Consider the following 56,581-nt stretch of genomic DNA (forward strand, 5'->3'; position numbering starts at 1 on the left):
ACAACTACCATCGGCCTCATACCTCCTGCGGAGACGCTCCTCCGGCCTCGTTGGCACCGGCCCGAGTCAACAACGTCATGCCCTCCTACAGCTAGTTGGCGAAGACGGGGCGAATCTGCTCAACCGGTCAACACCTCTCGCCTTTGTTGCGTATGGGCAGTACTGGGTCAACAACCATGCCCACGTCTTACGTCCGAAGTTCGGCCCAGTGGAGTTCTGGGCGGCCAGAATTGAAGCCCTTGATGTGAGTCCTGTCGTGTCTGGTTCGGCACAGCCGAAGCTCACGGCAGATGCGCTCATGGCGTTACGTATCTCATGGCCTGAGAACCCAGATGACATGGCTCGAATCGTCGAGGTAATGACCCGCGAAACCGCCAAGATCGATGCCCTCATCTCCAAAGCGGAGCGGTTCATCGAGCTCGCCCAGGAGCGCCGCGCGGCGCTGATCACTGCCGCCGTCACCGGCCAGATCGAGATCCCCACGAAGGACTGACCGCACATGGCCATCCACAACGAGAGCGAGCTCGAGACCTACATCTGCGAGTACCTGGAGCAGCACGACTGGCTCTACTCGCCCAACGATGCCGGCTACGACCGCAAGAACGCGATCTTCCCCGAGGACGTCCACGCCTGGCTGGCCGAGAATCAGCCGGAGGACTACGGGCGCATCGTGAAGGCCGATGCCCCGGCCTCTGCGCAGCAGGCACAGCGGGACCAGATCACCACCCGCCTGATCGACGTGCTGAACAAGCCGCAGGACACCGGCGTCGGCGGCACCCTCAACGTGCTCCGCAAGGGCTTCAAGGTCGGCACCTCCGCCACCCTGCGCATGGCCGAGCCGCGGCCGGCCACGAACCTGAACCCGGCCGCTGTCGCCTCCTACGAGCGCATGCGGCTGCGCGTGATGCGTCAGGTGCACTTCAACCCGGCCACCAACCAGTCCGTAGACCTGGTGCTGTTCGTCAACGGCCTGCCCGTGGCCACGATCGAGCTGAAGACCGACTCCACCCAGTCCATCGGCCACGCGAAGAAGCAATACCGCGAGCGCAACCCCAAGGCCACGCCGCTGTTCGGGTTCGGCACCCGCGCCGTGGTCCACTTCGCCGTCTCCAACCGCGAGGTCTGGATGACCACCAAGCTGGCTGGGAAGGGAACTTTCTTCCTGCCGTTCAACCAAGGCGACGACGGCCACGCCGGCAACCCGCTCAATCCGGACGGCGGTTCCTCGACCGCCTATCTGTGGGAACGGATCCTCCAGCGGGACACCTGGCTCGAGATCCTCCAGAAGTTCGTCTTCCTCAAGAAGGAGACCGTGGAGGACGAGCACGGCCGCTCGCGCCGGAAGTCCACGCTGATCTTCCCGCGCTTCCACCAGTGGGAGGCCGTCACCACGATGCTCGCCGCCGTCCGTGAGGAGGGCGCCGGCAAGTCCTACCTGATCGAGCACTCCGCGGGCTCCGGCAAGACCAACACCATCGCCTGGACCGCCCACCGCCTGCTCTCCACCTACGGGGCGGACGAGCAGCGGGTGTTCGACTCGGTCATCGTGGTCACCGACCGCACCGTGCTGGACGACCAGCTGCAGGAGGCCGTCCGGCAGATCGAGCGGACCTCCGGCACCGTGGTGGCCGTGGACCGCAAGAACCTCGGGGGAGAGGCCACCAGCAAGTCCGCCCTGGTGAAGCAGACCCTGCTGCAGGGCAATCGGATCATCGTGGTGACGCTGCAGACCTTCCCCGCCGTGCTCGAGCTCCTCAAAGGTGACTCGACGCTCGCCGGCCGCACCTACGCGGTGATCGCGGACGAGGCGCACTCCTCCCAGACCGGCTCCGCCGCAGCCAAACTCAAGCGTGTGCTCACCCCGGAAGAGCAGGCCGACCTCGAAGACGGCGGAGAGGCGGACACCGAGTCCATCCTCGCCGCCGAGGTCGCCGCCACCGGACGCCCGGAGAACATCAGCTTCTTCGCCTTCACCGCCACCCCGAAGGACAAGACCCTGCAGATGTTCGGCCGGCCCTCCGGCGAGTACGACGAGAAGGGCCAGGAGATCCCGGCCTCCTTCCACCGGTACACCATGCAGCAGGCCATCGAGGAGGAGTTCATCCTCGACGTGCTGAAGAACTTCACCAACTACGACACCGCCTTCAAGCTGGCCCTGGCCGGACAGCAGGGTGAGTTCCGTCCCGAAGGCGACCGGGCCGCCGTCGGGAAGCCGACCACCGAAGTGGACCAGACCGAGGCGAGCAAGAAGCTCATGCGGTGGGTCAAGCTGCACCCGACGAACATCGCGCAGAAGGTCAAGATCATCGTGGAGCACTTCCGCGCCAACGTGGCCGGACTGCTCGATGGGCAGGCCAAGGCCATGGTGGTCACCGACTCCCGCGCCGCCGCCGTCCGGTACAAGCGCCAGATGGACCAGTACATCCAGGACATGGGGTACACGGACGTGGACACGTTGGTGGCCTTCTCCGGCGAGATCACCGACGACGACTTCGGGCTCGAGAAGGTCACCGAGCGGTCCATGAACCCGTCCGTGACCGGCGACCTGGCGAAGGCGTTCGACGGGGACGGCTACCAGGTGATGATCGTGGCCAACAAGTACCAGACCGGCTTCGACCAGCCGAAGCTCTGTGCCCTGTACGTGGACAAGAAGCTCTCCGGCGTGCTGGCCGTGCAGACGCTGTCGCGGCTGAACCGCGCGGCGCCGGGCAAGGACACCACCTACGTGCTGGACTTCGTGAACTCCGAAGACGACATCCAGGCCGCCTTCGAGCCGTACTACGCGGGCGCGAAGCTGGAGACGGTGACGGACCCGAACCTGATCCATGACCTGGGGACGAAGCTCGACGCCGCGGGCGTGTACGACTGGGACGAGGTCGACGCGTTCGCCGACGTGTGGGTGGCGTGGAAGCCGGGGAGCGGGCAGGAGGGCCTGCAGGCCGCGCTGGAGCCCGTGGCATACCGGTTCCGCAAGGAGCTGGCGCATGCGCGGATGAACCAGGACGAGACGCGCGTGAACGAGCTCGTGCTGGTGCGCAAGGACATGCGGTCCTTCGTCAGCCTCTACGACTTCCTCTCCCAGATGTACGAGTTCGGGGACACCGAGCACTACAAGCGGGCGCTGTTCCTGCGGCACCTGGTGCAGCTCGTGGGCGATCAGCCCGGCGGTGAGGAGCTGATTGACCTGAGCGATGTGCAGCTGGTGAGCATCCGGCAGAAGAAGACGTCCTCGGGGGACATCGGGCTGACCGGTGGGGCCGCGCTGAAGGGGACCACCGCTGTGGGAGGCGGGCAGGTGCGTGAGAAGCAGCGCGGGCCGTTGGAGGAAGTGATCGAGAAGATCAACGAGATCTTCGCCGGCGAAGGCGTGGATGCCTCCCCGTCCCAGCAGGAGGCGTGGGTCAGTGCCCTCGTGGCGCCGCTCATGGAGGACGAGAAGCTGCTGGGGCAGGCCGGAGCGAACTCGCTGGAACAGTTCCTGGCGAGCCCGAACCTGGAACGGTCGGCGATGGGCGCCGTGTACGCGAACGAGGACGCCTTCGCGAAGATGACGGACATCGTGGGCAGGGGCGGGGACCCGTCCAAGATGATCGTCGCGGCCATCGGGGAGTACCTGTACTGGAAGGTGCGGAGCGAGGGGGCCGGGCCGGTGGACGTTGCTCATGGACGGTCCGCCGTTTTCGCTGATGAAACGGCCCCTTCGCAGGGCACTTCCGTCGATGAGAGGGCGAGCGCGACGCCGTCGCGCGTCCGGAAGGGGAACTGAGATGGCGCATCCCAAGACACTGCAGGTCTTCCTGATGGACGGTGCACCCACCGGTCGGCTGAAGTGCACCCTCGACAACTGGACGGGCCTCGTCTACGTGGTGCCACGCACCAGTCTCAACGCGGACGGGCACCCCGAGGCGTTCGAAGGCACCGGTGTGTACCTGCTGCTGGGGCAGGACGCCGATTCCGGCGACGACGTCGTCTACGTCGGACAGGCTGTCGGGCGGGCCAACGGCAACGGCATGGTAGGCAGGATTCGGGAGCACGTCCGGAAAGAGGCGCACGACTTCTGGAACCGAGCCATTCTCCTCTCCACCCTCGGGGACACCTTCGGTCCCACGGAAGTGACCTACCTGGAGCACTACTTCCACCAGGCTGCATCCACGGCCGGTCGCTTCACCGTGGACAACGCGGTAGCGCCCTCCCAGGGCAACGTCACTGAGGAGAAGAAGGCGGAGCTGGAGGAGTACGCCGACAAGGCCAAGATCCTGATCAGCGCCCTGGGGCATCGCGTCTTCGAGAGCGCTGACGGCTCACATGCCGCGGCCGCGGCTGGCCGGGCCACCCAGGCGCCCGAAGCGGAGCCGAAGCGCACCCTGTTCACCATGACGGTCAACGGCGTCAGAGCCCAGGGGCACCCGACGCCGGACGGGTTCGTCGTCCTGCGGGGCAGTGGTCTCATGGAGGGGCTGCGGCCCAGCGCGCCCGCGGGTGTCCGGGCGAGCCGCGAGCGCTTTGCCGGCCACATCGGCGCTGATGGGGTGCTGATCGAGGACGTCTCCTTCACCAGCTCCTCGGCCGCGGCCGGATTCGTGGCCGGCGGGAGTATGAGCGGACCGTCCTCATGGCGGGCGCCGGACGGGCGCACCCTCGGCGAGGTCGAGGCCGCCTCGGCCAAGACGGGACCCATCGAGGACGACGCCTGATGGAGATGCACTCGACCGCCGCGGATGTCGCCGTCGACCATCCGTGGGGTGCCCAGAACGACGCCCAAGGGCCGGGGACGGGGCGCTCCGGGTCGTTGACCGCGAACGTCATGACCGTCGCGGACGCACTGCGTGACCCGCGTCTCCGTATCCCCGAATATCAGCGTCCCTACACCTGGTCCACGAAGAACGCTGTACAGCTCGTCGAGGACATCCGTCGCTTCCGTGCGGCCGCGTCCTACCGGATCGGCACCATGATCGTGCACGTCGAGGACGGCTGGCTGGACATCGTCGACGGCCAGCAGCGGTACATGACCTTCGCCCTGATCGCGCTCGCACTGCAGGAGGTCCTGGGCGACACCGCCGAGCGCGCCGAGCACCAGCGTGCGGCCCTGGACCGCGCGGCGGCCATCGAGCTGCCGCCGGGCCGCCGGGACGTGTCGGAGCGCCACATCGTCGAGAACCACCGCCTCATCCTGCAGACATTCCGGTCCTGGGACAGCACCGAGGTCGAGGACTTCGCGGACTACTTCCTGGATCGTTGCACGCTGGTGCGCCTGATCGTCAGCGACCTCGACGCGGCCTTCCAGATGTTCGACTCGCAGAACACCCGCGGCCGGGCGCTCCTGCCCACCGACCTGCTGAAGGCATACCACCTCCGCGCCTATGGTGAGGCCACATCGGACCGGGCGGCGATCCTCGCGGCCGTGCGGGAGTGGGAAGCTACCCCGCCGTTCGAGATCCACCATCTGTTCTCGCGTCTGCTCTATCCGATCCTCCGCTGGAGCGCCGGTGAGTCCCTGCCGCGCGACGGCTTCACCGCGTCCCGGATCGGAGCGTTCAAGGGGATCTCCGCGGGGCCGACGGGCCTCGGCCGACTGCCCTGGGCGCACGGGCTTCTCATGGCCAAGGCCCACGTGGACGACTACAACGGGCGAAACGCCGCGCTGATCGCGCACGGTGCCCTTCCTCCGCTGGAATTCCCGTTCCAGCTGACCCAGCCCGTCATCGACGGCGAGATGTTCTTCCGCCTGGTGCGCCACTACACCCGGCTCGCGAGGGCCCTCGGCGTCTCCGCGACGGACGCGGAGCAGACCGCCGGGGACGACGCCCGTCGTGGGAGGGAGAACAGGCGATTCCAGACGATCACCCGGCTCGTCCGGGCCACCGGTACCGGCGCTGGCTACCGCTACACACAGGAGCTCTACGGAGCGCTGCTGCTGGCCTACGCGGACCGGTTCGGCGACCACGACATCGAGCGCGCCGCTCTCGTGCTCGCACGGCATGCCTTCGCATTGAGAACGCGGTTGACGCGGGTCTACCCGCGTTCCGTGGAACTTCACGCGCTGGGCCAGCACGGGGCGCCGGACCTGGAGGACCGGGTGAACCTGTTCCGTCTGATGAGGAGCAGCCTGGACCCCGCCGCCGTCACCGGGCGCGTGGCGGCCCTCCCCGGGCCGTACGTGGACGAGGCCTCCCCGGTGGAGCGTCTCTACTCGGACACGCCCTGGGACACGGAGGAAGCCCACGATGCAGACTGAGAAGCACGCGCCTGAGGCGCTGACGATCGAGGAGGTCTTCACCGCCGCCCGGCACTACCGGGTGCCGGTCTACCAACGGGCCTACGCCTGGACGCAGGTCGAGATCGCGACACTCCTCGAGGACGTGCGCCGCGCTCGCCTCCGCTCGGAAAAGCCGGATACGCAGGGAGCCTTGTCCGACTACTACCTCGGCTCGCTGGTGGTGAACCGAGCCACGACTCCCGAGGGCGTGCCGATCGACGAGGTGGTCGACGGGCAGCAGCGCCTGACCACGCTGACGGTGCTGGCGGCCGTCGCGGAGCGTGTCATCCGTGCCGGTGTCCTCGACCCCCGGGCGTTGGCCGTCCTGGATTACGAAGGGCGCCCCGAGGCCGGGGAGGACCTCGCGACCCTCCGCCGTCGGGGCGCCCCCGCCGGGACGTCGTTCCAGGTGGACGCCATCGGGGTGGCCGTCGAGACGATCGCTGCGGCCTGCCGGCGGGCCATGGACCGGCAAACCCCGGCAGACGATCAGGAGGTGATGTTCGACGGCGACGACCTCGCGTACCTCTGGAAGCATGTCCGGTTGCTGCGCACCGAACTTCCGAAGGGCACGGACCTCAACCACTATTTCGAGGTGATGAACACCCGCGGTGAGCAGCTCGCCAAGCACGAGATCCTCAAGGCCACATTGATGCGGCCTCTCCAGGACCCCACGGACCGGAAGGTGTTCGCACACGTCTGGGACGCCTGCGCCGTTCTGGACCGCCACGTCCAGCTCCAGTTCTCGACGGAACGGCCGAAGGATGGCGGTGAGGCGGCAAGAGACGCAGTCTTTGGAGCGTCCTGGTCGGCCCTCCTCACACGGGATTTCGCGTCGCTGCGGGCAGCTCTCGCGCCGAGCCTGACCGCGACGGTGTCGGGCGCCCGCACCATCATTGGGGCTCTGCGGGCCGCCGGGCAGACCACCGTGGAGTCCGGGCCCTCGTCCGACCAGCGTCAGGACGACGCCGATACCGGCGCCTACGGGACTATCGTCGACTTCCCGAACTTGCTGCTGCATGTGCTGCGCGTGATGCAGGAGAAGGGTGAGGGGGCCGAGCCCGGCCTGCCGCGATGGGGCCAGGACTCAACGGGGGCCGTGCGGCTCGAGGACGGCTCCCTGCTGGAGCAGTTCGCCCAGCACGGCCATGTCGACGCGGCCTGGTCTCAGCGCTTCCTCGTGACGCTGCTCCGTATGCGCCTTCTGCTGGACACCTATGTGATCAGGACTCTGGCGACGACGGGAACACAGGCGGACGAGGAGAACTGGGTGCTCAGCCGAGCTCAGAAGCTCGAGACGGAGGCCGGCGAGCGCTCGCCGCGCCGACGGCTGGGTGTGAAGAACACCTTCCAGGATCCGCAGGTCCAGGACGCCGTCCGGAACCTTCAGGCCATGTTTCAGGTCACCGACACGCGCCGCACGTCCAAGTACTTCCTGTACCGCATCCTGCGATGGCTGGATGCGCAGCCGGTGGACTGCGTGGACGGCGAGGCCTTCCAGCGCATGCTGGAGGACCTGGCCCGCGAGCGGCTTCGCGCCTACGACGCGGACGAGGGATTGGACCTTGGGGTCAAGGTCCCGAATTTCGTGTTCAACGTCCTGGATTACATCCTCTGGGATCTCGGACGTAATCCGTCCGCCGAAGCGGGGCCGCTCTGGGCTGCACTCGGCGACGTTGAACGGAGTGTCCTGTCCCAACGTGCAGGCTCATTCCGCTTCCGGTACCGGACCTCGGTGGAGCACTTCTATCCCGTGATTCCTGGCGAAGGACAGAAGGTCCTGACATCAACGGAGGTGAACCGTTTCGGGAACCTGTGCATCATGGGCCGACGCGAGAACTCCCAGCGGAACAACCTGATGCCCGTCTCGAAGGTGGAGCAGTACTCTTCGGACGAGCAGAGCCTCAAGTTCCAACTCATGGCAGGCATCCTTCACGCCGAGGGCGACTGGGACGTCCCCCAGATCAAGGAGCACGGGAACAGCATGCGGCGGGTGATCCAAGAATGGCAGGGCAGGCGGCCCTGACATCGCGGGACGATCTGGCCCCAGAGGCCCCCCGTTAAGCTCGTCACATGGTCGCCGCGCGTGAAGTCACCCTTCAGGAACTCCTTGGGGGCTCCTACCAGTACACGGTCCCGCTCTATCAGCGGACGTACTCCTGGGGACGCCCGCAGTGGCAGCGACTGTGGGAGGACGTCGTGGACGTCGCCGACCACCGGCGGGACAACCCTTCGGCGACTCACTTCATCGGCTCCCTCGTTCTCGCCGGCTTCCGGGACAACGGGCCCGGTGGTGTCCAGCGGTGGCTTGTGGTGGATGGGCAGCAGCGGCTGACGACGCTGACGCTCCTCCTCGCCGCTGTCCGCGACCACCGGGCTGAGCACGAAGGCCCCATGCACGCCGATCGGGTCAACGAGAAGTACTTGGTCAACAAGTGGGAGGACGGCGATCTCCGCTACAAGGTCCTGCCCACCCAGGCCGACCGTGGCGCCTACCGCGGACGGATCGAGCACGCCCCGGACGCTGCCGAAGGCTCCAGGATCAGCGAAGCCCACCAGTTCTTCCTGACGAAGCTGCTCGGGTTGAGTCAACCGTCTGCCGACGGTGAAGAGGAGCCGCTGACCTTGGCGGAGGTCGAGTCCGCCGTCGTCGCCGGCCTGTCGATCGTGTCCGTGACCACCGGGGAGAACGACAACGCCCACCGCATCTTCGAGTCGCTGAACAACACCGGCCTCAAGCTCACCCAGGGCGACCTGCTCAGGAACTACCTGTTCATGCAGCTGCCCACACGGGCGGATGAGGTCTACACCACCCTGTGGCTCCCGTTGCAGAACCTGCTCTCCAATGAGGAACTGGAGACCCTGTTCTGGCTCGACCTGGTGCAACAGGATCCCAAGATCCGCCAGACGGAGATCTACGCGGGGCAGCAGCGGCGCATGCGTGGCCTGCAGGACGAGTCGCAGGTCAGGGCGGAAGTCGAGCGGTTCCTGGCGTTGGGGCGTCTCTACGACGTGATGCTCCGCCCGGAGAAGGAGAAGGACGCCGCAGTGCGGTTCCGCTTGGCGCGCCTGCGCGCCTGGCGCACGACGACGACGTTCCCGATCACACTGCACCTGATGGAGCGCCGGTCGTTGGGGGACATCGACTCGGACGAACTGGCCCGTGCGCTCCTCTACCTCGAGTCGTACTTGGTCCGTCGTCTCGTCTTCGGTCGCTATTCCGACGGTCTCAACACCACCTTGCTCGCGGCCACGGCCGACATCCAGGGTCAGGACGACCCGGCGGATGCCCTGCAGCGCTTCCTCTCCAGCGGACGGAAGCACTTCGCCTCCGACGATCAGATCCGCCAGGCCGTGATGACGGCACCCTTCTACACGACGGGCCGGGCGGCCCACCGGAAGCTGATCCTCCGGTGGATCGAGGAGTCCTACGGCAGCAAGGAACCGGTGGACCTCGACAGCGCGACCATCGAGCACGTCTTGCCGCAGACCCTCACGGAGGAGTGGGAGCGCGCTCTGGCCGGCCAGCTCGAGGCGCACCAGGACCTTCGAGAGGTGCACACCGAGCTCCTCCACACCTTGGGCAACCTCACCCTCACCGGGTACAACAGCGAGCTGAGCAATGGGCCCTTCGCGGTCAAGCGTGCGGAGCTGGCCAAGAGCGGCATCCGCATGAACCAGGAGATCTCCGCTGAGCCGGTATGGGGTCCCGCGCAGATCCGTGCTCGCGCCGAGCGGCTGGCGGACCGGATCGTCGGTATCTGGCCGGGACCCTCAGCAGAGGCCGCCTCGGGAGTCGCCCACACGGCCTGGCAGACGCTGACGGACGCCGTCGAGGCCATTCCCGACGGGTCCTGGACCTCCTACGGCGAACTGGCACGGCTGATCGGAAGCCATCCGGTCCCCGTGGGGACCTACCTCGCACGGACGGCGCTGCCGCACGCTCATCGTGTGCTCCAGGCGGGTGGCACCGTCTCTCCGTCCTTCCGGTGGTCCGACGTCCACCGCACGGACGATCCGCATGACGTCCTCGCAGCCGAAGGCGTGCGCTTCTCCGAGGACGGACGGGCCGACGGCGGCCAGCGGCTGCTGGCGGAGCAGCTCGCCGAGCTCATCGACGTTGACGTCGACCTGACCGATCCCCGGTCACTCGCCGCCCCGGGCAACGACCCTGCGCTGCGGGACCGCTGGGTCGACCGACTTCACGACCACAACGATCCCGAAACGGCCCGCGCACTGATCGAGGTCCAACGAGGATGGGTCGAGCGCGGTGGCCGGGCGGAATTCGCGGACAATGCCGCCGGCGGTTGTTTCTTGGTCGTCCCGCGCACGTCAGCACGCGCCATCTGGCCGGTGATCCTGTACCCGACGTACGGCGTCGAGGTCGTCTTCTATCATCTGGCGAAGTGGGCTCCCTTCACGGACGAGACGCTTCTCGACGAGTTCCGGGGACGTCTGAATCTCATCCCCGAGGTGGAATTCGGCCCTGAGTCTCTCCGCCGGCGCCCGAGCATCAAGCCGCAGACCCTTCAGCCGGCCGCGGCGCAGGAGGCGTTCCTCGACGCGCTGGAATGGTTCCTGCGCACCGTCCAGGAGGACGACAGGACTTCCTGACAGCCCGGCCAGGGGCAGGTCCTGACGAGGCGCTGACCCCCTCACCCCGTCCACCTCACCCAGTACGCTCGCCCCATGAAGATCGGTCTCCGCAAGCCCAGCCTGAAGAAGTCCATCAAGGCCCGCACCACGGGCCGCGCCAAGCGCGCGATCAAGCGCAAGGTCATCCCCGGCTACGGCCGCAAGGGGATGGGCTGGCTGCGCGATCCGAAGCGCGCCGCCCGCAACGCGGTCTACAAGCGCACCACGTTCGGTCTCGGCGATGTCCTGCGGATGTTCCGATGAGCGCGCCCGGCAGCATCACCGCCGACGGCGCTCGCGGTCTCGCCACACACCGCGCCCCCGGCGCCGTCGAGCTCGTCGAGCCGCCCCGCGAAGCTGTGGAGTGGATGGCCTCATCCGCCCCCGCGACCGACCTCTGGTGGACCGCCACCGTCTGTGGCGAGGAGGACCCGGGCTGGCACCGGCTGGAGAGCGCCGCCCAGATCGCGGACCTGGTGCACGCCCTCACCGACCCGCGGGACAAGCTGATCCTCGAGGACGAGCCGCCCACCCGGTACGCGCAGATCATGCTGCTGGGCGACGGGCTCTTCATGGTGGAGATCGCCAAGCGGTTCGAGGGGCTCGGGGCCTACAACTGGCGGATCGGCCGGGGCCGGGCTGCGGACGAGGCCGCCAACGACCCCCAGGACCTCGTCCAGCCCCTGCAGGAGCTCACCGCCGCCGAGACCGTCGAGGTCCTCGTCAGCTGGGCACAGGGCCACGGCCTCCCGCTGCCCTACGGGGCGGCCCTGCGAACCTACGGCACCCCGCCGGACCCGGGGCTCGGGTTCGACTCGTGACGCTCTAGGGGCGCGAATGTTCCCGGGCGCGGTGCAGTGCCGACCGTATGGTGTGATAAGCGTCATGCAATTCCGATGATGAAGGAGCACAGTGGAGTTCGAGGTCCCTTCCGTGTCACCCGGCTCGGAGTCTCTTAACGCCCCGTTCACCTCGAAGCGACGCCGTGAGCTCGCTGCGCTGGCCAGCATGACCATCCTGCCGTCGACCCCGCGCGCTGTGAGGATGGCCCGGGAGTACTTCGAGGGCAGCACACTGGCCGAGATCGGGGAGCGGTTCGGCCGCACCCGGGAACGGGTCCGGCAGCTCATCCGTGATGAAGCGGGGTACTCGACCAAGGAATTGAAGGCGTACCGCGAACTCCTCGCTGACGAGGAGTTCCGCATGAAGCGGGCGGCCGCCGTGTCCTGGTCGGAGCGACACGTGGGCGTGCCGCTCTCTGTGGCATCGCAGGATCTGAGTCTGTCCCAGCAGGAGCTGCGGCGGTTGCTGGGCAAGCGCGTCAAGTTCCATCTGGGAGACGCCAAGCCGCGCAAGACGTCCTCGGCTACCCCGGACGAGGTTCTGCTCTCTGCTCTCCGCGAGTTCTACGAGGAGACGGGAGAGACGGCGGCGCAGTCGTTCACCCAGTGGTCCCGGAGCCACGGAGTGCCCACTCACCAGACAGTGGCCAACCGGTTTGGTGGATGGAACGCCGCTCTCGAACGCGCGGGCATCGCGGTCACGGACCGGCGTCGGAGTCGATCCAAGTACTCCGACGCAGAGTTGGTCGAAGCACTGGTGGACGCGTGGTCCTCAGCGACGCCGCCCCGCACCTACCTCGAACTCTCGGACTGGCTCTCCGCGCGCCCGGGCATGCCGTCGGCGGCCCTGATCCGCAATCGTCTCGGCGTGGGGTTCGAAGAGATGCGAGCGCGCGCCCTGCGCGTCGTGGCCGGTCAGTCGATGGGCTTCCCGGGGCGGAAGCGGACCCGGGTCGACTGGAAGGGCAAGCTCGATCCGGGGGACGACCCGCTGACCCTGGTGCGCCGGGCGATCGAGGACCGAGGGCCGCGCCTGACCGTCGCCGCCTACAACAGCTGGGCGGCGGAACACGGAGTCCCCGCCACGCCGACGGTCCTGCGCCGCGCTGGCACCAATTGGGTCCAGCTCGTGGAGGCGGCCGGCGGTACCCCCAACCCGCCGAAGCCCGCCAACCCCTTCACTACCGAGGAACTCCGGGTGTGGATGGAGCGGTTCATGACAGAGTCGGCCACCCACAGCCAGTCCGCTCACGAGGAGTGGCGCCAGGCCCACGGTGGCCCTTCGGCTCAGACGATCACCACCCGTCTTGGCCCGTGGCGAGAGGTCCTCGAAAATCTCGGCGGGGGCCAACGAGAGGGCTGAACCGGCGGTGAGCGCCCCGTGAAGTTTGTCCCCCGGGCATCATGGCCCCATGACGTCCGCTCTCAACCGCCTCGAGCATCTCGCCGCCCTCCCACCTCACACCGCGATCGACCCAGCCGAGCTTGCTGTGGCCCTCACGGGGGTGCCAGAGCTCGGGGGTTGGCGCGTCACGCCGTCGCCCACACCCGCCGGCACCACCCCACCCGAGCTCACCATCACCTACGCCACCGACGACTTCGCCACGGCCCTGGCCCTGGCGAACCGGATCGGGGAGGCAGCCGAGGCCGCCGACCACCACCCGGACCTGACCGTCTCCTACGGCCGGCTCACCGTGGGCATGCACAGCCACGACGTCCGCGCCCTCACCTCCCGCGACGTCCGCCTGGCCCGCACCGTCGCCCGCCTCGCCAGCGAGGTCCTCGCCCCCCACGCCCTCGCCGCGTACGGCACCCTGGCGCCCGGCCGCTCGAACGCGCACGTCATGGACGGTGTGCGCGGCACCTGGATCCCCGGCACCCTCCGCGGCACGCTCCACGCCAGCGGCATCGGTGCGGCCACCGGCTACCCAGGCGTCGTCCTCGCGGGCACCGCGCCCGCGCACGCGACCACCGACGTCCCCGCCCAGGTGCTCGTCTCCGCCGACCTCCCGGACCACTGGGACCGCCTCGACGCCTTCGAGGGCGCCGGCTACCGGCGGGTGCCCGGCGTCGTCGCCCTGGAGGACGACGACGCCGTCCGCCCCGCCTTCGTCTATGAGCTGGTGCCCGATGCCGTCCCGCCGTCCGCCTGAGCCCCCCGCCATGACACCGCACCTCGACACCCACCCCGACGCCCGCCCCGACCCCGGCTCCCGCCAGCGGGCCCTCGTCCGGCGCTCGCCCCTGATCCTCGCGGCCGTCGTCCTCCTGGCTGGAGCCGCCGTCCTCGCCGCCCAGGGACACCGCGAGGCGGCCGGCCTCAGCCTGCAGATCGTCACGGTGGTCCCCGTGCCGATCGCCCTCGAACGCGCCCACCGGGTCCGCCTGCCCACCGCGCTGCATGCGATGTACGCGGCCCTGCTGCTCGTCGCACCGTGGGTGGGTGCCGCGCTCGGCGGCTACGACGCCTGGCCGTGGTGGGATGCCCTCGTGCACTTCTACTCCGGCGTGCCGATCGCGCTCGGGTGCGTCTTCCTGCTGGGCGTCGCGGCCGCGCGCCGTGGGCTGGTCCTGCCGCCCGGGCTCGAGGCGCTCCTCGTGATGGCGCTGCACTCGCTCGTGGCCCTGGCGTGGGAGATCGCCGAGTTCACCGCCGACCAGGCGCTCGGCGCGCAGACGCAGAAGGGCAACACGGACACCATGACGGACATGATCGTCGGCACGCTCGGGGCCCTGATCGTGGCGTTCGCCCTGTACGCGCACCGCACCCGCGGCCGCTTCGCCTGGCTCTCGCGCTTCACCGGGGCTCGGACGGACCTCGCCGGGGGGCCGGCGCAGCCGCCGCCGGCCTGAGCCCGCGGCGGCGTCGCCTCAGTGGGCGACGCCGCCGGCCCGCGCCGCCGCCCACCTCTCACCGGCCCGCGAACGCCTCCACCCGCCGCACGGCCTCCGGGTGCTCGGACGCCGCCGCGATCGACGCCGCCTCCTGCCGCACATGCGCGCGCAGCGCCTCGACGTCGGCCCCGCGCGCCAGCGCCTTCGTCGGCCCATAGGTGTGCGCCGGACCGGCCACCAGCTCGTCCTCGAGCTCCGCCAGACGCGCCGCGAACGCGCCGCCGGCCACCGCCTCGGTCGCCAGGCCCCATGCGACGGCCTCGGTCCCGTTCAGGCGCCGCCCGCCGAGGAGCAGCTGCGTCGCGCGCACCGGCCCGAGCACCCGCGGCAGCCAGTAGGACACGCCCGTGTCCGGTGTCATCCCGAGCGCGGAGAACGCCGTCACCAGCTGCGCGTCCTCGCGCACCAGCACGACGTCGCCGCCCAGCAGGAGCCCGAGCCCCGCCCCGGCGGCCGTCCCATTGACGCCGGCCAGCACCAGCAGGCGAGAGCCTGTGAGCGCCACCGCGACTTCGCCCGCCGCCTCGCCGAGCTCCTGGATCATCGCGCGCCGCTCCGGCCCGGCAGGCGCGGCGGCCATGGCCTGGACGTCCCCGCCGCCGCAGAAGATCCGCCCGGCGCCGGTCAGCGTGAGCACGTGCACGGACTCGTCCGCCTCGGCCGCGGCGATCGCCGCGAGCACCTCGCGCGCCATCGTCAGTCCGAGCGCGTTGCCCTTCGCGGGCCGGTTCAGCGTCAGCCGCACGACGCCGGGCCGCGTCTCGACGAGGACGGCGGGGGCGTCGTCGGAGGAAGAAGGGGTGGGTGCGGTGCTCATGTCAGCTCCTGGGGTTGGCGGGTGCGGTGCGCGGGTGCCGGCCGCGAGGACGGCCGGCCGGGCATGGGGTGGGTGCGCGATCCGAAGCGCGCCGCCTACAACGCGGTCTACAAGCGCACCACGTTCAGCGTCTGGGACCTGTTCCGCTGAGTCTGTTCCTCACGCGGGCTGGTCCGCCTCGTCCTCGTCATGCTCCTCCACGCTGCGGATCAGGGCCCGCAGGAACGCGGCCGCGCCGGCGAGCTCGACCGGGGTGAGGCCCTCCACCGCGGCGAGCATACTGCGGTGCATGGCGCCCAGGGTGGCGCGGACCTCGTGGTCCGTCTTGGCCGTCGGCTCCACCACCACGGATCGGCGGTCCTGTGGGTGGGGCGCCCGTCGGGCGTAGCCGTCTCGGACCAGTCGGTCCACCAGGGCGCTGGCGGAGGCCGGGGTGATCTCCAGGGCGCTGGCCAGATCCCGCTGACGGACCTTGTGGCCGCGTCGGTCGGCCCGCAGCAGGTAACGCAGGGCTGACAGGTGGGTCTCTCCCATCCCCATGCTGTCCCGGGTGCGGGCGCGCATGCGCCGTTCGGCCTCCCGGTAGCGTCGCAGCAGGTTGAGCACGTCCACAGGTTCGATCTCGCGGGCGCCGCGGGTGTACCAGTAGCCCGACGTCGGTTCGCCATCCGTGCTGGTCAGCGTGGTGTGCTCCTCACCCATGCGCTCTTGAACCTCCCTGTTCACGTCACCCCGAAAATTTGGTTAGTCTTCCTAACGCATAGTTAGACTAACATTTTCCAGGTCACGGCGATCTCTGTGAGGGGGCGCCCGGGCCGCGGCGAGAGGAATGTCATGACAGCAACGCTGGAGGCCCCCCAGGCCATGGGGCGGACCCTGTCCGCCGTCCCGCCCATACTCGAGTCCCCGGCGCCGCAGCCCGCCGCCTTCCGTGAGCGCTGCGCCCGCCTGGCCATGAGTGCCGCGCGGGCCGTCACCGTGTTCCCCGAGGTCGCTGAGGCCAGGTTCGCCATCACCGGCACCCCCTCCGCCCCCGCGCTGGAGGTGGACTGCATCCTGCGGGACGGAGAGGACACCGCGGCGGTCATCGAGACCATCGCGGTGCACCTCGTCGAGGACCTCGAGGAGCTGCTCGGCGCACGGTTCCACGAACGTCGGCTGGAGCTGGTCGTGGACCGCAGCCTGCCCCGGGTGGGCGTGGGGGTCGTCTCCGCGCCCTGAGGGAGGCGCTCACGCGAACGCGCTCATCCCGGTCAGGTCCCGGCCGAGGATCAACGCCTGCACGGACTCGGTGCCCTCGTAGGTGTGCAGCGCCTCGACGTCGGCGAAGTGCCGCATCACCCGGTGCTCGAGGAGGATGCCGTTGCCGCCGAGCATGTCGCGGGCGATCTGCGCCACCCGCCGCGCGCCCCGCGTGCAGGCGTACTTCAGCAGGGACGCCTGCTCGTCGCGCAGCCGCCCCGCCGCCTGCAGGCGGGCCACGGCCACGCAGCGGGTCTGCATCGCGGTCACCTCGTCCAGCATCTGCGCGAGCCGTTCCTGCACCATCTGGTGCGCCCCCAGCGGCTTGCCGAACTGCTCGCGCTGCCGGGCGTACGCGAGTGCGGCCTCGAACATGGCGGTCGCGTGGCCCAGCGCGGACCAGCCCACGTTCACGCGGGTGGCCACCAGCACGCGCGCGGCGTCCTTGAACGTCGCCACGCCCGGCAGCCGCGCGTCGTCGCCGACCCGCACGTCGGTCAGCGTGATCTCCGCCTGGTGGATGGCCCGCAGCGCGCCCTTGCCCGTGATCACCTCGGCCTCGTAGCCGGGCGTGGACTGCTCCACCACGAACCCCTTGACCTGGCCGTCCTCGGTGTCGCGCGCCCACACGATCGTGATGCCCCCGGCGGCCCCGTTGCCGATCCACTTCTTGGCGCCGTTCAGCACCCAGCCGCCGGCGCCGTCGGGCCGCGCGGACGTCTCGAGGGACACCGAGTCCGAACCGTGCAGCGGCTCCGTGAGCGCGAACCCGCCCGGCAGCGTGCCGCGCGCCACCGGCTCGAGGTACCGCTCCTTCTGCTCCGGGCTCGCGCAGTGCACCAGGGCGCGCAGCACGAGCCCGCCCTGCACCGCCGCCGCGGCCGCCATCGACCCGTCCGCGCGGGAGATCTCCATCGCCACCAGGCCCGCGGCCAACGGGGACATCACCGCGTGCCCCGGCACCTCCAGCCCGTCGGTGAGCAGGTCGAGCTCGCCCGCCCGCGCCACCAGGTCCAACGGGTACTCCGCCCGGTCCCAGTGCCCGTCGATCCGCTCGAGCACCTCCCGGCCGTAGGCACGGGCGCGGTCCCAGTGCGCGCGGTCCTCGTCCGTCGCCTCCCCGAACGCGTCCAGGTAGTCGACGTCCAGGGGCGTGACGACGTCGTAGGTCGGCTTCTGCGTGCGCGTCACCGGGCCTCCTGCGTCCGCTCGGCGCGCAGCGCGCGCTTGAGGAGCTTGCCCGACTGGTTCCGCGGCAGCTCCGCCACGAAGTCCACGCGCTTGGGCACCTTGAAGCCCGCCAGCCGCTCCTTCACGTGGGCGCGCACGGTCTCCGCGGTCAGCTCGGCGCCCTCCTTGAGCACGACGACGGCGGTCACCGCCTCGATCCAGCGCTCGTCCGGCAGGCCGATGACGGCGACCTCGGCCACCTCGTCGAGCTCGTAGATCGCGTCCTCGACCTCCCGCGGGGCGACCAGCACGCCGCCCGTGTTGATGACGTCCTTGATGCGGTCCACCACCTGGATGTAGCCGGCCGCGTCCTGGGTGACCTGGTCGCCGGAGCGGAACCAGCCGTCGTCGGTGAACGCGTCCGCGGTGGCGTCCGGGCGGTTCCAGTAGCCGGAGAGCAGCTGCGGCGAGCGGTACTGGATCTCGCCGGGCTCGCCGGGCGCGGCGGGGGCGCCGTCGGCCGTCATCACCCGCGCCTCCACGTGGAACACGGGGCGGCCGCATGAGGCCGGCCGCGCGTCGTGCTCCTCGGGGCGCAGCACGGTGCACAGGGGGCCCAGCTCGGACTGGCCGAAGCAGTTGTAGAAGCCGATGCCCGGCTGGCTCTGACGGAGGCGCTGCAGCACGGTCACCGGCATGATCGAGGCCCCGTACTGGGCCTTGTGCAGCGAGGAGAGGTCGCGCGTGGCCAGGTCCGGATGGTTCGCCAGCGGCACCCAGACGGTGGGCGCCAGGAACAGGGAGCCGATGTGCTCGGTCTCCACGAGCTCGAGCATCCGGGCGATGTCCGGGGCGGCGAGCAGTCGCACCGTGGCGCCGAGGCTCAGGTAGGGGAGCAGGAACACGTGCATCGCGGCCGAGTGGTACAGCGGCATGGCCACCAGGGGGCGGTCCTCGGCCGTGAAGTCCAGCGCGATGATCGAGGAGAGGTACTCCGCCACGAGCGCCCGGTGGGACATCATGGCGCCCTTGGGGGTGGAGGTGGTGCCGGAGGTGTAGAGCAGCTGGGCCAGGTCGGTGGCCGACACCTCCGCCTCCGGGGCGGCGGCGTCCAACGTCTCGTCCCGGGCGGTCTCCAGCACGGAGGGCTCGGCGTGGCCGGCGGGGAGCATGGTCCACACGTGCCGCAGAGCCGACGCGCGGCCCTCGGCCCGGACCTGGTCGACGCGCTCGAGCATGCCGGCGTCGGCCACCAGCAGCTCCGCACCCGAGTCCTCGAGGGCGTGCGCGAGCTCGCCGCCCTTGAGCGCGAAGTTCACGGGCACGTGCACGTAGCCGGCCGTGACGCAGGCCAGGAAGAGCAGCGCGTAGGCGTCCGAGTTGGTGGCGTAGGCGGCCACCCGGGTGCCGGCCGGCAGGCCGGTGTCCTGGAGGCGGCGGGCCACGCGGTGCGCTCCGTCGCGGAGCTGGGCGTAGGTCCAGTCGCGGTCCTCGAAGCGCAGGGCGACGGCTTGCGGGGAGCGGGCGACCGCGCGTGCGAACACGCGGCCGATCGTGTCCTCCGGGGCGGGGGAGGGGTGGGCGGCGGTGTCGGTGGGGTGGGTGATCTGGCCTCGCATGGGAACCTCCGGGGGACGGGTCAGAGACGTTCGATCACGGTGACGTTGGCCTGGCCGCCGCCCTCGCACATGGTCTGCAGGCCGTAGCGGCCGCCGCTGCGCTCGAGCTCGTGCAGCAGCGAGGTCATCAGGCGGGCGCCGGTGGCGCCGATGGGGTGGCCCAGGGCGATCGCCCCGCCGTTGACGTTGACCTTCGCCGGGTCCGCGCCGGTCTCGGTCAGCCAGGCCAGCACGACGGCGGCGAACGCCTCGTTGATCTCCACGAGGTCCATGTCGTCGATGGTCAGGCCCATGCGGTCGAGCGCGTACGCCGTCGCCGGGATCGGGGCGGAGAGCATCATGACGGGGTCGGCGCCGCGGGCGGAGAGGTGGTGGATGCGGGCTCGCGGGGTGAGGCCGTGGCGGCGCACGGCCTCCTCGGAGGCGAGCAGGAGGGCGGCCGCGCCGTCGGACATCTGGGACGCGGTGGCCGCGGTGTGCAGCCCGCCGGGGACGATCGGGTCGAGCGAGGCGATCTTCGCGGCGTCCGGGGTGCGGGGGCCCTCGTCCGCGGTGAGGCCAGCGAGGGGCAGGATCTCGCGGTCGAAGCGACCGTCGGCCTGGGCGGCGAGCGCGCGCTCGTGGGAGCGCACCGCGAACTCCTCCAGGGTGTCCCGGTCCAGGTTCCAGTGCCGGGCCATCATCTCGGCCCCGCGGAATTGGGAGATCTCCTCGTCCCCGTAGCGGGCGGCCCAGGACTCGGAGCCGGTGAACGGGTCGGGGAAGCCGAGATCGCGGGCGGCCGTGTTGGACCGGGAGAGCGGGATCGCGGACATGGACTGCACGCCACCGGCGACGACGAGGTCCGCCGTCCCGCTCATGATGGCCTGCGCGGCGTAGTGGACCGCCTGCTGGCCGGAGCCGCACTGGCGTTCGACCGTGGTGCCGGGGACGTCCTCGGAGAGCCCGGCCGCGAGCCAGGCGTTGCGCGCCACGTCCATGGCCTGTGGGCCGAGCTGGTCGATGCAGCCGAGGATGACCTCGTCGTACTCGGCCGAGTCGATGTCCTGGCGGGCGACGAGCTCGCGCAGCGGCGCGGCCGCCAGATCGAGGGGATGTACGCCGGCGAGCCCCTTCCCTCGGCGACCCACGGGGGTGCGGACGGCGTCGATGATGTAGGCCTCGGGCATGGGGGCTCCTCCGGACGGCGGGGACGTGACGCCGATCACGCTATTGCTTGGACATCCAACGATCAAGAGTGTGACGGGATCCGTTGCGGCGGCCTGGAGGAGCGCCGTTTCGTCAACGAAAGCGGCTCGGGGCGCGCCGTTTCGGCCACGAAAGCGCTGGGGCGGGCGTCGCCTCGCCCTGGTCAGGACCCCCTGCCCCGGGCCTACCGTGAGGGCCAGCGGCACGCACCCGTGCCGCTGAGACGAGAGGAGCCGGCCATGGCCACCCCGCACACCCCCGACCCCCAGGACGCCCGGCGCGCACGCGAGGCGACGGACGAGACCTCCGGCGTCGCGTTCGACGGCGACACGCCCCCAGCCGAGGGCGCAGGCGTCGGCCCGAGCAACCCGGGCATGGACGTGGAGCAGACCGGCGAGCGCTCGGCCGGCAAGATCGTGCTCGGGCTGATCATCGCCCTCGTGGTCATCGGCGTCCTGGTGTTCATCCTGGGCCGCGTCGCCGGCCTCGGCTGAGCCGCGGCGCAGACGCCTCGAGCACGCCACCGGCCCATCGCGACCACGGGGCGGGCACCGATCCGTCGGTGCCCGCCCCGTGGTCGTGTCCGCTCCGCGGTGATGCCGCTCAGCTGCGACGCCGCGCCGTCGCAGCGGTCAGAAGCCGCCGCCCACGGTCCGGCGGCCACCCGCCGTGCGTCGGCCGGCGGCACCGGACCGGCCGCGGGAGGCGAGGGCCCCGCCGAGCAGCCCGCCCAGCAGGCCGGTGCCGAGGCCGCCCGTGGACCGGGCCGAGGGTCCGAAGCCGCCGCGGTACGCACCGGAGCTGCGCCCGCGCGTCGTGCCCCCGGCGCCGCGGCGCGAGAGCTCACGCAGCGCCAGACCGCCGAGCGTGCCCAGGAGGGCACCGCCCAGGCCGCTGGACCGGCGTCCCTGAGAGCGGGCCTGCCGGCCGAAGCCGGGGGACCGGCCGATGTGCGCACCGATGGTGGGTCGGCTGGAGCGGCGGCCACCGCCGCCGAGAGTGCGGGTGAGGCTGGAGAGGATGCCCATGGTGTCCTCCTCGGACGTCGTGCCGGCCACTCGTGCGTGGCCGGTCGGGTGCGCCTCAACCTAGGCGTCGACCCCCGCACGGTGTCCAGACCGGGCCTCCTCATGCATCGAGGCGGGATATCCACCCCACGGCCGCCCGCGGCAGCCAGATGGGGTCGATATCCCGCCTCGAAACGCGCGGGCGGGGGCGTCAGTCCTGGAGCGGGGAGGTCTTCGGCTCGTCCCGCCACAGGGCCACGTTCCGTGCCTCGGGCAGGTCGGAGAGGTGGAAGCCCGGATCCATGCCCGCCTTGAGCTTGCGCTCGTAGTCCCGGAGCAGCTTCACGGCCAGTCCGCCCAGCGGGATGATCGCCACGAGGTTGATGGTCGCCATGAGGGCCGCGAACGTGTCCGCGAGGTTCCACACCAGCGCCACGGAGCCGAGCGCGCCGCCGACCACGCACACCAGCACGAGCACGCGGAACACGGTGATGGCCGGACCCGCGTGGCGGCCGGCCAGGTACCGGATGTTGGCCTCGCCGTAGTAGGTGTTGCCCAGCACGGAGGACCAGGCCAGGAAGAAGATGATGACGGTCAGCGCCGGGCCGGCCCACGCGCCCACGGCCTGCTGGAGCGCACCCTGGGTCACCTGCATGCCGAGCGCCTCCCCGCGTCCGTAGGCCGGGTTGGAGAGCAGGATGACGAACGCGGTGGCCGAGCACACGATCAGGGTGTCGAAGTAGACGCCCAGGGACTGCACGAAGCCCTGCTTGGCCGGGTGGGAGACGGCCGCGGTGGCGGCGGCGTTCGGGGCGGAGCCCATGCCGGCCTCGTTGGAGAACATGCCGCGGCGCACGCCCTGCATCACCATCGTCATGCCGACGGCGGCGCCCGCGACCTCGCGCAGGCCGAAGGCGTGGCCCACGATCAGCGCGATCATGCCCGGGACCTCGGTGATGTTGACGACCATCACGATCAGGGCCAGGAAGATGTAGAACGTGGCCATCACGGGGACCACCACGTTGGTCACGGCCGAGAGCCGGCGCACGCCGCCGAAGATCACGAGGCCGGTGAGGGCGGCCAGGCCCAGGCCCACGATCCACGCGGTGGTGGAGGACGCGCCCCAGTTGGCCTGCACGGACTCGGAGATCGAGTTGGACTGCACGGCGTTGAACACGAAGCCGTAGGTCACGGTGATGGCGACGGCGAACACGGCCGCCAGCCACTTGGCGCCCAGACCGTCGCGGATGTAGTACGCGGGCCCGCCGAAGTAGCCGTCCGCGCCCTTCTGCTTGTACAGCTGGGCCAGCGTGGACTCGACGAAGGCGGTGGCGCCGCCGAGGATGGCCAGCAGCCACATCCAGAACACGGCGCCCGGGCCGCCGATCACGATCGCGATCGCCACGCCGGCCACGTTGCCGGTGCCCACGCGCGAGGCCGCCGAGATGGTGAAGGCGCGGAACGGGCTCACGCCGTCGTTCTCGAACCCGGTCTGGGACTTGCCCGTCACCGACCGCAGCATCTCCGGGAGCATGCGCACCTGCACGCCCACGGTCCGGATGGTGAACCACACCCCGGCCACGAAGAGCAGCGCCATCACGACGTACCAGTACTTGTCGTTGAAGGCGGTGACGGCCGCTGTGATCTGTTCCACTGTCGCTTCCACAGCCCCACCCTAGAGGCTGGGGCGGAGGACGGGGAATCGGGGGCCGGGGTCAGCCGGCGGCGTCGTCCTCGACGCGGAGCTGGATCAGCTGCCCCATCCGCTCGGGCAGGTCCCCCTCGGGGGTGCCGACGCTGGCGTGGCGGGCGGCGGCCCGGGCGAGGTCGTCGGCCAGTTCGTTGCCGTGCACGCCCACGTGGCCCTTGACCCACGTGGTGTCCACCTGGACGTCCGCGGCCTGCGCCAGGTCGACGGCGGCCAGCAGGCGCCGCAGGGTGCGGCGGATGCGCTCGCCCCGGGCGCCGCCGAGGGTGAGCCGCTCGCGGCGGGCGGCGTTGAGCAGGGCCAGCGCGGCGCGCGAGTCCGAGTGGATGGTGACCCGGCCGCCGGGGGTGCCCGCCCACGCGCAGATCACGTGCCCCAGCACGAGCGCCTCGAGTTCCACCTCGAGCGGCATCGTGGCCCCGGCCACGGCCTGCACGGCCCACATGCTCGGCCCGGCGACGGCGGCCGCCCCGCCGATGCGGGAGCCGCGCAGCACGGAGCCGTCCACGTACACGTCCGTCACGTCCGCCTCGTCCGCGAACGTGAGGCTGTGGGTCACCCCGGGCAGGTTGCGGCGCAGGAAGCGGTCCGTGCGGCGGCGGGAGAGGAAGACGCCGGAGGAGCGGCGCAGCGCGTCCTCCTCCTCCTGGGCGGCCTCGATGGCCTCGAGCGGGATCCGGGCCGCGCCCGTCTGGGCGACCGTCTCCGGGTCCACGTCCGGCAGCAGGTAGCTGGAGCGCTGCGTGCCCACGGGGGACTCGTCGAGCCGGTAGGAGACCACGCGCGTGTCCACGGGGGCGAGGACCTCGAGCAGGGAGAGCAGCTCGGCGTCCCGGTCCGAGCGCAGCCGCACGATCACCGGGCGCTCCGGCGGCAGGTCGACGGTGACGGTGGACCAGAAGGCGCTCAGATGCGCCGTCCCGACCATCCCGGTGTAGACGTGGCCGCGGACGTCGTCGCCGAGCTCGCGCAGCTCGAGCTCGCGGGCCACGTAGACGATGCCCCCCGTCGTCGGATGCAGGTCCAGGCGGAGGGCGGGGCCGTGGTCCACGCCGGGCAGCATGGCCAGCGGGCTGGCCACCACGCGGACGCCGTCCCGGCGGATCCGGGTGCGCGGCGGGGAGGGGCGGGGGACGACGGGGCCGGTGCGCGTGAGGTCGACGCCGTTCCGGTCCCGCGGGGTGCCCCGAGGCCGGCGGGCACGGACCACGCGCAGCGGGCGGTGCTGCTCCTCCGCCTTGGCGCCCGGGCCACGGAAGTCCCAGCCCACGTCGACGAGCGCCGCGGGGTGTGCGGGCTCGACGTCGTGATGCAGCGTCCGGTCCACGACCGTCCGCGGGTGGTTGATCCGTGCTCCCATGGCTTCGCCGGCTGTGTCGAAGGGGACCGCGCCGGAACTGTGAGCCGGGTCCGGCGGGCCATGCTGGTCCTGCGGCGGTCGGGCGGGATCGCCGTGGACGAAGGGGACGACCCGTCCCGACCTGTTCTGCTCTGGGCGACCTTACCGAGCGCACCTGTGAGGAGGCAGGTCTCCTCTCCTCGGCCTCCCGCGCGGCCGCGTCGGACGAGGCGTCAGAGCGGGTCCGTGCGGTGCCGCTGCACGTCCGGGCCGGTCGGCACGCCGAGCGCCTGCGCCTGCGCGCGCTGCTGCCGCAGGGACACGGTGCCCAGCAGCAGCGCCAGGGCCCGCTCCCCGTCCTCCGGGGTGTCCGCCGCCTCGGTGAGCAGACGGTGCAGGCCGAGGCCGCCCAGCCCGAGCGCGAGGGCGGAGAGCACCACGTCCGCCCCGTCCCGGTGCCGCAGCAGGGCGGCCTCCGCGGCCTCGGCGCGGCCCGCCAGGTCCGTGACGCGGCGGGCGCGCACGGTCTCCTCCGCCTCGGCGACGATCCGGTCCGCCACCCGCGCCAGCAGCGACTGCTTGTCCGGCACGTGCCAGTACAGCGCGGAGGCCTGCACGCCCAGCACCGCGGCCACGCGCCGCATGGACAGGTCGCCCATGCCGAAGTCCTGCAGGATCCCGACGGCGGCGTCCACCACGTCCTGGGCGGTCAGCCGGGGGCGGGGTGCGGGCGGGGTCATGCCTGAGAGGCTACCGCCGGGCCGTCCTCCTCCGCCGCGATGCGTCCCCCCGCGCCCAGGCGCACGGTGCGGTCGGCCATCACCGCGGCCTCCGCGAGGTCGTGGGTGACGACGACGCCGGTCGTCCCCGCCGCCCGCAGCACCGTCCGGATGTCCTCGGCCAGGCGCCGGCGCAGGTCCGCGTCGAGCGCGGACAGCGGCTCGTCCAGCAGGAGCACCCGCGGGGCCGGGGCCAGCGACCGGGCCAGCGCCACGCGCTGGGCCTGCCCGCCGGAGAGCCGCTGCACAGGCCGGTCCGTGAGCTCGGTCAGGCCCACCAGGTCCAGCAGCTCGGCCACGCGTGCCCGCCGCCGGGCCCGGTCCCAGCCGGCGGACTCGAGGCCGTACGCCACGTTCCGGCCCACGGTCCGGTGCGGGAACAGCTGCCCGTCCTGGAACACCATCCCCACGCCCCGGCGGTGCGTCGGCACCGCGGCCACGTCCCGCCCGTCGAGCTCCACCGTGCCCGCCACGACGTCCTCGAGCCCGGCGATCCCGCGCAGGATCGTGGACTTGCCCGAGCCGGAGGCGCCCACGAGCGCCACGATCTCCCCGGCGGCCACGTCCAGGTCCGTCCCCCGCACGGGGGTGGAGCCGTCCGGGTAGCGGATCGCCACGTCCCGGAGCCGGAGGGAGGCCCCCGTCGTCGTCGGCGTCATCACAGACCTCCCGCCCCGGCCGGGCCCCGGGGGCGCAGCCGCTCGCACACCAGCATGATCCCGGCGCTCAGCACGGCCAGCACCGTGGCCGCCGCGAGCGCCATTCCGTAGTTGTCCGCGCCCGGCCGGCCCAGCAGCCGGGCGATCAGCACCGGAAGGGTGGGCGCGGACGGGCTCGCCAGGAAGCTCGTGGCCCCGAACTCGCCCAGGGACACCGCGAACGCGAAGCCCGCCGCCACGCCCACGCCGCGGGCGAGGAACGGACCGTCCACCGTGGCCAGCACCCGCCACGGGCCCGCCCCGAGGGTGCGCGCGGCCTCCCGCAGCCGCGGGTCCACCGCCGCGAGCACGGGCACGAGCGCCCGCACCGCGAGCGGCAGCGCCACCACCGCCTGGGCCAGCGGCACGAGCACGCCCGAGGCCGCCAGCTCCGGGAACGCGGCCCGCAGGGACACGACGAAGCCGAAGCCCACGGTCACCGCGGACACCCCGAGCGGCAGGAGCAGGGCGCCGTCGAGGGCCCGCTGGGCCGCCAGCGCCGCGCGTGAACGGAAGGGCCGGGTCAGCAGCAGGGCCAGCGGCACGGCCACCACGAGCGTCACGAGCGTGGCGTCCACGGCCACCCGCAGGGACTGCTCCAGCGCCTGGGCCGGCGTCGACCCGCCCACGAACCCGCTGCCCGCGCTCGTGGACAGCAGCCGGTAGTTGCCCAGCCCCCAGCCAAGGCGGGTGTGGAAGGAGCGCACCACGAGCGTCAGGATCGGGGCCACCACGAGCGCCACCACCGCGAGCATCACGGCCACCGGGACCGCGTCCGCGCGCGTGAGCCGGGCCGGCGGCGTCTCCCGCAGGCGCAGCGCCCGCTGGGTGCGCGACGCCGTCACGCCGGAGACCACGACGGCGACCAGCACCACCGCGAACTGCAGCACGGAGAACACCGCCGCGGTCCGCAGGTCCAGGTAGACGGAGGTCTGCACCCAGATCTCCGACTCGAGCGTGCCGTAGCCGGGCCGGCCGAGCGTCTGGACGATGCCGAACGCGGACGCGCAGAACAGGAACACCAGCGCCGCGCTCGCGGCGATCGCCGGGGCGAGCTGGGGCAGCGTCACGGTGCGGAACGCCCGCCACGGCGAGGCGCCCAGGGTGCGGGCGGCCTCGGTCTGGCGGGGGTCCAGCGCGTTCCACAGCGCGCCCACCTGGCGCACCACCACGGACACGTTGAAGAAGACCATGGCCAGCACGACGGCGGTGGTCGTCTGGTCCAGCCCGGTGAAGCCGAGCGGTCCGCCGGGGGCGAGCAGGGCGCGGAACGCGACTCCGACCACCACCGTGGGCAGCACGAACGGCACGAGCACGAGGGCGCGGAGCACGGCCCGCCCCGGGACGCGACGCCGGTGCAGCACGAACGCGGTCGGCAGGCCGAGCGCCACGGAGACCACCGTGCCGGCGGCGGCCATGCCGAGCGTCTGGCCGAGGATGCGCCACGTGCGCTCGCGGGCGAGGGTCTGGCCGAAGGCGGTGAGGTCCACGGCGCCGGTGAACGTCTCGGCGTCGCCGCCGATCCCGCGCCAGAGCATGGCCGCCACGGGCCACGCGAAGAAGACGAGCAGGAAGGCGACCGGCAGGACGGCGGCCACCAGCCACCACGGGCCGAGCCCGTCCCCCCGGCCGCGGGCCCGCCGGCGCGGCAGGTCCGTGCCGGGGGCCGCGACCTCGGTGAGCGCGGACATCAGCGCCGGGAGGCCTCGGCCAGGGCGGTCCACTCCTTCAGCAGGTCCTCGCGGCGCTCGTCGATGCGGGCGGGGTCCGGGGTGATGGCGTCCTCGACGAGCGGCGCGTTCTGCGCCCACTCCTCGGGCAGCTGCACCGACTCGTCGATCGGGTACATGTACATCGACTCGGGCAGGGCGGTCTGGACCTCCTCGGTGAGCATGAAGTCCACGAACGCCTGCGCGCCCTCGGGGTTCTTCGCGCCCTCGAGCACGCCGGCGTACTCGACCTGCGGGGTGCAGGAGTCCTCGATCACCTCGGTCTCGGGGGCGAACGCGGGGGAGGAGGAGTAGGAGAGCACCACCGGGAACTGACCCTTGCCCTCGCCGCCGGAGAAGTCCGAGTTGTAGGCGTCGGACCAGCTGTCGGCGATCTTGCCCCCGTTCTCCATCAGGCCCCGCCACCAGTCCTGCCAGCCGTCGTCGCCGTACTTCTCCGTGGTGGCCGCGAGCAGCGCCAGGCCGGGGGAGGAGGCCACGGGGGAGGTGGCGACCGTCAGCTTCGCGTACTCGGGGTCGTCGAGCTGGTCGATCGAGGTGGGGGCCTCGACGTCGTGGGCCTCGAACCATGCCGGATCCGTGTTGAAGCACACCTGGCCCTGGTCCACCGGGGTCATGCGGTCCTCCACCATCCGGTCCTGTGCGGAGGCGGGCAGGTCCTGCGGGGTGTATTCGGCGACGACGCCCTCGCGGACGAGGCGGTGCGCCGAGTGGTCCTCCACGCCGTAGACGCCGTCCACGGTGGGCTCGTCCTTGGCCAGCAGGAGCTGGTTCACCACGCTGCCGGCGTCGCCGGGGGCCGTGGTCTTCAGGGTGTAGCCGGACTCCTGCTCGAACTTCTGGACGAGCTCCTGGGGCAGGTTGAACGAGTCGTGCGTCATGATCGTCACGGTCGTCGGCTCGCCGCCGCCGGCGCCGGAGGCGGACGACGACGCCCCGTCGCCGGACGAGCCGGACACCGAACAGCCGGTGAGGGCGAGGGCGGCCACCGAGAGGGCGGCGAGGGCGCGGTGCGGGGTGCGGGACATGGCGGTTCTCCTCTGGGACGGCAGAGGGGCCGGGACGAGGCCGCCACCGGAATCCCGGGACGACGTCGACCGGGAGACTCGACTTCCTTCGCCGGTGCGGACCGGAGCAGGTTCGAGGGTCTGCGGCGGACCGCACTCTCAGCGCCGCGAGGGCGCTCCCCTGTCGATGTGGACTGGTCCCGACCCTACCCCGTCCGGCCCGCGCATAGACTGCCCGCGTGAGCGCCGCACAGCCCGCGGGGGTGACCCCGCCGCCCGCCTCGTCCAGCCCCGCCTCCGACTGGGACATCCGCCGCCCCCACCGCATGTGGCCGCGCATGCTGGTGATCGTCCTGACGCTCGCGGGCCTGGTGCTGGTGGTGCAGTTCTTCCAGGGGATCGCCTCCATCGCGGCGCCTGTGTTCCTGGGGCTGAACCTCGTGATCGTGGCCTACCCCCTGCAGGCCTGGCTCATCCGCCGGGGCCTGCACCCCGTGCTCGGGGCCGCCACCACCGTCCTGCTGGTCGTCGCGGTGATGGCCGTGTTCGGGGGCATGATGGTGTGGTCCGGCCTCGAGCTGGTGGCGGAGCTGCCCAAGTACGCGGACCGCTTCCAGCAGATCGTCCTGGACGTCTCGCACTGGCTCAACGAGCGCGGCGTGACCCCGGACATGGTGTCCCAGCAGCTGGCCTCGATCGACATGAGCGCCGTCACCGGGACGGCCGTCAGCGCCATCACGAAGATCGCCACGAACGTCTACGCGGTCTTCGGCCTGCTCGTCACCGTGATCATGGGCATGTTCTTCTTGGCCATGGACTCGATGGACGTCGAACGCCGCGTCCGCCTGCTCAGCACCGCCCGCCACGAGTTCGGCCACGCCCTGGTCGAGTTCGCCCAGGGCGTGCGCCGCTACTGGGTGGTCACCACGGTGTTCGGCCTGATCGTGGCGGTGCTGGACGTGATTGCCCTCATGCTGATCGGCGTGCCGCTCGCGCTCGTGTGGGGCGTGCTCAGCTTCCTCACCAACTACATCCCGAACATCGGCTTCATCATCGGCCTGCTGCCGCCGGCCGTCCTGGGCCTGGCGGCGGGCGGCTGGTCCGACTTCCTGTGGGTGGTGGTCAGCTACTCGGTGCTGAACTTCGTGCTGCAGTCCGTGATCCAGCCCAAGGTGGCCGGCGACGCGATCGGCGTGATCCCCACCGTCAGCTTCCTCTCCCTGCTCTTCTGGGCCTGGGTCCTCGGCCCGCTCGGCGCCATCCTCGCGCTGCCCTGCACGCTGCTGGCCAAGGCCGTGCTGATCGACGCCGACCCGAACGCCCGCTGGATCAACGCGCTCATCGCCTCGGACCTGAAGGGGATGGAGCGCCGTCAGTCCTCGCTCCTGGAACGGCTGCGCCCGGCGGCCTGGCGCTCGGACGCGCACGGGAAGGACGAGGACCGCGCCCCGACGGACGGCGGGGACGACGACGGCCCCGCGACCGACGAGGTCACGGGCGGGGCTGGAGCAGCACCAGGTCGTTGAGCGCGCCGGCCAGCCGCAGCAGCGGCGGGGCGGGGAACGACAGCTGGGGCAGCCCCGGGTGCAGTGCCGCGCACGCGGCGGCTGCGGCCTCCTCGCCCGCGGCGTCCTCGAACGCCGGCCGCAGCACCGCAGCGCCCAGCGGCAGCGTGTCCAGGAGGGAGCGGGGGCCCCGCTCGGCCGGGTCGTACGCGGCGGGCTGCGCCGCCCCGGTCACCGTGCGCACGCGCAGGGGCCGGCCGGCGGCGTCGTCGGCGCCCTGCAGGAAGCGCAGCGCCGCCGCCGCGTAGGGGTGCTCGGGGTGGAACCGGTCGCCGCGCCAGTGCACGGCGGCCTCGCCGTCGCCCCCCAGCCGCACCCACGAGGCCAGGTGGCCGGGCCCGCCCCACGGCCCGGTGTCCGGCCGCGGTGCCGGCGGCACCCACAGCACCCGGGTGATCCCCAGCAGGGCGGCGAACTCGGCGGCCACCTGGCCGGGGGTCCACGCGCCGTTGATCCGCCCGTCCAGCACGGGGTCCGCGGCCACCACGGCCGTCCCCTCGCCGTCGCTCACCCAGGCCCCGCGCGGGGCGCACAGCAGGGGGGTGAGCAGCGGCAGTCCCGCCGCCTCCGCCACGGCCGTCGCGGCCGCGCCGTCGAGCGGCCCGGTCCCGGTCAGTCCCGCGGCGCTGCGCCAGGCGACGGCGGCCAGGCCCTCGGGGCGGCGGACGAAGCTCGGCCCGGTGCGGCCCAGCAGCGGTGAGCCCACGGGCGCGCGCAACAGGTCCACCTCCGGGGGCACCAGCCGCGCCGCCCCGGCGTCGCGCGGGTGGGCGAGCACGGTGACCGGCAGCACGGCGGCGAGCGTCTCGGCCAGGCCCACGACGGCGTCCCGCGTCTCCTCCAGCAGCGTCGGCACCGGGTGGCGGTGGGGCAGGACGAGCCAGGCCCGCTCGGGCGGGTCCTCGGGTCCGGGCACGGGCACGACGAGGTCCCGGCGCTCCCGCGCGTCGGTGGGGGCGGGGTCGACGGCGGCCATGGCGGACGGGCTCCTGGGAAGACGGCGGCGACGCGCGGGCGCGCGGCGAGGGGATGTCCATCGAGCATAGGCGTCTGACAGGAAGCCGCGGCGGTTTGACCTGTGACCCGGAACACGTGCAGAGTGCGGCCATGACCGCGATGTTCTCCGCCCAGGACCATGACGATCTCGACCGGGTCCTCGGCGCGACCGGCGGGATCCCCGACCCCGCCGACCTGCACGCCCTCGCCGACGATGCCGTCGTGCAGGTGCGGCGCTGGCTCGCCGAGTCCCGGGACCACGAGGCCGACTTCGCGGCCCGCCAGCTGGCGGGCGCCCTGAAGGAGCCGGGCGGCCTCGACTTCATCGTGCGCTTCGTGGACCACGTGGTCCGCCCCGAGGACCCCGCGATCGCCGCCCGGGCGCTGCGGGAGCTCGCCGGCCGCGCCCCCGGCTTCCTGCCCCCGGCCCTGCGCGCCGTCCTCGGCGTCGGCGGCCGCGCCGCCCCGCTCGTGCCGCGCATCGCCGTCCCCACGGCCCGCCGCGTGCTGCGGCACATGGTCTCCCACCTGATCGTCGACGCGCGGGACCGACAGCTCGGCAAGGCCATCGCGGCCCTGCGCGACGAGCACACCCGGCTGAACATCAACCTGCTGGGCGAGGCGATCCTCGGCCAGGGCGAGGCGGACCGCCGGCTCGAGGGCATCGCCGCGCTGATCCGCCGCGACGACGTCGACTACGTGTCCGTCAAGGTCTCCGCCGCCACCGCCCCGCACGCGCCCTACGCGTTCGACGAGGCCGTCGCGGACATCACCGAGCGGCTCACCCCGCTGTTCGAGCTCGCCCGGGACCGGGACACCTTCATCAACCTGGACATGGAGGAGTACCGCGACCTCGACCTCACGCTCAACGTGTTCACCGCCCTGCTCGAGCAGCCGGGCCTGCGCGACTACGAGGCCGGCATCGTGCTGCAGGCCTACCTGCCGGACGCGCTCGCGGCCATGGTGCGCCTGCAGGAGTGGGCCGCGCGCCGCGTCGCCGCCGGCGGCGCCCCGGTCAAGGTGCGCGTGGTCAAGGGCGCCAACCTGCCCATGGAGCGGATGCAGGCCTCCCTGACGGGCTGGCCGCTGGCCACGGTGGGCTCGAAGCAGGAGGCGGACACCAACTACAAGCGCGTGCTCAACTACGCGCTCACCCCGGAGCATCTGGCCCACGTGCGCATCGGCGTGGCCGGGCACAACCTCTTCGACGTGGCCCTGGCCCACCGGCTGATCGAGCGCCGCGGCCTCGACCCGGCCGCGGTGGAGTTCGAGATGCTCCTCGGCATGGCCACCGGCCAGGCCGCCGCCGTCCGGGCGGACGTCGGCGCCCTGCTGCTCTACACGCCCGTGGTGCGGCCCGAGGAGTTCGACGTGGCGATCTCCTACCTCGTGCGCCGCCTCGAGGAGGGCGCCTCCCCGGAGAACTTCATGTCCGCCGTGTTCGACCTGGACGCGGACGCGGACCTGTTCGTTCGCGAGGAGGAGCGCTTCCGCGCCTCGCTGCGCCACCTGGACGCGGCCGTGCCCCGTCCGAACCGCCTCCAGGACCGGTCCCGCGGGGAGGACGGGCCGACCCCCGCCCCCGTGGACGGCTTCGCCAACACCCCGGACACGGACCCCGCGCTGCCCGGCAACCGGGAGTGGGCCCGCCGGATCCTCGCGGCCGTCCCGGGCTCGGACCTCGGGACGGACACCGTCCGCGCCCACCGCGCCACCACGGCCGACGACGCCCGCGCCGCCATCGCCGCCACCGCCGACCCCGGCGCCCGCTGGGGCGCGCTCACCGGCCACGAGCGCGCCGACGCGCTGGACGCCGTCGGACGGGCCCTGCACGCCGGCCGGGCCCGCCTGCTGGAGGTGGCCGCCGCCGAGACCGGCAAGACCCTGGACCAGGGCGACCCCGAGGTCTCCGAGGCCGTGGACTTCGCGCACTACTACGCGCGCCTGGCACGCGGCCTGGACGCGGTGGAGGGCGCCCGCGCCGTGCCCGTCCGCCTGACCCTGGTGATCCCGCCGTGGAACTTTCCCGTGGCCATCCCGGTCGGGGGCGTCCTCGCCGCGCTCGGCGCCGGCTCGCCCGTGGTGTTCAAGCCGGCCCCGCAGTCCGAGCGGACGGGCGCGGTCGCGTGGGAGCTGATCGTGGCCGGGCTGCGGGACTCGGGCCTGTTCGACGACGGCGGCCCGCTCGCCGGGCACGACCCCGCGGACCTCGTGCGCCTGGTGACGCTGGCGGACGAGGACGAGGCGGAGGTCGGCGCGGCGCTCGTGACCGACCCGGCCGTCGAGCGGCTCATCCTCACCGGCAGCTGGGACACCGCACGGTTGTTCAAGGGGATGCGCCCCGACCTGCACCTGCTCGCCGAGACCTCCGGCAAGAACGCCGTGATCGTGACCCCGTCCGCGGATCTGGACCTGGCCACGAAGGACGTGGTCCAGTCCGCGTTCGGTCACGCCGGCCAGAAGTGCTCGGCGTCCTCCCTCGTGGTGCTCGTCGGCTCCGTGGGCACCTCCGAGCGCTTCCACCGGCAGCTGCTGGACGCCGCCTCGTCCCTGCACGTGGCGCACCCCGCGGACCCGCGCGCCGAGATGGGCCCCGTGATCGAGGCCCCAGGCGAGAAGCTGCGCCGCGGGCTCACCGAGCTCGGCCCGGGGGAGCGGTGGGCCCTGCGTCCGCGGCAGCTGGACGAGACGGGTCGCCTGTGGAGCCCGGGCATCCGATCCGGCGTACGCCCCGGCGCCGACGCCCACCTCACCGAGTACTTCGGCCCCGTGCTGGCCGTGATGACGGCCGAGACGCTCGAGGAGGCCATCGGGATCGTGAACGCCGTGGACTACGGCCTCACCTCCGGGCTGCACTCGCTGGACCGGGAGGAGATCGACGTGTGGCTGCGCGGCGTGCGCGCCGGCAACCTCTACGTGAACCGCGGCATCACCGGGGCCATCGTGCGCCGCCAGCCCTTCGGCGGCTGGAAGCGTTCCGTCGTCGGCCCCACCACGAAGGCCGGCGGGCCGCACTACCTGCACGGCCTCGTGGACTGGGAGGACGCGCCCACGTGGGCCGGGGGAGAGGGGCGGCCCGGGGCCGAGGCCGACGGTGCGGGCGCGTCTTGGCTCGAGACCGCCCGCGCCCTCGACACCCACGCGTGGACCACCGTGTTCGGGGTGGCCACGGACGTCTCCGCGCTCGAGGCCGAGCGGAACGTGCTGCGTCACGTCCCCACCCCGGTCCTCGTGCGGCGGCACTCGGGGCCCGCCGACCACCTGCTGCGCATCGTCTCCGCCGGCCTGCGCGCCGGGGCGCCCATGACCGTGAGCCTGCGCCCGACCCCCACCGCGGAGGGGCCCGATGTGGACGGACTCTCGGCCGAGGCCGTGCGCGGCCGGGTGGAGGAGCTGGTCCGGTCCGCCCGCACGGAGGGTGCCGGCACGGCCGCGCCGGTGGACGTCGTCGTCGAGGATGACGCCGCGTTCCACGACCGCGCCCGGCGGCTGGCCCTCATCCCGCCCGCAGCGGAGGGCGGCGGCGACGCACGGATCCGGCTCGTCGCCGACTGGACCGGCGACCGGGAGGCGGCCGAGGCGGCGCGGAGCGCGCTGCACGCGGCGCTCGGCGACACCCCCGACGTGGCGGTCTACGCTGGCCCCGTGGTGAGCGCCGGCGAGGTGGAGCTGCTGCCGTTCCTGCACGAACAGGCCGTGTCCGTGACCGCCCACCGGTTCGGCACGCCGGACCATCTGACCGAGGGGGTCCTGTGACCCCGAGGAGGAACCTCCGATGCATCTGATCCCCCGCACGATCTGGGTCGTCGCCCGCGCCCGCCGCCGCCCGCGCGCCGGACTCTGGGAGCCGACGACGCTGCCGATGCGCGCCCTGCCCACGGACGTGGACATGGCCCTGCACGTCAACAACGGCCAGTACTTCGGGCTGTTCGACCTCGGCCGCTTCGACGCGATGGTCCGCACCGGCCTGTGGGACGAGATCCGGCGTCGTCACTGGACGCCCGTGGTGCAGGCCGAGCAGATCGCGTTCCGCCGCTCGGTGACCCTGGGGCAGCGGTTCGACGTGGAGACGCGGATGATCGGCCTGGATGAGCGCGCGGTGTGGTTCGAGCAGCGCGTGGTGGTCGACGGCGACGTCGCGGTGCGCGCGTACATCTGCACGCGCCTGCGCAAGAAGGACGGCCGCCCCGTGGAGAACGACGAGGTCCGGGCGATCGCGGCGGCGGCCGGCCACGACCTCGCGGGGGAGCCGACGCCGCCGGAGTGGCTGCACGAGTGGCGGCGCAGCGTGGCCCTGCCGTCGGCCCGGACGCCCCTGCCCCACACGTGGGACCTCGACACAGTGCGGCAAGGATGAACGTTCGAGTGATATAGGGCACGATGGTCGGGTGAACAACAGACTCCTGATCGTCGCGACCCTCTCGCTGGCCGCGCTCGTCGTCGTGCTGGTGGCCGCCATCGGCGGCGGCGCGTGGTGGGTGCTGGCGGTGCTCCTGGTGGCGCTGCTCGTGCTCGCCGTGTGGGACATGACCCAGAAGCGGCACGCGATCCTCCGCAACTACCCCGTGCTCGGCCACATGCGGTATCTGCTGGAGTCGATCCGCCCCGAGATCCAGCAGTACTTCATCGAGCGCAACTTCGACGGCAAGCCGTTCGACCGGGACACCCGCTCGATCGTCTACGCCCGTGCGAAGGGACTGGACAGCCACAAGGCGTTCGGCACCGAGCGGGACACCTCGGAGATCGGCTACGAGTTCCTGTTGCACTCCACCGCCCCGGTCAACCCGCCGGAGGAGCCCCCCACGGTGCGGATCGGCGGCCCGGACTGCCGCCGACCCGTGGACATCTCGCTGATGAACATCTCGTCCATGTCCTTCGGCTCCCTCTCCGCCAACGCCGTGATCGCCATGAACAAGGGCGCCGGCCTGGGCGGGTTCATCCACGAGACCGGCGAGGGCGGCCTCACCAAGTACCACCGCGGCAACGGCGCGGACCTGTTCTGGGAGATCGGCTCCGGCTATTTCGGCTGCCGCAACGAGGACGGCACCTTCAGCCCGGAGAAGTTCGCCGAGAAGGCGCTGCTGCCCGAGGTCAAGGGCATCACCATCAAGATCTCCCAGGGCGCGAAGCCCGGCCTGGGCGGCATGCTGCCCAAGGAGAAGATCTCCCCCGAGATCGCCGAGGCCCGTGAGATCCCGATGGACAAGGACTGCCTGTCCCCGGCGTCCCACTCCGCGTTCCGCACCCCGCGCGAGATGGTCAGGTTCATCGAGCAGCTCCGTGAGCTCTCGGACGGCAAGCCGATCGGCATCAAGTTCTGCGTGGGCTCCCGCGTGGACGTGCTGGCCATGACCAAGGCCATCTGGGAGGAGCGGATCGCCCCCGACTTCATCATCGTGGACGGCTCCGAGGGCGGCACCGGCGCCGCCCCGCTCGAGTACTCGGACCGCGTGGGCACCCCGCTGACCGAGGGCCTCATGCTCGTGCACAACGCGCTCGTGGGCACCGGCCTGCGCCACATGATCAAGCTCGGCGCGGCCGGCAAGGTCGCCACCGGTTCGGACATCGTCAAGCGTCTGATCCAGGGCGCGGACTTCACCATGTCCGCCCGCGCGATGATGATGGCCACCGGGTGCATCCAGGCGCAGAAGTGCCACACGAACGAGTGCCCCGTGGGGGTGGCCACGCAGGACCCGCGTCTGATGCGCGCCCTCGACGTGGAGGACAAGGGCAACCGCGTCTTCAACTACCACCGCCTGACCGTGCGCGAGGCCGTGCAGATCATGGCGTCCATGGGCCTGACGCATCCGTCCCAGCTGAACACCCGCATGCTGCGCCGCCGCGTGGACCACCTGAGCACCCGCTCGTACGCGTCCATCTACCACTGGCTGCGCACGGACGAGCTGCTCAACGACCCGCCCGCCGGCTGGGCCATGGACTGGGAGGAGGCGGACGCGGACCACTTCGGCGAGCACGCCCGCGTGGACTACCTCACCGAGCGCGACCCCGAGTGGCGCTCCGAGCTGCTGATCCCGGGCCGCAAGGCGGCCGGCGCCCCCGTGCAGGGCTCCCCCATCTCCGGGACGGGCTCCACGCTCGTCGACGCCCGGCAGACCGAGTCCGTGCCGCTGACGACGTCGCCGATGCCGCGCGTCAGCTCGTTGGGTGAGGGTGAGTCGCTGTCCCCGCACGGCGGCCGTCGTCGGGCCCCGCAGGATCCGGCACCCGCCGCCACCGCCGGCGAGACGCCCACCGACGAGAACGAGGGCCTGCCGGCGGAGGCCGGCGAGCGGCCCGAGCGCCAGGACGGCGAGGAGGTCACCCAGCGGGGGACCACCGGCCGCGTCGAGGGCGAGCACCGCGGCGAGGGCCGCGTCGGCTGACCCACCCCCGCAGTCACCCCCGCTTTCGAGGCGGGAAATCCACCTCACACGACGCCCCCGGGCGCCCATGAGATAGATTTCCCGCCTCGTCGCGTGAGGGGTCGTAGCCTGGGGCCGTGACCCTGCCCGCCCCCGCCGCTCGCCGCCCCTCCGCGGCCCTGCTGTGGGTGCTGCTGGCGGCGATGGGCGCCGGGCCCCTGTTCAACTACGGCGTCTCCGCCTCCTCCACGGTCGTGATGGAGCGGCTCGACGTCACCTCGGGCCAGCTCGGCACCGTGATGACGGTCGTGTTCGCGGCGGCCGCCGTCACCTCCCTCGGCCTCGGCCGGGTCGCCGACCGCCTGTCCGCCCGCGCGCAGCTGAGCATCATCTTCGGCGGCACCGCCGCGGCGCTCGTGCTCGGCGCCGTCGCCCCGTCCCTGCCCGTGCTGTACGCGGCGGCCGCCGTCGCGGGCGTCACGCAGGCCATCTCCAACCCCACCACGAACCGGATCATCCGCACCGTGGTGCCGCCGGAGAGGCGCATCGGGTGGGTCGGGGTGAAGCAGTCCGGCGTGCAGGCGGCCCAGCTGGTCGGCGGCCTGTTCTTCCCGGCCGCGTCCCTCGCCCTCGGCTGGACGGGCGCCGCGCTGGGGGCCGCGGTGCTCATCGGGGCGCTCTGGGTGCTCGCGCTGGTCGCCGCCCCGCCGCTGCCCGGGGCGCCGCCGCCGGCCACCGGCCCCGTCGGCGGGCGACGACGGCGGGACACCTCGCCCCTGCCGGCCACGGTCTGGTTCTCCGCGGCGATCGCGTTCCTCACCGGCCTGGGCATGCAGGCCACGAACACCTACCTGCCGCTGTTCGCCGTCGAGACGCTGGGGATGACGCTCGTGGCCGGCGGCGCCGCGGCGGCCGTGTCCGGGGTGGTGGGGGTGCTCTCCCGGATCGGGTGGAGTCGGCGGATGAGCTCCGGAGACCGGCCCACCACCCTGCTGACCGTGATCTGCCTGGGTGCCGTGGCCGGCGTCGTGGTGTTCCTCGCCGCGGACCTGCTGGACCTGCCGGCCCTGCTGTGGGTGGGCGCCGCGGTGCACGGCTTGACGGTGCTGGGCGCCAACGTGGTGATCAACGCGGGCCTGTTGAGCGAGGTGCCGGCCGAGCGGCTGGGCCGTGCGACCGGGGCGAACTCGATGGGCATGTACGCCGGCTTCGCCCTGGGCCCGCTGCTGATGGGCCTGCTGCGCGACGTCACGGGCGACTACCGGGCCGGCTTCGCGGTCGTCGCGGCCGGGTATCTGCTGGCCCTGGGCGTGGTGCTGCTGCTGCGTCGCCACGTGGGCCGGCGCGGCGCAGACGCGTGACACGCGACGACGCCCCCGGTCCGTGTGGACCGGGGGCGTCGGAAGCCGTGCGTCAGGCGAAGATCAGAGCTTCGTCACGTTGGCGGCCTGGAGGCCCTTGGGGCCGTCCTGGGTCTCGAACTCGACGCGGTCGTTCTCCTGGAGCTCCTTGAAGCCGTTGCCCTGGATGGCGGAGAAGTGCACGAACACGTCCGCGGAGTTGTCCTCGGGGGCGATGAAGCCGTAGCCCTTCTCAGCGTTGAACCACTTGACAGTACCGACAGCCATGATGGTGTCCTTTCGATGTGCCCCCGCGGTGCGGTGGCGGTGTTGGACCGCGGCCCGGATGTGGGACGCGGGTGAAGCGGCGAGACTGAACCGCTTGCCCAACACTCATCGACGCCGGCGATGCCGGGCTGACGAGCAGTGAAGATGGCGGGATACAGCTTGATCAACTTCAGGCTCCATCATTGCACGGATCTCGCCGACCGGGAACCAGGGGCCCGATTGTTCACCTGGAGTTCGCTCAGAGCGCGCGCAGGCCGTGGAAGAGGTTGCGGTGCAGGGCGGCCGGGGGAGCGGCGTCCGTGTGATCCGCGAAGGCCGTCACCTCCAGCAGCACCACCGTGTGGTCGCCCGCCGGGACCTCGGCGTGCACTCGCGTCTCGAGCCAGAGCGAGGAGCCCCCGATCAGCAGGGCGTCATGCGGGCTGCGGTGCACGTCCAGACCGGCGAAGCGGTCGCCCTCGCGGGAGGCCAGCTGACGGCACAGCGGCGTCTGGTCCGCCGCGAGCAGGGAGACGCCGATCGCCCCGGCCCGGCGCAGGCGCGGCCAGGTGCGGGAGCTGTTCTGTGCGGAGAAGGACACGAGGGCCGGCTCCCAGGAGATGCCCACGCCGAAGGACGAGGACACCATCACCTCGGGGACGCCGTCGGCGAGGCCTGCCAGCGCGACGACCCCGGTGGGGAAGGCCGAGAGGCCGGAGCGGAGGTTGCCGAGGGACAGGTCGGTGTCCCACGTGGCGGTGTGGGGTTCGTGGGTCAGGGTCATGGCGCGCGTCCTCTTCCGATGACTGGCGCGGCTCCGCAGAAGGCGGGAACGCGGATCGCCCGGATCCGCGGAGGCGCGGTACTTGCCCGTCGGGGTGTCCGAGGGGCCGAATCATCACCTGGAGCACCCCACTACTGCGTGAGAGGGTTGCCGTCCCGCCGGCCAGGGCCGTGAATGACGGGAACTCGTGATTCTGGGGATCAGCATACGGAGGGGTCCGTGGGGTGGTCAAAGCGCGGCGGTCGCGCGGCGTCATCCGAGCTGCCCGATGTGATGCTTGACACACCGCGCATCGCCAGCCAGGATCAAGCCACTCGAGAGGGGGGCTCGAGACCGCAGCCCGCGGCCCCGCAATCGGTTCTCTGAGAGGGATCGGATCATGCGGATGGACATCGAGAAGAAGCGTGCGGCATTGTCGGCCGCCGTGGTCGTCGCGGCTCTCCTCGGTATCGCCATCTCGGGATGCTCCGCTTCCCCGGGCAGCGTCTCCTCCACCGCGAAGGCATCCACCGCTGCGGCGTCCTCCGTCACCGTGACGTCAGCGGCCCCCTCGGCAACCCGGTCGGCCTCCGCCACCGGTTCGTCCGCGTCGTCACCCGCCGGTGAAGAAGCACTCCCCGCCGCGCTGTTCGAGGAGGACGGGATGACGTTGGTCGAGTACACGCGCCGGCATCCGGATGCGGGCCATCTCGACCCGGAGAAGGAGTCCGTCCTGGAGGAGGCGGTCGGGACGGGCACACAGCAGATCACCGTGGACGCCCAACAGGGTGCGGTCCTTCGGGTCATCGTGCTGTGTCCTTCGGATGCCACCGGTGAGACGGAGATCCTGACCTCACGGGGTGGCGGGGGAACGAAGACCTGGATGGCCGGATCGGAGGCGCTGTGCGGCGGCTGGTCGGCGGCGACTCCCCCCGTGGATGAGGCGGGGCCGATGACGTTCACCGCCACGGTGGACAACGACAAGCCGTTCCGGATGGTGCTGACCGCACCCTCCGCATGAGGCCGCCATCACGACGGCGGATGACGGATCGGGGAGGACTGAGACGCTCAGCGTCGGTCGCGGCCCCGCAGCGCGTCCAGCTGTCGGCGGTCCCGCTTGGTGGGCCGGCCCGCGCCGCGCTCGCGGTACGGCACCGCGAGCAGCTCACGCGGCACGGGCGGCGGGGAGTGGTCCACGTACTGCTGCCGGGCCACGGGGGCGCCCACCCGCTTGGCGATCAGCCCCGTGACCTCGAGGATCCGCTCACCTCCGTCCTGGCGCACCCGCACCCGGTTCCCGACGACGACGGGCGTCGCCGCCTTCACGGGCTCGCCGTCGATGCGCACGTGGCCTGCGCGCACGGCCGCCGTGGCCGCGGACCGGGTCTTGTACAGCCGCACGGCCCACAGCCACGCGTCGATGCGGACGCCGCTCACGCCCGCCCCCTCACGCGAAGCGGGCGCGGATCGCGGCGCCGTGCGCGGGCAGGCGCTCGTCCTCGGCCAGCACGCCGATCCCGTCCGCGACCTCCTCGAGCCCGGTCTCCGTGTAGCGGATGCGCTGCTGCAGGCGCAGGAACGTCACCGTGTTCAGACCGGAGGAGTGCCGGGCCGTCCCCGAGGTGGGGAGCACATGGTTGGACCCGGCCGAGTAGTCGCCCAGCGGCACGGGGGCGTGCGGGCCCACGAACACGGCGCCGGCGTTGCGGATGCGCCCCACGAGGGCCTCGGGGTCGCGCGTCTGGATCTCGAGGTGTTCGGTGGCGTAGCGGTCGGAGACCTCCACGGCCTGGTCCATGTCCCGCACCAGCAGCACGCCGGACTGGGGGCCGGTGAGGGCCTCGCGGATCTGGTCCTCGTGGAACGCCCCGGGCACCTGCGCCTCGATCGCCGCCAGCACGTCCCGGAGCAGGTCCTCGGAGTCCGTGATGAGCACGGAGGCGGCCAGCGGGTCGTGCTCGGACTGGCTGATCAGGTCCGCGGCCACCCAGTCGGCGCGGGCGGTGCCGTCCGCGATCACGGCGATCTCGCTCGGCCCGGCCTCGGCGTCCACGCCGATCACGCCCTGCAGGGCGCGCTTCGCGGCGGCCACGTACACGTTGCCGGGCCCCGTCACCAGGTCGACGGGCGCGCAGAGCCACCCGCCGTCGTCGTCCTGGACGCCGTGCGCCAGCATGGCCACGGCCTGGGCGCCGCCGGCCGCGTAGACCTCGTCCACGCCGAGCAGCGCGCACGCGGCGAGCACGGTGGGGTGGGGCAGGCCGCCGTGGTCCCGCTGCGGGGGCGAGGTCACCGCGAGGCTCCCCACGCCGGCCGCCTGCGCGGGCACCACGTTCATCACCACCGAGGAGGGGTACACGGCGCGGCCGCCGGGCACGTACAGGCCCACGCGGCCCACGGGGATCCAGTGGTTCTCCACGACGGCGCCCTCGCCGAGCTCGACCGTGGAGTCCTGGGGGTGCTGGGCGTCGTGCACGAGCCGGGCCCGGTGGATCGACTCCTCCAGGGCGGCGCGCACCCGCGGGTCGAGCCCGGCCAGGGCGGCCTCGAGCGCCTCCGCGGGCACGCGCAGGGCCGGCGGACGGACACCGTCGAACCGCTCGGCCAGCTCCAGCAGGGTCTGCTCGCCGCCGTGGCGGACCCGCTCGATGATCGGGGCGACCACCGGCACCACGGAGGACACGTCCACGTTCGCCCGCGGGATGATGCGGGACAGGTCCGCGGTGGCGGTGTCGAGTGGGCGCAGGTCGGTGACGGAGAGCACGGATTCCTCCAGAGGGGCGGCGGCGGGCCGGCGGGACGGGGCGCGACGACGGCCGGGCCCGGACCGCGCGGACGGTCAGGCTCCATTGTGCTCTTCTCCGGGGTGCGTCCGGGGGCGGGTGTCAGACTGTCGTCATGGTCCTCCCCGTCCTGCCCGCCCTCGCGACCCCGCCCCTGCTGACCGCCCTGGACCGCCTCCTGGCGGGCGAGACCGTGCCGTCCGGGGTGGAGGGGGACATCCAGGACGGGGCGGCCGCCACCACGCGGGCCTTCGGCGTGGAATGGGGGACGCTGCTGACCGTGCTGATGGCGTTCGCCATCGGCGCGGCGGTCGTGTACCTGGCCCTGCAGGTGGCACGCGTCGTGCTCGTGCGCCGCCCCGCGTTCCAGCACGGCGCCGCCCGGCTGAGCCTGCCGGCCGCCGTCGCCGCCGGCCTGCTGGCCTCCCGGATCTGGCTCGGGGTCATGGCCGAGGAGCAGACCTGGTACCGGCCGGCGTCGTTCCTGATGCTCATCGCCGTGGCCGCGGCGGGCGCGTGGGCCGCGTGGCGCCTGGTCGGCGTGATCGAGGCGGGGATCCTCGGCCGCTACCAGGAGACCCGCGTCGAGCACCGCCGCGAGCGACGCATCCGCACGCAGACCATCCTGATCCGGCGCATCCTCAACGCGGTGATCGTGGTGGTGGCCGTCGCCGTGGTCCTGCTGGGGGTGCCCGAGGTGCGCTCGCTCGGGGCCGGCCTGCTCGCCTCCGCCGGTGTGATCTCGGTGATCGCCGGCCTGGCCGTGCAGTCCACGCTGACCAACGTGTTCGCCGGCTTCCAGCTCGCCTTCACGGACGCGATCCGGGTGGGCGACGTGGTGGACATGGAGGGCGTGTTCGGCACCGTCGAGGAGATCACCCTGTCCAACGTGGTGCTCAAGCTCTGGGACGGCCGCCGCATGGTCTACCCGTCCTCGCACTTCACCACCCAGCCGTTCGAGAACTGGACGCGGGTGGGCGCCGAGGTCTCCGGCGTCGTGGAGCTGGACGTGGACTGGCGCGTGCCCATGGATGCGCTGCGCGCACGACTCACCCAGCTGCTCGAGTCCACGGACCTGTGGGACGGGCGCGAGCACGCGCTGCAGGTGACCGACGCGACCGGCGGCGTCGTGCGCATCCGCGCCGTGGTCTCCGCCCGCAACTCCGGCGACCTCTGGGACCTGCGCTGCCTCGTGCGCGAGGACCTCGTGGCCTTCCTGCGCCACGAGCACCCCGAGGGCATCGTGGTGCAGCGCATGGTGGACCGGCACCCCGCCCACGACGACGCGGCGCCCGCCTCCGAGGGCTCCGACGCGGCGGCCCGCGGTGGCGACCGGACGGGCGAGCCGGGCCCGGACGGCTCCGGGGTGGCGGCCCGCGAGCCGCGCCCGCGCACCGCGCCGCTGCCGCGCGTCGACGGCGCCGATCCGCGCCCGGACACCCTCACCACACCGCTGACCCGCGTGGGCGACCACTCCGGCCTGTACACCGGCTCGATGACGGCGGTGCAGCGCAACCGCGAACTCGCCGGCCCGGGCGAGGAGGCGTTCGCCGAGCGGCGCGCGCAGCAGGCCAAGCAGGCGGCGGAGGCCGCGGCGGCGGACGAGGCCGGGCGGCGCAGCGGCACCGGCTCCCAGGCGGCCGGCCCCCTCGACGACGCCGTCACGCGCCGCCGTCAGGACGACGAGGACTGAGGCCCGGCGGGAGCGCTCAGCGCTCGAGCGTCGGGTCCCCGGGATCGACGGGCGTGAGCCGACGCCGCTCGGCCATCGGCTCGGACGCGGGCAGGCCGTGGGTGCCCGGGTCCGTCTCGGCGACGTGGCTCACGGCCTCGGGCGTGTGGTCCCCGTACTGCCGGTACTCCTTCACGCACAGCACCGGCTGATCGATCTCCTGCAGCAGCTCGTCCGAGACCGATCCCATGACGAACCTGCCGAAGCCGCCGCGGCGGCGCACGCCGATGACCACGATGGACGGGTCCAGCTCCGCGGCCACGTCCTTCATCTCCTCCACCGTGGACCGGCCACGCGCGTACTGACGGAACTCGGCCGTCACGCCGGATGCGTCCAACCGGGCCTGCACGCCGCGCTGCTGCTCCTCCGTGACGAGGGACTTGGTGCGGTGCTCGCCGCCGGGGCCCGCATTGACCACCACCACGTGCTCGCCGGTGGAGCGGGCGATGTCCAGGGCAGTGTCCAGAGCGGCGTCCGCGGCCTTCGAGGGGGCGTAGCCGACGAGGATGGTCATGGGGTGCCTCCGCGGGGTCGAGGGGACGGGTCTGAGGTCAGCGTAGTGCGGACCGGGCCCGCGGCGGAGGGGCTCAGCCCTCGCGCAGGTGGCGCAGGTGCGCGGCCACCGTCTGGACGGCCACGCGGGCCACGGTGCCGGTGAGGCCGGGGTAGATGCGCGGGGCCAGGTCCTCGGGTGTGATCGTCGCCGCCTCGGTCTCGGGCAGCGCGGCCAGGGCGGCGCGGATCTGCTCCAGGCGGCCCTCGCGGTGGTGCCGGTAGTCGCGGGCGACGACGTCCAGCGGCTCCGGCACGGGCCCGTGCGCAGGCAGCACCGTGAGCGGGCCCGCCGCCTCGAGGCGGCGCAGGCTGGCCAGGTAATCGGTGAGGGTGCCGTCCGGGTGGTCGAGCATGGTGGTGCCCGAGCCGAGGATGGTGTCGCCCGTGATGACCGCGCCGTGCGCGCCCGCGTCCGGGACGGCGAACGAGTAGGAGTCCGAGGTGTGGCCCGGGGTGTGCCACGCCAGCACCGGGGTGCCGGCGACGTCGATCCGTTCGTCCGGCGTCAGGACGGCGGCCCCGCCGCGGCACCAGTCCGGGTCCGCGGCGCGCACGGGGGCGCCCGTGGCCGCGTGGAACGCGTCCACCCCGCCGGTGTGGTCGGCGTGCCGGTGCGTCACCAGGATGAGCGCGATCCGGCGCCCCTCGGCCGCCGCACGGACGCGCTCGAGGTGGGCGGCGACGTCGTCCTCCGGGCCCGGGTCCACCACGACGGCCGCATCCGAGTCCGGTGCGGCGACCACGTACGTGTTGGTGCCCGCGAGGGTCATCGGGGAGGGGTTCTGGGCGGTCACGCAGCGCACCAGCGGGGCGGGCGTGGGGCCGGGTGTGGCGGTGGTCGTCGTCATAGGCTCGAGTGTATGGAGAACCAGCAGACCGGCCAGGCCGCGGACCGCGGCACCATCGACACGCGCGAGGGACTCACGGGCAACTACGTGCAGTCCGGGGCGGAGTTCACGCGGGACACGAACTACATCGCGGACCGGATCGTGGCGGACCCGGAGGCCGTGCGGGCCCTGCCCGTGGCCGAGCCGTCCACGGTCGGCCGCGTGGGCGGCGGGCTCACCGAGGGGGCCGAGGCGTGGCCCGTCGAGGCGGGCCGCTACCGGCTCGTGGCGGCGCGGGCGTGCCCGTGGGCGAACCGGACGATCATCGTGCGGCGCCTGCTCGGCCTGGAGGACGCGATCTCGCTGGGCACCCCGGGGCCGACCCACGACGAGCGCTCCTGGACCTTCGACCTCGACGAGGGCGGGAAGGACCCCGTGCTCGGCACCGAGCGGATCCAGGAGAACTACTTCACGCGGTTCCCCGACTACCCGCGGGGCATCACGGTGCCGGCGATCGTGGACGTGCCGACGGGCGGCGTCGTGACCAACGACTACCCGCAGATCACCCTCGACCTCTCGACGGAGTGGACCGCGTTCCACCGCGACGGCGCCCCGCAGCTGATCCCCGACGCCGGGCCGGAGCGGGACGAGATGTTCGAGGTGATCGAGCGCGTGTTCACCGAGGTGAACAACGGCGTGTACCGGTGTGGCTTCGCGGGCTCGCAGGAGGCGTACGACGCTGCGTACGAGCGGCTGTGGACCGCGATGGACTGGCTCGAGGAGCGCCTGACGACGCGCCGCTTCCTGATGGGGGAGCGGATCACCGAGGCCGACGTGCGGCTGTTCACCACGCTGGTGCGGTTCGACCCCGTGTACCACGGGCACTTCAAGTGCAACCGGAACAGGTTGACCGAGATGCCGGCGCTGTGGGGCTACGCGCGCGACCTGTTCCAGACCCCGGGCTTCGGCGACACGATCGACTTCGCGCAGATCAAGGAGCACTACTACGTGGTGCACGAGGACATCAACCCGACGGGCATCGTGTCCGCGGGCCCGGAGCTGGCGAGCTGGCTGAGCGAGCACGGGCGTGAGGCGTTCGGCGGGGACCCGTGGGGTGGCGGCACCGCGCCCGGGCCCGTGCGCGAGGGCGAGCGCGTGGACCCGGAGCACACGCCGCTGCGGTGAGGCCGCTCGGCCCGGCTCGCAACGCGGGTTGAGTTATCGCGGGTCCGGGGCTCGGACACCCGCGATAACTCAACCCGCGTTGGGGTGTGCGGCGCGGGTGGGCGCCAGGAGGACGCGCCGAGGATTGTTGAACAATCCCCCCTCATGCCTCAAGATTGTGTGACCGGCACCTCAGCCGGGCCCGATCCGAGAGGACTGCACTGTGTCTCACGCGCCGCAGATCGACCTGAACTCCGACGTCGGCGAGTCCTTCGGCTCGTGGACGATGGGGGACGACGCCGCCATCATGCCCTCCGTCTCCTCCGCCAACGTCGCGTGCGGCTTCCACGCGGGCGATCCCTCGGGGATCGCCCAGACCTGCCGTGACGCGGTCGCCGCCGGCGTCACGATCGGCGCGCACGTGGGCTACCGCGACCTCGCCGGCTTCGGCCGCCGCTTCCTGGACTGCACGCCCACCGAGCTGGCCGACGACGTCCTCTACCAGATCGGCGCCCTCGACGCGCTCGCCCGCGCGGCCGGCGGCCAGGTCCGCTACGTGAAGCCGCACGGCGCCCTCTACAACACGATCGTCCGTCACGAGGCGCACGCCCAGGCCGTCGTCGACGGCGTCAAGGCGTTCGGCTCCGACCTCCCGCTGCTGCTCCTGCCCGGCTCCGTCGCCCTGGACAAGGCGGCCGCCGCGGGGCTGCGCGGCGTCGCCGAGGCCTTCGCGGACCGCGGCTACAACCCGGACGGCACGCTCGTCTCCCGCCGCGAGCCCGGCGCGGTCCTCCACGACGAGGACGACGTCGCCGCCCGCATGGTGCGCCTGGCCACCGAGGGCGTCGTCGCGGCGGTGGACGGCACGGACGTGCGCGTCGACGCCGAGAGCATCTGCCTGCACGGCGACACGCCCGGCGCCGTGGCCATGGCCGCGGCCGTGCGCCGCGCGCTCGAGGGCGCGGGCGTGGCCATCAAGGCCTTCGCATGAGCGCCCCACATCACCCCGCCGCCGAGCCGCCGGCCCGCCCGATCCGCTGGGTCGGCACCCAGGGCTTCCTCGTCGAGTGCGCCTCGCTCGAGGACGTCATGGCCGTCCACGCCCACCTCACGGCCCACCCGGAACACGGCCAGCGCCAGGTCATGGCCGCCGCCGCGACCGTCCTGGTGACCTTCACCTCGCAGGCCGCCGCCGAGCACGCCGCACCGCGGGTCAGCACTCTCACCCCCGACGCCGGTGAGGTGACGGGGGGTCGGATCGTCGAGATCCCCGTGGTCTACGACGGCGAAGACCTCGCCGAGGTCGGCCGGCTCACCGGGCTCGGCGTCGACGGCGTCATCCGGGCCCACAGCGAGGCCGACTGGTTCGCCGCGTTCGGCGGCTTCGCGCCGGGGTTCATGTACTGCGCCTCCGAAGCGGCCCCGTTCGAGGCGCCCCGCCGCAGCTCGCCCCGCACGGCCGTCCCCGCGGGCGCCGTCGCCGTCGCCGGGGCCTTCTCCGCCGTCTACCCGCGCACCTCGCCCGGCGGCTGGCAGCTGCTCGGGCACACCACCGCGGCCCTGTGGGACCTCGGCCGCGAGCAGCCCGCCCTGCTGCAGCCCGGCGACCGTGTCCGCTACGTCCCCGTGCGCCCGACGGCGTCCGTCACCTCCGGCACGGACGCGGCGGTCGACGCCACCCCGCCCGCCGACGCCGCGGCCGGCCTCCCGTCCGTGGCCGGCCGCCGCGGCGTCACCGTCGTGGACCCGGGGCTCCTGACCCTGGTCCAGGACCTGGGCCGCCCGGGCCTGGGCGACCTCGGCGTCGTCGCGTCCGGCGCGGCCGATCGGGACGCGGCACGCCAGGCGAACCGGCTCGTGGGCAACCGCTCACGCGAGGCGGTGCTGGAGACCGTCCTGGGCGGCCTCACCCTCACCGCGCACGGCCACCAGGTGATGGCCCTGGCCGGCGCCGAGGCCGGCGGGACGATCACCGCGGCCGACGGCGCCACGCGCCGGGTGCCCGCCCGCGCGCCGTTCGTCGTGCTGGACGGCCAGACGCTGACGGTGGACGAGCCGGTCGGCGGCCTGCGCGTGTACGTGGGCCTCCGGGGCGGGATCGACGTGCCGCCCGTGCTCGGCAGCCGCTCGACCGACACCCTGTCCGGGCTCGGCCCCGCCCCGCTGACGGCGGGGGACCGCCTCGCCCGCCGCGTCGGCCCGGATGCGAGGGGCGCCGCCGGCGCCTCCGCCGCGAGCCCGACCGCCGCCGGCGCCCCCGCCTCGGCGGAGGCCGGCGTCGTGATGGTGGGGGACCCGGAGACCTCGCTGCGCCCCATGCCCGCGCCCGGCCAGGTGGCCGTGCTGCGCGTGGTCCCCGGCCCCCGCGACGACTGGTTCGGCGAGGCGGGCCTGGAGCGCCTGTTCACGCAGGACTGGGACGTGAGCCAGCAGACCGACCGGATCGGGGTGCGCCTCACGGCCCCCGACGACGGCGCGCCGCTCGAGCGCGTGCGGGAGGGCGAGCTGAAGTCCGAGGGCGCCGTGCGCGGCGCGCTGCAGGTGCCGCCCTCGGGTGAGCCCGTCCTGTTCCTCTCCGACCATCCGGTCACCGGCGGCTACCCGGTGATCGGCGTCGTGGCCCGCGCGGACCTCAGCCTGGCGGCCCAGCTGCCGCCGGGCGCCCGCGTCCGCTTCGTCCCCCATCCCCGCCCCGGCGCCGAGACCGTCGTCGACTCCGCATCGCCCTCCGAGGAGACCCCCGCATGACCACCACCCCCGCCGCCCGCCCCGTCACGCGGGTGCTCATCGCCAACCGCGGCGAGATCGCTGTGCGCGTGGCCCGCGCCGCCCGCGACCACGGCATCGCCTCGATCGCCGTCTACTCGGATCCGGACGCCGACGCCCTGCACGTGGCCGTCGCGGACGAGGCCTTCCACCTGCCGGGCGCGTCCTCGGCGGACACCTACCTGAAGATCGACGCGGTCCTCGACGCCGCCCGCCGCGCCGGCGCCGACGCCGTGCACCCGGGCTACGGCTTCCTCTCCGAGAACGCCGACTTCGCGCAGGCCGTGATCGACGCCGGGATGACCTGGATCGGCCCGTCGCCGGACGCCATCCGCGCCCTCGGCGACAAGATCACCGCCCGCTCCCTCGCCCAGCAGGCGGGCGCCCCGCTCGTGCCGGGCTCGGACGGCCCCGTGCCGGACGCCGCCGCCGCGCGCGCGTTCGCCGAGGAGCACGGCCTGCCGATCGCCATCAAGGCGGCCTTCGGCGGCGGCGGCCGCGGCATCCGCGTGGTGCGTGAGCTCGGCGACGTCGAGGACGCGTTCGAGGCGACCGTCCGCGAGGCCGTGGCCGCGTTCGGCCGCGGCGAGTGCTTCGTGGAGCGCTTCCTGGACCGCCCCCGCCACGTGGAGGCCCAGGTCCTCGCCGACGAGCACGGCCACGTGGCCGTGCTCGGCACCCGCGACTGCTCCCTGCAGCGCCGCAACCAGAAGCTCGTGGAGGAGGCCCCGGCGCCGTTCCTCACGGACGAGCAGCGCGAGCGCATCCACACCTCCGCCCGCGAGATCTGCCGCGCCGCCGGGTACACCGGGGCCGGCACGGTCGAGTACCTCGTGGCCCCGGACGGCCTCATCAGCTTCCTGGAGGTCAACACCCGCCTGCAGGTGGAGCACCCCGTGACCGAGGAGGTCTTCGGCGTGGACCTGGTGCGCGAGCAGTTCCGCATCGCCGCCGGCGAGCCGCTGAGCATCCCCGAGGACCCGACCCCGCGCGGCCACGCCCTCGAGTTCCGACTCAACGCCGAGGACCCGGCGTACGGCTTCCTGCCCGTGCCCGGCCCGATCGACGCGTTCGAGGCCCCCACCGGCCCCGGGGTCCGCATGGACTCGGGCGTCCGCACCGGCTCCGTGGTGCCGGGGGAGTACGACTCCCTGCTCGCCAAGCTCATCGTGTGGGGCGAGGACCGCGCCCAGGCCGTCGCCCGCGCCCGCGACGCCCTGGCCGAGCTGCGCATCGACGGCGTGCCCACCGTGGTGCCGTTCCACCGCGCCGTGCTCGAGCAGGACGCCTTCACCTCGGGGGACCGCCTCGGCGTCTACACCACGTGGATCGAGTCCGAGTTCGCCGAGCCGCTGGCCGAGTCCCCCTACCTGGGCGCCGAGGTTCCCGCGGGCGGCCGCACCTCCGTCACCGTGGAGCTGGACGGCCGCGCCGTGCGCCTGGGCCTGCCCGCGGATCTCTACGCGGCCCTCCTCGGCGGCGGCGGTGCGGGTGCCGCGGCCCCGGCTGACGCCGCGGGCGCCGGGAAGCCCGACGACGACGGCGCCGTGGCCTCGCCGGTCACCGGCACCCTGGCCTCGTGGAAGGTCGAGGACGGCGCCGAGGTGGCCGAGGGTGACACGGTCGCGATCGTCGAGGCGATGAAGATGGAGACGCCGATCCGTGCCCCGCGTGCGGGCCGGATCCAGCTCCTCGTGGCCGAGACCCCGGCCTCGGTGACGCGCGGCCAGGCGATCGCCCGGCTGGGGGCGTGAGGGTGCCGACGCGCGACGGTGTCACCGGGGACGACCTCGCGCCCGGCGCCGGTGACGGGGAGTCCGCCCCGGCGCCGGCTCCCGTGGCCGCGGCCGCGCAGCTGCGGCAGCGGATCGCGGCGGCCGGGCTCGTGCCGGGGGAGCGGCTGGGGGAGGTGGCGCTGGCCGCCGAGCTCCAGGTCAGTCGCAACAGCCTGCGCGAGGCGTTCACCATGCTGGCCTCGGAGGGCCTCGTGGAGCGCCGGCCGCACCGCGGGGTGTTCGTGGCGGCGCCGGGTCCGGAGGACGTGCGCGGGCTGTACCGCACGCGTCGGGTGATCCAGCTCGGCGCCCTCGAGCACGGCGAGCTCACCCCCGGCGCGGCGCGCCACCTGCGCTGTGCCCAGGACCTGCTCTCCGGTGGCCCGGACACCCCCGCGCGGGTCCTGGGCGACGCCAACCATCGCGTCCACGTCGGCATCGTGGACCTTGCCGGCGCCCCCGAGCTCACGCGGCTCATGGCGTCGGTGCAGGCCCGCGTGCGCCTGGCGTTCCATCCCATGGACGAGCAGACGCGCCTGCACGTGCAGTTCGCGGACCGCAACCGGTGGATCGTGGAGCGGCTGCTGGCCGGCGACCTCCCCGCGGTGCACGCCATGTTCGGCGACTACCTGGACGAGGCGGAGCAGTTCGTCCTGGCGCACCTCGCCGCCGTGGGGGACTGACCGCCTCCCCGGGCCCCGACGGTCACGGGACCTGGAACATCCGGTCCGGCAGGTCCGTGATGAGCATGTGCCCGGGCGCGTGCGTGATGGCCAGCGGCGGGCGGGACTCCATGATCGCCGCCTGCGGCGTCACCCCGCACGCCCAGAACACGGGCAGGTGGCCCTGCGGGACCTCGACGGCGTCGCCGAAGTCCGGTGCCGACAGGTCCGTGATCCCGAGGCCGGCCGGGTCGCCCACGTGCACGGGCGCGCCGTGCACCGCGGGGTAGCGGGAGGTGATGCGCACGGCGTCGGCCACGCGGTCGGCGGGGAGGGGGCGCATCGAGACCACGAGCGGGCCCGAGAGGCGGCCCGCCGAGGCGCAGCGCCGCGTGGTGCGGTACATCGGCACGTTCACGCCGGCGTCCTGGTGGGCCATCCGGATGCCCTCGGCCACCAGGGCGGACTCGAAGGTGAACGAGCAGCCGATCACGAACGTCACGAGGTCGTCCCGCCACACGTCGAGCAGATCCGTGGGGCGGTCCGTCTCGACGCCGTCGCGGTACACCACGTACTGCGGCACGTCCGTGCGGACGTCGCCGTCCAGTGCGGGGCCGTTGACCTCGCCGGCCTCGAACACGCCGAGCAGCGGCAGGGCCTGGGGGTTGCGCTGGGCGAAGAGCAGGACGTCGTAGGCGTGGTCCTGCGGGATCGAGACGAGGTTCGCCTGCGCGTAGCCGTCGGCGATCCCCGACGTCGGCCGCACGAGCCCCGCGCGGAAGCGCTCGCGGGCCTGCGCGGGGGTCGTGGCGCCGTCCAGCGGCGGCAGCGGCGTCGTCGTGGTCATCTCAGGCACCGGTGATCATCTCGACCATGGGGATGAACCCGCGCACCGCGATGAACACGGAGACGATCCACGCGAGCGCGCCGATCACGAGCAGCCACCCGGGGTAGCGGTAGCCGTGCAGCAGGTCGCGGCGGCGCCAGGCCACGTACAGGAGGGCGGCGAAGCCGACCGGCAGGATCATGCCGTTGAACGCGCCGGCGAACACGAGCAGCGTCTGCGGTGCCTGGCGCAGCGCCAGGTAGAGGGCGGTGCAGACCACGATGAAGGCGACCGTCAGCAGGTTGCGGGTGCGGGCGCTGGTGGTGGAGCGGGTGACGAAGCTGATCGAGGTGTACGACGCACCGATCACGGAGGTGACGGCGGCGGCCCACAGGACGATGCCGAACATGCGCAGGCCGATGTCGCCGGCGGCGGCCTGGAAGGCGGAGGCGGCCAGGTTGTCCTTGGACAGCACCGCCCCCGAGGCGACGACGCCGAGGATCGCCAGGAACAGGAGGGCGCGCATCAGGCCGGTCACGAGGATCGAGGCCACGGAGCTGCGGGTGATGTCCTGGACGTCGTCCACGCCCTTCACTCCGGAGTCGATCATGCGGTGGGCGCCCGCGTAGGTGATGTAGCCGCCGATGGTGCCGCCCACGAGGGTGACGATCACGAAGAAGTCGACCTCCTCCGGCATCACGGACTGGCGCAGGGCCTCGCCCACGGGCGGGGCGGAGGTGATGGCCACGTACAGCATCAGCAGGATCATGACGGCGCCGAGCGCCACCACGATCCGGTCCAGGGCCACACCGGCGCGCTTGGAGAGGAAGATCAGCAGCGCGATGAGCGCGGAGACGGCGCCGCCGATCAGGGGGTCGACGCCGAGCATGGCGTTCGCGCCGAGGCCGGTGCCGGCGATGTTGCCGATGTTGAAGACCATGCCGCCGAGGAACACGAGCGCGGCGAGGACCCAGCCGAGGCCGGGCAGGACGCTGTTCGCCAGCTCCTGGGCGCGCATGCCGGAGACGCCGATGACGCGCCACACGTTCATCTGGACGGCGATGTCGATGAGGATCGAGACCAGGATGGCGAACGCGAACGCGGTACCCATCTGGACGGTGAACGTGGCGGTCTGCGTGATGAAGCCGGGGCCGATGGCCGAGGTGGCCATGAGGAACATGGCGCCGAGCAGGGCGGTGCGCCGGGTGGCGCTCGCGGCACGGGAGTCGGTCTTCGGTGCGGTGCCCGAGGGGGTCGAGCCGTCCGGTCCGGCGTGGGGGATGTCTGCGTGGGACACGGTGGTCACCTTCGTCGAGGGCGCCAGGCGAGGTGACGGGCGTCACGAGGCGCTGGGGAGACGGTAGCTGTTGTTGAACAATCCTGGCAACAGGAAGAGCGAGTGTCGTGGCACCCCGTCCGAAGGAACGCCTCACCTGCCTGGCGCGCCCCGCCCCGCGCCGCGACCATGGAGACATGTCGCACACGTCTGAACAGTCCTCGCCCCTGGCCGATCAGCTCCCGCCGGGCGGTCCCGACGAGCCGCACGCCTCCGGCGGCGTGCATGCCCGCCTCAACTGGCTCCGCGCGGGTGTGCTCGGCGCCAACGACGGCATCGTGTCCGTCGCCGCCACCGTCGTCGGTGTCGCCGGCGCGACGACGGCGCTCACCCCGATCCTGCTGGCCGGCGCCGCCGCCGTGGTCGGCGGCGCCTTCTCCATGGCGCTGGGCGAGTACGTGTCCGTCTCCTCGTCCTCCGACTCGCAGAAGTCGCTGATCGCCAAGGAGCGCCGTGAGCTCGAGGAGGATCCCGAGGGCGAGCTGGAGGAGCTCGTGCAGCTCTACGAGGCGGACGGCCTGAGCCGGGCCACGGCCGAGGCCGCCGCGCGGGAGCTCACCGAGAAGGACGCGCTCGCCGCGCATCTGCGCATGGAGCTGGGCATGGCGGAGGAGGACGTCGTCAGCCCGTGGGCCGCCGCCGGAGCGTCCTTCCTCGCGTTCCTCGTGGGCGCGCTGCTGCCCTTCCTGACGGTCGTCCTGGCGCCGGTGGGCCTCCGCGTCCCGTTCACGTTCGGCGTCACCCTCCTGGCCCTCGCCGTCACCGGCTGGGTCGGGGCCCGGCTCGGCGACGCGCCCGCGCTGCGGGCGGCCGTGCGCGTCGTCCTCGGCGGCGCCCTGGCGCTCGGCCTGACCTTCGCGGTGGGCTCGCTGCTGGGGGCGTCGGTCGCCTGATCCGCGCCGGAGGGGTGGGCCGGCCCGGCGCCCGTGGCCGCGCCGAGCCGTGGCCAGCGGAGCGGCCCCGGGGGCCGAGGACCGTGCGCATACCACAGGCGCCCCCCGTCGAGTTGAAGCGACGCCCACGGTTCGCGTAAGGTGGGACGGCGCACGCCGCGTTGTTCTCGTCGTTCCATCGGTCAGGTGACCGGGCGGACGGCGGGTCGGAAAAGCAACGCGCTCCCGCAGACCGGATCCCGGGACGTCCTCAGGGCGGACCGGGGCTCACCGTCCACACCAGCGATCCCATAAGGAACTTCGGTTGGCTCTCACCCAGCCTGGTCCCCCTTTTCGAGAAGTCGCAGTAAGAGTGCGGTGTCCACACCCGGGGCGGGGCTCACAACAGGTGTCCGCGGACAGGTCCGCGGCTCGCCGCCATGCGGGTTCCGCCCGTCCTTTTACTACTACTTGCCACGAGGAGTGATCATGGCAGCTCACTGCCAGGTAACCGGGGCTGGGCCGGGATTCGGCCACAGCATCTCCCACTCGCACCGTCGCACCAAGCGCCGGTTCGACCCGAACATCCAGAAGAAGACCTACTGGGTCCCCTCCCTGCGCCGCAACGTCACGCTGACGCTGTCCGCCAAGGGCATCAAGACCATCGACGTGCGCGGGATCGACGCCGTCGTGGCGGACCTGATCGCGAAGGGAGTGAAGCTCTGACATGGCCAAGGACAAGGACGTTCGTCCGATCATCAAGCTGAAGTCCACCGCCGGCACCGGGTTCACCTACGTGACCCGCAAGAACCGCCGGAACAACCCGGACCGCATCACCCTGAAGAAGTACGACCCGGTGGTCCGCAAGCACGTCGACTTCCGAGAGGAGCGCTGAGATGGCCAAGAAGTCCAAGATCGCCAAGAACGAGCAGCGCAAGGCCATCGTGGCCCGTTACGCCGAGAAGCGTCTCGAGCTGCGCAAGACCCTCGTGGACCCGAACGCGTCGGATGAGGCCCGCGAGGCCGCCCGCCTGGGCCTGCAGAAGCTGCCCCGCGAC

Annotated in this window: 51 protein-coding genes and 2 riboswitches (1 of these 53 cut by a window edge); of the genes, 30 read left to right on the forward strand and 21 right to left on the reverse strand. The window is 72.6% G+C overall.

Annotation, left to right across the window (positions count from 1 at the left end; translation table 11 throughout):
- From ABIB16_RS03665 to ABIB16_RS03715, 11 genes are all read left to right on the forward strand, one after another.
- On the forward strand, positions 1–493 hold a 493-nt coding region (locus tag ABIB16_RS03665), incomplete at its 5' end, for a restriction endonuclease subunit S domain-containing protein (protein ID WP_502915456.1).
- A 6-nt stretch (positions 494–499) separates the two neighbouring features.
- Complete coding sequence (locus ABIB16_RS03670) at positions 500–3,766, forward strand: type I restriction endonuclease subunit R (RefSeq protein WP_354436052.1); 3,267 nt, start codon at positions 500–502, stop codon at positions 3,764–3,766.
- 1 nt (position 3,767) lies between these two features.
- On the forward strand, positions 3,768–4,694 hold the full coding sequence (locus tag ABIB16_RS03675) for a GIY-YIG nuclease family protein (RefSeq protein ID WP_230259763.1): 927 nt from the start codon (positions 3,768–3,770) through the stop codon (positions 4,692–4,694).
- Positions 4,694–6,235: a DUF262 domain-containing protein gene (locus tag ABIB16_RS03680; protein WP_354436053.1), complete on the forward strand. Its 1,542-nt coding sequence runs from the start codon at positions 4,694–4,696 to the stop codon at positions 6,233–6,235. The genes ABIB16_RS03675 and ABIB16_RS03680 overlap by 1 nt, the downstream gene beginning before the upstream one ends.
- On the forward strand, positions 6,225–8,282 hold the full coding sequence (locus tag ABIB16_RS03685; protein ID WP_354436054.1) for a GmrSD restriction endonuclease domain-containing protein: 2,058 nt from the start codon (positions 6,225–6,227) through the stop codon (positions 8,280–8,282). Before ABIB16_RS03680 ends, ABIB16_RS03685 begins: the two co-directional genes overlap by 11 nt.
- 47 nt (positions 8,283–8,329) lie before the next feature.
- The gene (locus ABIB16_RS03690; protein ID WP_250202901.1) at positions 8,330–10,870 is read left to right on the forward strand and encodes a GmrSD restriction endonuclease domain-containing protein; all 2,541 of its coding nucleotides are present in this window, start codon (positions 8,330–8,332) and stop codon (positions 10,868–10,870) included.
- Between the two features lie 75 nt (positions 10,871–10,945).
- Positions 10,946–11,155 (forward strand): hypothetical protein, encoded by a 210-nt coding sequence (locus tag ABIB16_RS03695; RefSeq protein WP_134377219.1) that lies wholly within the window; start codon positions 10,946–10,948, stop codon positions 11,153–11,155.
- Positions 11,152–11,712, forward strand: coding sequence for a hypothetical protein (locus tag ABIB16_RS03700; RefSeq protein WP_134377220.1), 561 nt, complete (start codon positions 11,152–11,154; stop codon positions 11,710–11,712). Before ABIB16_RS03695 ends, ABIB16_RS03700 begins: the two co-directional genes overlap by 4 nt.
- 187 nt (positions 11,713–11,899) lie before the next feature.
- Positions 11,900–13,096 carry a homing endonuclease associated repeat-containing protein gene (locus ABIB16_RS03705; RefSeq protein ID WP_134415896.1) on the forward strand — a complete coding sequence of 399 codons (1,197 nt, stop codon included), beginning with the start codon at positions 11,900–11,902 and terminating at the stop codon, positions 13,094–13,096.
- Between the two features lie 49 nt (positions 13,097–13,145).
- Complete coding sequence (locus tag ABIB16_RS03710; RefSeq protein WP_081339235.1) at positions 13,146–13,886, forward strand: 4a-hydroxytetrahydrobiopterin dehydratase; 741 nt, start codon at positions 13,146–13,148, stop codon at positions 13,884–13,886.
- Positions 13,887–13,896: 10 nt separating this feature from the next.
- The gene (locus ABIB16_RS03715) at positions 13,897–14,586 is read left to right on the forward strand and encodes a DUF2238 domain-containing protein (protein WP_134377222.1); all 690 of its coding nucleotides are present in this window, start codon (positions 13,897–13,899) and stop codon (positions 14,584–14,586) included.
- A gap of 58 nt (positions 14,587–14,644) precedes the next feature.
- On the opposite strand, the gene ABIB16_RS03720 is transcribed toward ABIB16_RS03715, so the two are convergent.
- Positions 14,645–15,445, reverse strand: coding sequence for an enoyl-CoA hydratase/isomerase family protein (locus tag ABIB16_RS03720; RefSeq protein WP_323662574.1), 801 nt, complete (start codon positions 15,443–15,445; stop codon positions 14,645–14,647).
- Positions 15,446–15,466: 21 nt separating this feature from the next.
- Here ABIB16_RS03720 and ABIB16_RS03725 point away from each other — a divergent pair, with 21 nt between their 5' ends.
- Entirely contained in the window at positions 15,467–15,595 is a 129-nt protein-coding gene (locus ABIB16_RS03725; RefSeq protein WP_275898395.1) for a hypothetical protein, read from the forward strand.
- Between the two features lie 9 nt (positions 15,596–15,604).
- On the opposite strand, the gene ABIB16_RS03730 is transcribed toward ABIB16_RS03725, so the two are convergent.
- Positions 15,605–16,147 carry a MarR family winged helix-turn-helix transcriptional regulator gene (locus tag ABIB16_RS03730; protein ID WP_163721043.1) on the reverse strand — a complete coding sequence of 181 codons (543 nt, stop codon included), beginning with the start codon at positions 16,145–16,147 and terminating at the stop codon, positions 15,605–15,607.
- Between the two features lie 132 nt (positions 16,148–16,279).
- Here ABIB16_RS03730 and ABIB16_RS03735 point away from each other — a divergent pair, with 132 nt between their 5' ends.
- A complete protein-coding gene (locus ABIB16_RS03735) occupies positions 16,280–16,666 on the forward strand; it encodes a hypothetical protein (protein ID WP_163721041.1) in 387 nt (128 codons plus the stop codon).
- 9 nt (positions 16,667–16,675) lie between these two features.
- On the opposite strand, the gene ABIB16_RS03740 is transcribed toward ABIB16_RS03735, so the two are convergent.
- From ABIB16_RS03740 to ABIB16_RS03750, 3 genes are read right to left on the reverse strand one after another with little or no spacing between them, the layout of a single operon-like run.
- Complete coding sequence (locus ABIB16_RS03740; protein WP_163721039.1) at positions 16,676–17,878, reverse strand: acyl-CoA dehydrogenase family protein; 1,203 nt, start codon at positions 17,876–17,878, stop codon at positions 16,676–16,678.
- Positions 17,875–19,476 (reverse strand): fatty acyl-CoA synthetase, encoded by a 1,602-nt coding sequence (locus tag ABIB16_RS03745; RefSeq protein WP_354436055.1) that lies wholly within the window; start codon positions 19,474–19,476, stop codon positions 17,875–17,877. The genes ABIB16_RS03740 and ABIB16_RS03745 overlap by 4 nt, the downstream gene beginning before the upstream one ends.
- A 20-nt stretch (positions 19,477–19,496) precedes the next feature.
- Entirely contained in the window at positions 19,497–20,645 is a 1,149-nt protein-coding gene (locus ABIB16_RS03750; protein WP_134415892.1) for an acetyl-CoA C-acetyltransferase, read from the reverse strand.
- Between the two features lie 258 nt (positions 20,646–20,903).
- Here ABIB16_RS03750 and ABIB16_RS03755 point away from each other — a divergent pair, with 258 nt between their 5' ends.
- On the forward strand, positions 20,904–21,158 hold the full coding sequence (locus ABIB16_RS03755) for a DUF6480 family protein (RefSeq protein WP_095346987.1): 255 nt from the start codon (positions 20,904–20,906) through the stop codon (positions 21,156–21,158).
- A gap of 138 nt (positions 21,159–21,296) precedes the next feature.
- On the opposite strand, the gene ABIB16_RS03760 is transcribed toward ABIB16_RS03755, so the two are convergent.
- The 7 genes from ABIB16_RS03760 to ABIB16_RS03790 all read right to left on the reverse strand — a co-directional run bounded on the left by ABIB16_RS03760 (position 21,297) and on the right by ABIB16_RS03790 (position 28,953).
- Positions 21,297–21,692, reverse strand: a complete 396-nt coding sequence (locus ABIB16_RS03760) for a hypothetical protein (RefSeq protein ID WP_063188917.1) — start codon at positions 21,690–21,692, stop codon at positions 21,297–21,299.
- Between the two features lie 190 nt (positions 21,693–21,882).
- A complete protein-coding gene (locus ABIB16_RS03765; protein WP_217565145.1) occupies positions 21,883–23,325 on the reverse strand; it encodes an alanine/glycine:cation symporter family protein in 1,443 nt (480 codons plus the stop codon).
- Positions 23,326–23,386: 61 nt separating this feature from the next.
- Positions 23,387–24,739, reverse strand: coding sequence for an RNase H family protein (locus ABIB16_RS03770; RefSeq protein ID WP_113913859.1), 1,353 nt, complete (start codon positions 24,737–24,739; stop codon positions 23,387–23,389).
- Positions 24,740–24,951: 212 nt separating this feature from the next.
- On the reverse strand, positions 24,952–25,458 hold the full coding sequence (locus ABIB16_RS03775; protein WP_010080165.1) for a TetR family transcriptional regulator: 507 nt from the start codon (positions 25,456–25,458) through the stop codon (positions 24,952–24,954).
- Positions 25,455–26,156, reverse strand: a complete 702-nt coding sequence (locus tag ABIB16_RS03780) for an ABC transporter ATP-binding protein (RefSeq protein ID WP_002857999.1) — start codon at positions 26,154–26,156, stop codon at positions 25,455–25,457. Before ABIB16_RS03780 ends, ABIB16_RS03775 begins: the two co-directional genes overlap by 4 nt.
- A complete protein-coding gene (locus ABIB16_RS03785; RefSeq protein WP_134415888.1) occupies positions 26,156–27,886 on the reverse strand; it encodes an ABC transporter permease in 1,731 nt (576 codons plus the stop codon). Before ABIB16_RS03785 ends, ABIB16_RS03780 begins: the two co-directional genes overlap by 1 nt.
- Positions 27,886–28,953, reverse strand: coding sequence for a thiamine ABC transporter substrate-binding protein (locus tag ABIB16_RS03790; protein WP_354436057.1), 1,068 nt, complete (start codon positions 28,951–28,953; stop codon positions 27,886–27,888). The genes ABIB16_RS03785 and ABIB16_RS03790 overlap by 1 nt, the downstream gene beginning before the upstream one ends.
- A 66-nt stretch (positions 28,954–29,019) precedes the next feature.
- Positions 29,020–29,125: riboswitch (TPP riboswitch) on the reverse strand.
- A gap of 46 nt (positions 29,126–29,171) precedes the next feature.
- Between ABIB16_RS03790 and ABIB16_RS03795 the strand changes: the two genes are divergently transcribed.
- The gene (locus tag ABIB16_RS03795; RefSeq protein ID WP_078025500.1) at positions 29,172–30,458 is read left to right on the forward strand and encodes an AI-2E family transporter; all 1,287 of its coding nucleotides are present in this window, start codon (positions 29,172–29,174) and stop codon (positions 30,456–30,458) included.
- On the opposite strand, the gene ABIB16_RS03800 is transcribed toward ABIB16_RS03795, so the two are convergent.
- Complete coding sequence (locus tag ABIB16_RS03800) at positions 30,424–31,473, reverse strand: agmatine deiminase family protein (RefSeq protein WP_161787807.1); 1,050 nt, start codon at positions 31,471–31,473, stop codon at positions 30,424–30,426. The genes ABIB16_RS03795 and ABIB16_RS03800 overlap by 35 nt on opposite strands.
- Positions 31,474–31,604: 131 nt before the next feature.
- Here ABIB16_RS03800 and ABIB16_RS03805 point away from each other — a divergent pair, with 131 nt between their 5' ends.
- The 4 genes from ABIB16_RS03805 to ABIB16_RS03820 all read left to right on the forward strand — a co-directional run bounded on the left by ABIB16_RS03805 (position 31,605) and on the right by ABIB16_RS03820 (position 39,216).
- Positions 31,605–35,249 carry a bifunctional proline dehydrogenase/L-glutamate gamma-semialdehyde dehydrogenase gene (locus tag ABIB16_RS03805; RefSeq protein WP_230259750.1) on the forward strand — a complete coding sequence of 1,215 codons (3,645 nt, stop codon included), beginning with the start codon at positions 31,605–31,607 and terminating at the stop codon, positions 35,247–35,249.
- Between the two features lie 19 nt (positions 35,250–35,268).
- On the forward strand, positions 35,269–35,850 hold the full coding sequence (locus ABIB16_RS03810) for an acyl-CoA thioesterase (RefSeq protein WP_230259749.1): 582 nt from the start codon (positions 35,269–35,271) through the stop codon (positions 35,848–35,850).
- 31 nt (positions 35,851–35,881) lie between these two features.
- Complete coding sequence (locus tag ABIB16_RS03815; RefSeq protein WP_230259748.1) at positions 35,882–37,876, forward strand: FMN-binding glutamate synthase family protein; 1,995 nt, start codon at positions 35,882–35,884, stop codon at positions 37,874–37,876.
- 116 nt (positions 37,877–37,992) lie between these two features.
- The gene (locus tag ABIB16_RS03820; protein WP_230259747.1) at positions 37,993–39,216 is read left to right on the forward strand and encodes an MFS transporter; all 1,224 of its coding nucleotides are present in this window, start codon (positions 37,993–37,995) and stop codon (positions 39,214–39,216) included.
- 63 nt (positions 39,217–39,279) lie between these two features.
- Here ABIB16_RS03820 and ABIB16_RS03825 read toward each other — a convergent pair whose 3' ends face one another.
- Together ABIB16_RS03825 and ABIB16_RS03830 are read right to left on the reverse strand one after the other, a co-directional pair.
- Positions 39,280–39,483 (reverse strand): cold-shock protein, encoded by a 204-nt coding sequence (locus tag ABIB16_RS03825; protein ID WP_010080175.1) that lies wholly within the window; start codon positions 39,481–39,483, stop codon positions 39,280–39,282.
- A gap of 238 nt (positions 39,484–39,721) precedes the next feature.
- On the reverse strand, positions 39,722–40,246 hold the full coding sequence (locus tag ABIB16_RS03830; RefSeq protein WP_020628180.1) for a flavin reductase family protein: 525 nt from the start codon (positions 40,244–40,246) through the stop codon (positions 39,722–39,724).
- 73 nt (positions 40,247–40,319) lie between these two features.
- A riboswitch (SAM riboswitch) is annotated at positions 40,320–40,439 on the reverse strand.
- Between the two features lie 192 nt (positions 40,440–40,631).
- Between ABIB16_RS03830 and ABIB16_RS03835 the strand changes: the two genes are divergently transcribed.
- Positions 40,632–41,246, forward strand: coding sequence for a hypothetical protein (locus ABIB16_RS03835; RefSeq protein ID WP_354436058.1), 615 nt, complete (start codon positions 40,632–40,634; stop codon positions 41,244–41,246).
- 47 nt (positions 41,247–41,293) lie between these two features.
- On the opposite strand, the gene ABIB16_RS03840 is transcribed toward ABIB16_RS03835, so the two are convergent.
- Positions 41,294–41,662 carry an RNA-binding S4 domain-containing protein gene (locus ABIB16_RS03840; protein ID WP_095347005.1) on the reverse strand — a complete coding sequence of 123 codons (369 nt, stop codon included), beginning with the start codon at positions 41,660–41,662 and terminating at the stop codon, positions 41,294–41,296.
- A 10-nt stretch (positions 41,663–41,672) separates the two neighbouring features.
- A complete protein-coding gene (gene hisD, locus ABIB16_RS03845; protein ID WP_354436059.1) occupies positions 41,673–42,989 on the reverse strand; it encodes a histidinol dehydrogenase in 1,317 nt (438 codons plus the stop codon).
- Positions 42,990–43,123: 134 nt separating this feature from the next.
- On the opposite strand from hisD, the gene ABIB16_RS03850 reads away from it, so the two are divergent.
- The gene (locus ABIB16_RS03850; protein ID WP_354436060.1) at positions 43,124–44,701 is read left to right on the forward strand and encodes a mechanosensitive ion channel family protein; all 1,578 of its coding nucleotides are present in this window, start codon (positions 43,124–43,126) and stop codon (positions 44,699–44,701) included.
- 16 nt (positions 44,702–44,717) lie between these two features.
- On the opposite strand, the gene ABIB16_RS03855 is transcribed toward ABIB16_RS03850, so the two are convergent.
- Both ABIB16_RS03855 and ABIB16_RS03860 read right to left on the reverse strand, forming a co-directional pair.
- Positions 44,718–45,254 (reverse strand): universal stress protein, encoded by a 537-nt coding sequence (locus ABIB16_RS03855; protein ID WP_020628186.1) that lies wholly within the window; start codon positions 45,252–45,254, stop codon positions 44,718–44,720.
- A 73-nt stretch (positions 45,255–45,327) separates the two neighbouring features.
- Positions 45,328–46,143 (reverse strand): MBL fold metallo-hydrolase, encoded by an 816-nt coding sequence (locus ABIB16_RS03860; protein WP_101967503.1) that lies wholly within the window; start codon positions 46,141–46,143, stop codon positions 45,328–45,330.
- A gap of 12 nt (positions 46,144–46,155) precedes the next feature.
- Between ABIB16_RS03860 and ABIB16_RS03865 the strand changes: the two genes are divergently transcribed.
- The 5 genes from ABIB16_RS03865 (at position 46,156) to ABIB16_RS03885 (ending at position 52,510) form a co-directional block, all read left to right on the forward strand.
- The gene (locus ABIB16_RS03865) at positions 46,156–47,307 is read left to right on the forward strand and encodes a glutathione S-transferase family protein (protein ID WP_101967504.1); all 1,152 of its coding nucleotides are present in this window, start codon (positions 46,156–46,158) and stop codon (positions 47,305–47,307) included.
- 202 nt (positions 47,308–47,509) lie between these two features.
- Positions 47,510–48,277: a LamB/YcsF family protein gene (locus ABIB16_RS03870; RefSeq protein WP_036338774.1), complete on the forward strand. Its 768-nt coding sequence runs from the start codon at positions 47,510–47,512 to the stop codon at positions 48,275–48,277.
- Positions 48,274–50,034, forward strand: a complete 1,761-nt coding sequence (locus ABIB16_RS03875) for a 5-oxoprolinase subunit B/C family protein (RefSeq protein WP_354436061.1) — start codon at positions 48,274–48,276, stop codon at positions 50,032–50,034. Before ABIB16_RS03870 ends, ABIB16_RS03875 begins: the two co-directional genes overlap by 4 nt.
- On the forward strand, positions 50,031–51,806 hold the full coding sequence (locus tag ABIB16_RS03880; protein ID WP_237069043.1) for an acetyl/propionyl/methylcrotonyl-CoA carboxylase subunit alpha: 1,776 nt from the start codon (positions 50,031–50,033) through the stop codon (positions 51,804–51,806). Before ABIB16_RS03875 ends, ABIB16_RS03880 begins: the two co-directional genes overlap by 4 nt.
- Complete coding sequence (locus ABIB16_RS03885; protein WP_123244345.1) at positions 51,803–52,510, forward strand: GntR family transcriptional regulator; 708 nt, start codon at positions 51,803–51,805, stop codon at positions 52,508–52,510. The genes ABIB16_RS03880 and ABIB16_RS03885 overlap by 4 nt, the downstream gene beginning before the upstream one ends.
- Positions 52,511–52,532: 22 nt before the next feature.
- Here ABIB16_RS03885 and ABIB16_RS03890 read toward each other — a convergent pair whose 3' ends face one another.
- On the reverse strand, positions 52,533–53,345 hold the full coding sequence (locus ABIB16_RS03890) for a putative hydro-lyase (RefSeq protein WP_036339768.1): 813 nt from the start codon (positions 53,343–53,345) through the stop codon (positions 52,533–52,535).
- Positions 53,338–54,621: an NRAMP family divalent metal transporter gene (locus ABIB16_RS03895; protein WP_354436062.1), complete on the reverse strand. Its 1,284-nt coding sequence runs from the start codon at positions 54,619–54,621 to the stop codon at positions 53,338–53,340. The genes ABIB16_RS03890 and ABIB16_RS03895 overlap by 8 nt, the downstream gene beginning before the upstream one ends.
- A gap of 167 nt (positions 54,622–54,788) precedes the next feature.
- Between ABIB16_RS03895 and ABIB16_RS03900 the strand changes: the two genes are divergently transcribed.
- The 4 genes from ABIB16_RS03900 to rpsN all read left to right on the forward strand — a co-directional run.
- Entirely contained in the window at positions 54,789–55,544 is a 756-nt protein-coding gene (locus tag ABIB16_RS03900; RefSeq protein ID WP_129866955.1) for a VIT1/CCC1 transporter family protein, read from the forward strand.
- Between the two features lie 468 nt (positions 55,545–56,012).
- On the forward strand, positions 56,013–56,249 hold the full coding sequence (rpmB, locus tag ABIB16_RS03905) for a 50S ribosomal protein L28 (RefSeq protein WP_002858335.1): 237 nt from the start codon (positions 56,013–56,015) through the stop codon (positions 56,247–56,249).
- Between the two features lies 1 nt (position 56,250).
- Positions 56,251–56,418 carry a 50S ribosomal protein L33 gene (gene rpmG, locus ABIB16_RS03910; protein ID WP_002858336.1) on the forward strand — a complete coding sequence of 56 codons (168 nt, stop codon included), beginning with the start codon at positions 56,251–56,253 and terminating at the stop codon, positions 56,416–56,418.
- A 1-nt stretch (position 56,419) separates the two neighbouring features.
- Positions 56,420–56,581, forward strand: partial view of a 30S ribosomal protein S14 gene (gene rpsN / locus ABIB16_RS03915; RefSeq protein ID WP_002858338.1) — the 5' portion only. Its footprint extends 144 nt past the window's final position; the window shows 162 of its 306 coding nt (coding positions 1–162); its start codon is at positions 56,420–56,422; its stop codon lies off the right edge, out of view.

This window comes from Micrococcus sp. UYEF5 (assembly GCF_040546065.1).
GTDB lineage: Bacteria > Actinomycetota > Actinomycetes > Actinomycetales > Micrococcaceae > Micrococcus > Micrococcus luteus.

Coding starts and splice junctions, on each gene's coding strand:
- ABIB16_RS03880 (WP_237069043.1), top strand. CDS start 50,031: ATGACCACCACCCCCGCCGCCCGCCCCGTCACGCGGGTGCTCATCGCC.
- ABIB16_RS03800 (WP_161787807.1), bottom strand. CDS start 31,473: ATGGCCGCCGTCGACCCCGCCCCCACCGACGCGCGGGAGCGCCGGGAC.
- ABIB16_RS03770 (WP_113913859.1), bottom strand. CDS start 24,739: ATGGGAGCACGGATCAACCACCCGCGGACGGTCGTGGACCGGACGCTG.
- ABIB16_RS03675 (WP_230259763.1), top strand. CDS start 3,768: ATGGCGCATCCCAAGACACTGCAGGTCTTCCTGATGGACGGTGCACCC.
- ABIB16_RS03825 (WP_010080175.1), bottom strand. CDS start 39,483: ATGGCTGTCGGTACTGTCAAGTGGTTCAACGCTGAGAAGGGCTACGGC.
- ABIB16_RS03865 (WP_101967504.1), top strand. CDS start 46,156: ATGGAGAACCAGCAGACCGGCCAGGCCGCGGACCGCGGCACCATCGAC.
- ABIB16_RS03750 (WP_134415892.1), bottom strand. CDS start 20,645: ATGCCCGAGGCCTACATCATCGACGCCGTCCGCACCCCCGTGGGTCGC.
- ABIB16_RS03720 (WP_323662574.1), bottom strand. CDS start 15,445: ATGAGCACCGCACCCACCCCTTCTTCCTCCGACGACGCCCCCGCCGTC.
- ABIB16_RS03715 (WP_134377222.1), top strand. CDS start 13,897: ATGACACCGCACCTCGACACCCACCCCGACGCCCGCCCCGACCCCGGC.
- ABIB16_RS03805 (WP_230259750.1), top strand. CDS start 31,605: ATGACCGCGATGTTCTCCGCCCAGGACCATGACGATCTCGACCGGGTC.
- ABIB16_RS03670 (WP_354436052.1), top strand. CDS start 500: ATGGCCATCCACAACGAGAGCGAGCTCGAGACCTACATCTGCGAGTAC.
- ABIB16_RS03710 (WP_081339235.1), top strand. CDS start 13,146: ATGACGTCCGCTCTCAACCGCCTCGAGCATCTCGCCGCCCTCCCACCT.
- ABIB16_RS03850 (WP_354436060.1), top strand. CDS start 43,124: ATGGTCCTCCCCGTCCTGCCCGCCCTCGCGACCCCGCCCCTGCTGACC.
- rpmB (WP_002858335.1), top strand. CDS start 56,013: ATGGCAGCTCACTGCCAGGTAACCGGGGCTGGGCCGGGATTCGGCCAC.
- ABIB16_RS03755 (WP_095346987.1), top strand. CDS start 20,904: ATGGCCACCCCGCACACCCCCGACCCCCAGGACGCCCGGCGCGCACGC.
- ABIB16_RS03875 (WP_354436061.1), top strand. CDS start 48,274: ATGAGCGCCCCACATCACCCCGCCGCCGAGCCGCCGGCCCGCCCGATC.
- rpmG (WP_002858336.1), top strand. CDS start 56,251: ATGGCCAAGGACAAGGACGTTCGTCCGATCATCAAGCTGAAGTCCACC.
- ABIB16_RS03830 (WP_020628180.1), bottom strand. CDS start 40,246: ATGACCCTGACCCACGAACCCCACACCGCCACGTGGGACACCGACCTG.
- ABIB16_RS03685 (WP_354436054.1), top strand. CDS start 6,225: ATGCAGACTGAGAAGCACGCGCCTGAGGCGCTGACGATCGAGGAGGTC.
- ABIB16_RS03705 (WP_134415896.1), top strand. CDS start 11,900: ATGACCATCCTGCCGTCGACCCCGCGCGCTGTGAGGATGGCCCGGGAG.
- ABIB16_RS03700 (WP_134377220.1), top strand. CDS start 11,152: ATGAGCGCGCCCGGCAGCATCACCGCCGACGGCGCTCGCGGTCTCGCC.
- ABIB16_RS03810 (WP_230259749.1), top strand. CDS start 35,269: ATGCATCTGATCCCCCGCACGATCTGGGTCGTCGCCCGCGCCCGCCGC.
- ABIB16_RS03730 (WP_163721043.1), bottom strand. CDS start 16,147: ATGGGTGAGGAGCACACCACGCTGACCAGCACGGATGGCGAACCGACG.
- ABIB16_RS03735 (WP_163721041.1), top strand. CDS start 16,280: ATGACAGCAACGCTGGAGGCCCCCCAGGCCATGGGGCGGACCCTGTCC.
- ABIB16_RS03780 (WP_002857999.1), bottom strand. CDS start 26,156: ATGACGCCGACGACGACGGGGGCCTCCCTCCGGCTCCGGGACGTGGCG.
- ABIB16_RS03855 (WP_020628186.1), bottom strand. CDS start 45,254: ATGACCATCCTCGTCGGCTACGCCCCCTCGAAGGCCGCGGACGCCGCT.
- ABIB16_RS03745 (WP_354436055.1), bottom strand. CDS start 19,476: ATGCGAGGCCAGATCACCCACCCCACCGACACCGCCGCCCACCCCTCC.
- ABIB16_RS03760 (WP_063188917.1), bottom strand. CDS start 21,692: ATGGGCATCCTCTCCAGCCTCACCCGCACTCTCGGCGGCGGTGGCCGC.
- ABIB16_RS03860 (WP_101967503.1), bottom strand. CDS start 46,143: ATGACGACGACCACCGCCACACCCGGCCCCACGCCCGCCCCGCTGGTG.
- ABIB16_RS03775 (WP_010080165.1), bottom strand. CDS start 25,458: ATGACCCCGCCCGCACCCCGCCCCCGGCTGACCGCCCAGGACGTGGTG.
- ABIB16_RS03680 (WP_354436053.1), top strand. CDS start 4,694: ATGGAGATGCACTCGACCGCCGCGGATGTCGCCGTCGACCATCCGTGG.
- ABIB16_RS03695 (WP_134377219.1), top strand. CDS start 10,946: ATGAAGATCGGTCTCCGCAAGCCCAGCCTGAAGAAGTCCATCAAGGCC.
- ABIB16_RS03790 (WP_354436057.1), bottom strand. CDS start 28,953: ATGTCCCGCACCCCGCACCGCGCCCTCGCCGCCCTCTCGGTGGCCGCC.
- ABIB16_RS03900 (WP_129866955.1), top strand. CDS start 54,789: ATGTCGCACACGTCTGAACAGTCCTCGCCCCTGGCCGATCAGCTCCCG.
- ABIB16_RS03835 (WP_354436058.1), top strand. CDS start 40,632: ATGGACATCGAGAAGAAGCGTGCGGCATTGTCGGCCGCCGTGGTCGTC.
- ABIB16_RS03785 (WP_134415888.1), bottom strand. CDS start 27,886: ATGTCCGCGCTCACCGAGGTCGCGGCCCCCGGCACGGACCTGCCGCGC.
- ABIB16_RS03690 (WP_250202901.1), top strand. CDS start 8,330: ATGGTCGCCGCGCGTGAAGTCACCCTTCAGGAACTCCTTGGGGGCTCC.